Source organism: Aeromonas sp. R2-4, assembly GCF_040908365.1.
Lineage (GTDB): Bacteria > Pseudomonadota > Gammaproteobacteria > Enterobacterales > Aeromonadaceae > Aeromonas > Aeromonas veronii.
The window spans coordinates 1-56,308 of the sequence record NZ_JBFODO010000040.1; the positions used below are offsets into that span (position 1 = coordinate 1).

Sequence of the window (56,308 nt, forward strand, 5' to 3'; positions counted from 1 at the left end):
TGTAGTGGTCTAATCATCCCGGACACCATTTTAGGTGGTACAGTCGCCACCATGACCTGAGGTGTTCAATGACAAGATTACGTCGCTCATTTACTGCCGAATTCAAACTCGAAGCCGCATCCCTGGTGCTCGACCAGGGATATTCTGTCCCCGAAGCCAGTCGTTCACTGGATATCGGTGAAACCATACTTCGCCGCTGGGTTCGGCAACTGCAATCCGAACGCAGTGGCACTACCCCAATCAGCAAAGCACTGACTCTGGAGCAGCAAAAAATTCAGGAACTGGAAGCCCGCATCAACCGGCTCGAACGTGAGAAGGACATTCTAAAAAAGGCTACTGCTCTCTTGATGACGGACGAGTTCACACGTACGCGCTGATAGACCGATTAAGGGAGCAAGCCCCCATCACTCTGGTCTGCTGCGCCTTCGATGTTCCCACCTCCTGTTTTTACGATTATCTGGCTCGCAGGCGGACGATTAACCGTGAGCGCATGCAACAGCGCTCTGAGTTGCGCCGTTTGTTCAAAGAGAGCAGGGATTCGGCTGGCAGCCGCGCCTTGATGTCGATGATGCGAGAGTTGGGGTATCAGATTGGTCGATTCAAAGTACGTAACCTGATGAAGGAAGCCGGCCTGGCATCCAAACAGCCGGGCGCACACCGCTATAAGGTGGCACGGTCTGAACGACCGGACATTCCCAATCTGCTGGCCCGCGAATTTGATGTCCAACAACCCAATCAGGTGTGGTGTGGCGATATCACCTACGTCTGGGCAGGTGGTCGTTGGCATTACCTGGCAGCGGTGCTTGACCTGCATACCCGGCGGGTTGTGGGGTGGGCGATGTCAGATAAACCAGATGCCGAGCTGGCCATCAAAGCACTTGAGATGGCGTATCAGCAGCGGGGTTGTCCGTCAGGCGTGCTGTTTCACTCTGACCAGGGCAGCCAATATGGCAGCCGGGCATTTCGGCAACGACTGTGGCGCTATCGCATGACCCAGAGTATGAGTCGGCGTGGCAACTGCTGGGATAACGCCCCGATGGAACGGTTGTTCAGAAGCCTGAAGTCAGAGTGGCTCCCGGCAAGGGGATATATGAGCCTGCGGGAAGCAAAGCGGGATATCAGTTATTACCTGATGGATCACTACAACTGGCGACGTCCACATCAATACAATGACGGGATACCGCCAGCAAAAGCCGAGGATCGGCCTAACCAAGTGTCCGGATTTAGTTGACCACTACAAACAGGCTCTAGGGCCAGTCAGGCGCCCAATGGCTGATAGCGGCGAATGGTGCTGCTGGCAAACCAGGGCTCGGCCTTGGCGACAAATTCGGTAAAGTGGGGTTGGCCCTGATGGACGGTGAGGGCTGCTTCGCTCTCCCACACTTCGTAGAGCATCCAGCTGTGTGGATTGTCCAAGTCCTGATGCAGCTGATAGCGTTGGCAGCCCGCCTCTTGCAAGGTGGCCGCAATCAGCGGCTCAAGGGCGGCGCGAAACTGGGTGGCGAATTCGGGTTTGGCTTCAAGCTGGGCAATCACAATCACGGGTGATGACATCTGAACCTCCTTGGCAAAAACGAAGGGCCAGTATGCCTGCCGTGACTTGCTGGAAACAGGGCGCTGGTTGCAAAACAGTATTGAGGGGAGAGCAGCAATGGGGATAACTATGCAGATTATTCCAGCACTGTTCACGCTTGAGCTTATATTAATTATTATGAAGTGGTGTTATACAGGTTAACACCACTTCACTTCAATTAAACTAATGGAACGCCATCAAATTTCACACCTTTCCTGACTCCATTTAAGCCAGAGAGTTTTACGCGTAGTGAGGTTAACTTCTGGGAGTTTTCATTAGTCAGTTTAAATGCAATCATTACGGTTGTTTTTACACCTTTTGGCAAAGCGAAGGTTTTATATGTTGATACATTTGATGAGCCTATAACTAATGAGTCAAGCTCCATCTCATTGCTTACGTCATCAAAGGCGCGAGTATCACCAGAAAAAGAAACATCCCGATCTGCATTATTATTTAGAAGATCTAATTTGCACGCAATTTTTCCCATTACCTTCTGACATCCACGCAGTTGGATCGAGATGTTCTCGATGGTTTCTATACGTTTTCCAAGAATAGTTGCACTGTCATTGTAGGCGTAAACAGCTTCTTGCTCCGAACTTCCAAATAATGGGTCTTGGTATTTTGTCCCCACCCAGAAAAAGCTAAATGCTGTAACGAAATATATAATAACAACTGATAGGTGACGAATAACCGAGGGGAGTTTTTGAAGAAAAAAATAAACAACGACCCAACATATGGCAACTAAAGAAGAGGTAAATAAAAGGACGTTTTTCCAGTTGATTGCTTCCATTCCCAAAACTGATGGGTCTGGCACAACGTATGTAAATACTGCCCAGCCGGCCCCAAGAAGTGAGGTTAAGAAACCAAAAGACCATCCAAGTATACTTTTATTTTCCATGCAACCCCCGTTCAAAATAAATAAAAGGTAAGTGAATTATAATCATGCTCCCACTTCATTTCTTAATAAAAACCATTATTTACATTAGGATGAAGATGCATGATTTACTGAAAATCCAATAAGTTTTGATTAATTAAATTAATTTTTTCAAAGAGCAAAAAATTATGGTTTTTCCAAAAAACCATGGATGTGAATTTTATTCCATTTGAGGCCCTCCTTGCAATGGTCAGATCAAGAAATTAAGTTAGCAGATGCTTATTTATCCCTCCTCATTTACTAACAGAAGGACGCTCTGAGTGATGAGAGTTCTTCATATCTTGCTGTAGGCACTCAACTGTTTGCTCATCTAGTGAATTGTTCGGTTATCTGTGGCAGTGAACGTTGTCCAAGCTATGACCAATCATTACAAGGCTGCCATGATGGCCGGATGAAGCTTTTTTGCGATCACCATGCCAAGGAAAATGGAGGCAAATAGAGGGAGAGGATCCCAGCTTCGTCGATAGCTGCGCCAGTTGCCATTGTGGTGGCGGAAAAGCCTGTAGGCGAGAACCAAGAGGCCAATGGCGGTTTGGATTAGGCAGTTAATTGAAAAGCTGATAAAAAATTTAACGAAATCTGGCAAGGTGAGAGTCCGAGTCTGTGAAAGTGTGCTCTTCAGAGCCTGTATTGCACCCAGTTTCAATCGGCAGCAGGAGCTTTAACCTTCTTCTCTGTGCCTTCACTGATGTGCTGGTGCTCCAACTGCTCCCATGGGGTCAATCCAAGCTGCCGGCGCTTGAGCCAGAGTCCAATTAAGGTGAAAAGACCAAATACGCCAGCGAACATGGCTGTGTTGAACAGGGCTGATAAAAGATCCCTTCCCTCTGGATGCCAGACGAATGTCCACATAATCAGACCCCATAACGGCGCAATAGAGAGGCCGGAACAGAGGAAATTGGTAAGCCAGCCCGCGTAATAAGGCGGCTTGACGGGGACGCCGAGTTTACGCAGCAATTTGAACAGCCACGGATTGTAGTGAAATTCCTTGAGGCCACTGTCAGCCAGTAGTTGATGGGCAATAGCCAGCCGTTCTTCAAACTCCATTAATGTATCTCCTTGATGACATGGCTTCATACGATTCCTTTTTATAGCATTCTACTGATTAAACAGGATGAGAGATAGTGATTCTCTCTGGTTATTTCTCTTCGAAAAACAAGATCGTCTCTCTGAGCACGCTTGCTAATCCACAGCGGCTGCGCCTATAAAGGCCCATTACTCTTGTCCGGATAACAGCAATGAAGACCCATTCTGATGAACTGACCCTGTTTGTGGCGGTGGTGGAGGCGGGCAGTTTTCGCCAGGCTGCGGAGAACCTCGGCATGGACAACTCGGTGGTGAGTCGCGGCATCAAGCGGCTGGAGGAGAAGCTCTCAACCGTTTTGCTCAATCGCACCACCCGCCGGGTCAGCCTGACCGAGGAGGGGAGCTGGTTCTATCAGCGGGCGGTGAAGATCCTGACCGAGATGAGCGAGGCGGAGGGGCATCTGCTGATGCGCCGGGAACAACCCGAAGGGGTGTTGAGAGTCGATGCGGCCACCCCCTTTATCCTGCACCGGCTGGTGCCGATCATCGGCGAGTTTCGCCGCCGCTACCCTGCCATAGAGTTGCAGCTGCACAGCTCGGAGGGTTTTATCAATCTGATGGAGCGGCGGGTGGACATGGCCATCCGCATCGGCGAGCTGACCGACTCCTCCCTGCGTGCGCTGCCCCTTGGCCGTTCGCGGTTGCGGCTGCTGGCCTCTCCTGCTTACTTGAGCGAGCGCGGCACCCCGCGCCAACCGGCAGATCTGCTGAGCGGTCACGAGTTGCTTGGCTTTTTGCATCCCGATCACCTCAACCACTGGCCGCTGCTCAGTGCCGAGCAGGGGGATCGCTTTGCCATCACCCCCAGCCTGCGTGCCAGCAGCGGCGAAACCTTGCGTCAGCTGGCGCTGGCGGGGCAGGGGATCGTCTGTCTGTCGGATTTCATGACCGGGCCGGATCGAGAGAGCGGCGCGCTGGTGGAGGTGCTGGCGCGCAGCAACAGTGGCGCCTCGCGCCCCATCAATGCGGTCTTCTACTCCGATGCCCAGCGGGATATCCGGCTGCGTGTCTGGCTCGACTTTCTTAAAGAGCAGCTTGGCAGCGATACCCTGTAGTTCAGGTTGGTTTGTGCGGTTTGTTTGAACGGTGAGTCGCTGCGGTTTGCTTGGCGAAGAACAAGCCGCGCCTTCGTTGCGGCCAATCAGCATGAGCCAGGTGGCAGATAAACAGACGGCCGACTTGAGGGTCGGCCGCCGGTTCGGGAAGGTGTGTGAGGTGAAGCGCAGTTACCGTGGCAGTTTGCCCCATACTCGGTTGAGCAGGGCGCCGCCGATCACCGGCGGAATGGCCAGCAGCAGGGTCCACTGCCAGGAGAGGCCGCCGACGGTGGCGGCCAGTACGATGCAGGTGAGCACCACCAGCTGGGCCACCATCATCAGGAAGGTGCCTTCGCGGGGGGTCAGTGTCTCTTTTTGAGTGGCGACGTGAGCTACGGGCGCTTGATTGGTGGTCGGTTTCATGGCGATATCCCTCTGTTGAGTCTGATATCACTAAGCAATGGCCGTTCCACATTTTTTTATGTTATTTATCAGTGACTTGTACTGTTTTTCGTCATTCCCGTTTCGAGAGCGCAGGCAAAATGATTTGCAAAATGAAAACGCCACCCTGAGGTGGCGTCTTGGTTATTGAGAGGGAGAGAGGGAAGCTGCGGGTCTAGCCAATCCGGTATTGGCGGATCTGCTCGTCGATGGCTTTGGCCAGTTCGAACAGTTCGCGGCTGGCAGCATTGCTCTCCTGCGCGTGTTCCCGCTGGTGTTCGGCCACCATGGCCAGCTCGTCGAGCGCGGTTCTGGCTTGCCCCATCTGTTGATTCTGCGCCTGCGCCAGCGCGCTGATCTCGTTGATCTCGAGGGCGGTCTGGTTGATCTGGCTGGTGGCATCAACCAGCACCTCTCTGGCCTGATTCATCCGGTTGTATCCCTCTTCGCTCAGGTTGCGGGAGTCTGCCATCGAGCTGCTGGCCTGCCGCGTTCCCTCCTGCAGGCGCAAGATAAGATCCTGCACATCCTTGGTGGCGGTCTGGGTACGCACCGCCAGTTGGCGTACCTCGTCGGCCACCACCGCAAAGCCCCGTCCCATATCCCCTGCCCGGGCCGCTTCGATGGCCGCATTGAGGGCCAGCAGGTTGGTCTGGTTCGAGACATCGCGGATGAGGTTCATGATCTGGGTGATGTTGTTACTGTCTTTCACTACTTCATCGAGCAGGGCAGAGGAGCTGCCGATGCTGCTGCGCAAGCTGTCGAGTTGCGCGGCGCTCTGGGTCACATCCTGCTCGATGCTGAGCATATGGTTGGCGATGCGTTGGGTCACGTCGTTGACCCCTTCAGAGCGGCTGGCGATCTGCTCGGCATTGTCGCCGATGGTGGTGACCACAGTGGTCAGCTCCTGAATGCTCTGGGCCTGCTGGCATGCTTCTCCTGCCAGTGCCTGGGCCTGCTGCATGGATTGGGACGACTGGGCGGAGAGGGCGCTGCCTGACTGCTGGAAGCGGGAGAAGCTCTGGTTCAGGCTCTGGATCAGCCGATTGAAGCTTTGGGCCATCAGCCCCAGCTCCGACTCGTCAGAGAAGTCGAGACGGGTTGCCAGATCCCGATCGGCAGTGATGTGGTGCATGCCATCGGCAGCCTGACGAATGGGGCGACTGATGGAGTGAGCCAGCCAGGCGGAGGCCAGCATGGCGATCCCGCCGATGGCGAGCGACACCATGATAATGAGCTGGCGGGATTCCTGCAGTCCCTCTTCCAGCTCGGCGCTGTTGATCTCGCCAATCAGCAGTCGGTTGAGGGTGGGGATGTAACGTACCGCGATGAGGTAGGTTTGCCCCTCCAGTGTTAGCGCCTCTACGGCCACCTGTTCCCGGGCATTGGGAATAAGCCGCTTGACGGTATCGAGGAAGGATTGCTGGTGGTGGGCTGCCCCCTCCACCTCCTGCTCGGGGTGGATCTCGATATTGCCCTCCATGTCGGCCAGATAGACCTGACCGCTCTTGCCGATCCGGTAGCCGCTGATGAGTTTGCTCAGGGCGCTCATGTCGATGGAGGTGCCTGCCACTGCCAGGGTCTTGCCCTCGTGGGTGACGGCGGTGTTGATATAGAGGGAGGCGCGCTTGTCAAAATCCGAGATGTCGAGGTTCAGCTCATAGGGTTTGCTGCGTTTGAGAAAGCCGAAAAACCACCCATCTTTCGGGTCTGATTCGCTCAGCGATTTCTGGGCGGTGGGGCCGCCGCTGAAGTTGATCAGGGTGTTGCTCTGGCGGGGGGCGATAAAGACGTTGCCGCCGATCCGCCGTTGCAGATCCTGAAAGTAACGCTCCATGGCGGACCACTCTTGCTCTGGCATGCCAGCGGTCAGCCAGTCGATGACAAAACGGTTGCTGGCCAGCGCCTGTGCTTCGGTCAGGTGCTGGATAAGCTGGGCGGTCAGCTGGTTGGCAATGCGATCCACGCTGCTTGGCAGCTCGTAGCGTTCGACCCGCTGCTGGGCCTGACTGTGGGATATCTGCTCGAGGATCAAGGTGATGCAGCTGATGGCGATGGCCATCAGTATCGCTACGCCAGCGAGGATCCGGGTGCGGATCCCGAGCCCTGACCAGAGTGAGTGCAGTGTAAAACGGTGTATCGCCCTCTCCATATCGCTCTCCTCATAAATAAGGTCGCATATGCGACCCAGATGATGATTATAGATAGAGAACTCAATTGCGTTGTGGTGGATGGTGACAACAGAGGGCGGCAGAAAAACAGGAGGGAGCAATGAGCGGGGAAGGGGGCAGAAAGCGGCAAGGGAAGCATAAAAAGAGAGGCCGACATTGCGGTCGGCCTCTTTGGTGTTTATCTCAACGGAATATCGGGTGCCCGATCAATCCTCTTCAGCCCAACGGCGTGAACGCTCAACTGCTTTTTGCCAGCCGCTGTAACGTTTGGCGCGATCGTCTCTGTCCATCTGCGGAATGAACTCGCGGTCCACGCTGAACTTGTCTTCCAGCTCGTCGGAGCTCTTCCAGAAGCCGACTGCCAGACCCGCCAGGAAGGCGGCGCCCATGGCGGTGGTCTCGATGCGAGTCGGACGTACCACCGGAGTGTGCATCATGTCAGCCTGGAACTGCATCAGGAAGTCGTTGGCCACGGCGCCGCCGTCCACTTTCAGCGCTGCCAGCTTGATGCCGGAGTCCTGCTGCATTGCATCCAGCACATCGCGGCTCTGATAGGCGATGGATTCCAGCGCGGCACGGATGATGTGGTTGCGGTTGGCGCCACGGGTCAGACCGACCATGGTGCCGCGAGCATACGGATCCCAGTAGGGCGCGCCCAGACCGACGAAGGCCGGTACCAGATAGACGCCGTTGGTATCACCCACCTTGGAGGCGAAGTAGTCGGTATCGCGGGCATCGTGAATGATCTTCAGCTCGTCACGCAGCCACTGGATGGTGGCGCCGCCCATAAATACCGCACCCTCGAGGGCATAATTCACTTCCCCTTTCGGGCCGATGGCAACGGTAGTCAGCAGGCCGTTGCTGGAGCGAACCGGCTCGGTGCCGGTGTTCATCAGCATGAAGCAGCCGGTGCCGTAGGTGTTCTTGGCCATCCCTTTTTCAAAGCAGAGCTGGCCGAACAGGGCAGACTGCTGGTCACCGGCAATACCGGCGATGGGGATGCGGGAGCCGCCGCCACGGGTGGTGTAGCCATAGACCTCGGAAGATGGTTTCACTTCCGGCAGCATGGACATGGGGATGCCCAGCTCGTCCAGCATCTTCTCGTCCCACTTCAGCTCGCGGATGTTGTAGAGCATGGTACGGGAGGCGTTGGTCGGATCGGTGACGTGCACTTCGCCATTGGTCATCTTCCAGACCAGCCAGGTGTCGATGGTGCCGAACAGCAGCTCGCCGTTCATCGCCTTCTCGCGGGCACCTTCCACGTTGTCGAGGATCCACTTCACCTTGGTACCGGAGAAGTAGGCATCCAGCACCAGACCGGTGTTTTCGCGAACGTACTCTTCCAGACCGCGTGCTTTCAGCTCCTCGCAGATGGCGGCGGTGCGGCGGCACTGCCAGACGATGGCGTTGTAGATGGGCTTGCCGGTGGCCTTTTCCCAGACGACGGTGGTTTCACGCTGGTTGGTGATACCGATGGCGGCGATCTCTTCGCTGCGAAGGCCAGTCTTGGCCAGCACTTCGGTAAAGACGGAGGATTGGGTCGCCCAGATCTCCATCGGGTCGTGCTCTACCCAGCCCGCTTTCGGGTAGTGCTGGGTGAATTCGCGCTGGGAGGTACCGACAATGTTGGCATCCTGATCAAACACGATGGCGCGGGAAGAGGTGGTTCCCTGGTCCAGAGCGACGACATATTTCTTTTCAGCAGACATGATGTTCTCCACGTTTCTATTTTCCACGTTTTTATACGTTGGAGGGGGCCGCTCTTATGCGGCAGCCTCTTCTTTGGCGGTTTGGGTCGCTTGCTCGGTGGTGACGACACGGTTGCCCGGGACGCAGGGAGCCAGCACTTTGACATACAGAGCGGTACCAATCTGGGCGCCAACGATGGGGCCAAGGATCGGAACCCAGAAGTAGGGGTTGTCACGACCACCGGTCAGGGCAACATCACCCCAGCCAGCAAAGAACGCGAACAGTTTCGGACCAAAGTCACGAGCCGGGTTCATGGCAAAACCGGTTAACGGGCCAAGGGAGGCGCCGATCACCGCGATCAGGATACCGATCAGCAGAGCGGCTGCGAAACCTTTGGGTGCGCCGTTGTTGTTGTCACCCAGCGCCATGATGCCCAGCATCAGGACGGCGGTGATCACCAGCTCGACGGCGAAGGCTTGCATGTTGGTCAGCAGGGCATTGGGGTAGGTGGAGAAGATCCCGGCGGTGCCGAGGCTCTCGACGCTGCCGCGCACCACGTTATGGGTCACTTCCCACTGGGTGAAAAGGTTACCATAAAGGAAGTAGACAAGGGCGGCGAAGCAGAAGGCACCGGCCATCTGGGCGATGATGTAGGGCACCACCTTGCGCTTGTCGAACCCGCAGAAGGTCATCAGCGCCAGGGTTACAGCCGGGTTCAGGTGGGCACCTGAAATGCCGCCGGTCACATAGATGGCGATGGCCACACCCAGACCCCAGGTAATGGAGATTTCCCACTGCCCGAAGTTGGCGCCAGCCAGCACCAGTGCCGCCACACATCCGACGCCGAAAAATATCAGCAGGCCGGTTCCGATGAACTCGGCGATGCACTCGCCAAGCAGGGTATTGGGTCTTTGTATGCTCATACTTTTGTTCCTTATATCCACCCGTAGAGGTTTGATGTTCCGTTTTATCTTTTTGTGTCTATCCGTTGCTGCCGAAAACGTTTCCTTGTTGTTTTTGCGTCTTGCGCAAACGTTATGCTCGTTTGCGCTCGTTATCGGTCGTGACAGAAAATAACCCTTCCCAATAATTTCACCATCCCCCCTCCATAGGAAATGTGGACAAGATCCCACTCATTGCTAAGAAAATGTGACGTAAAGCATCTTGATAACTGCCACTTACCACTTAGGGGGTAGCTCGCAACCCTTGCCACACAAGGGCTGGCGCTTGCTGAGTGATTTCTCATTTGGAGCTTTTATTTGTAATAAAACTGCAATATTTGAGCATGCATCACAGATTAAATGAGCGCATATGAGCACAATAGGCTCGCTTACGAATTAGTGGACTCACATGATTCGTTGGAATGGTCAGGGCATCCTCAACCGCCCATAACAACAATAAGGAAGCAGAACATGCTTAGTCTCTTCAGGCCTGCGGCGCACATCGACAGGCTCCCGGCTGACAAGGTCGACCCCTTCTACAAACGCATGCGTTGGCAGGTGTTTTTCGGGATCTTCTTCGGTTACGCCGGCTACTATCTGGTACGGAAAAACTTCAGTCTGGCGATGCCCTATCTGATCGAGCAGGGCTTCTCCCGTGGTGATCTCGGTTTCGCGCTCTCCGGGGTCTCCATCGCTTACGGTTTGTCCAAGTTCCTGATGGGGAACGTCTCCGACCGTTCCAACGCCCGTTACTTCCTCTCCGCCGGTCTGCTGCTCTCGGCTGCCATCATGTTCATGATGGGTACCATGCACTGGGCCACCTCCAGCATTGCCATCATGTTTGTGCTGTTGTTCCTGAACGGTTGGGCACAGGGCATGGGCTGGCCGCCCTGCGGTCGCACCATGGTGCACTGGTGGTCACAGAAAGAGCGCGGCGAAGTGGTTGCGGTCTGGAACGTGGCGCACAACGTGGGTGGCGGCATGATTGGCCCGCTGTTTATCCTCGGGATGGGCTGGTTCAACGACTGGCGCAGCGCCTTCTATGTGCCTGCGGCAGCGGCAGCCGCCATCGCGGTGATCGCCTTCTTCGTGATGCGTGATACCCCGCAATCGGTCGGTCTGCCTCCTATCGAGGAGTACAAGAACGACTATCCGAAGGATTACAACGAGAGCCACGAGCAGGAGTTTTCCGCCAAGGAGATCTTCGTCAAGTACGTGCTGCACAACAAACTGCTGTGGTACATCGCGATTGCCAACGCCTTCGTTTACCTCATTCGTTACGGTGTGCTGGACTGGGCGCCAACCTATCTGAAAGAGGCCAAGCACTTCACCGTCGACAACTCCTCTTGGGCTTACTTCCTCTACGAGTGGGCCGGTATTCCGGGCACTCTGCTGTGTGGCTGGATCTCTGACAAGATGTTCCAGGGCCGCCGTGCCCCGGCCGGTATCCTGTTCATGGTGCTGGTGACCCTGGCTGTGCTGGTTTACTGGTTCAACCCGGCCGGCAACCCGACCATCGACATGATGGCGCTGGTGGCAATCGGCTTCCTGATCTACGGCCCTGTCATGCTGATCGGCCTCTATGCTCTTGAGCTGGCACCGAAGAAAGCAGCCGGTACTGCGGCAGGTTTCACCGGTCTGTTCGGTTATCTGGGCGGCGCCGTGGCAGCCAACGCCATGCTGGGTTATACCGTTGACCACTTCGGTTGGGATGGCGGCTTCATGGTGCTGACCGTCTCCTGTGTGCTCTCCATCATCCTGCTGGCGATGACCCTCAAGCATGAGAACATTGCCGTTGCGGCCAAGAAAGCGGCTGCCCATAAGGCATAAAACGTGATCCTCAGCTTATTGATCCCAAAGGGGATCAGGTAAACTGCCAAAAGGCCCCGCATCTGCCGGGGCCTTTTTTTGTCTCATCATCGGAGTGCAAGCGTGAAGCAAACCCAACGACATCTGGAGATCCTGGACGTCCTGACGCGGCAGGGATTTGTCTCGACCGACGATCTGGTGACCCACTTTGACGTCAGCCCCCAGACCATTCGCCGGGATCTGAACGATCTCGCCGAACAGAACAAGATCCGGCGCCATCATGGCGGTGCCTCCCTGCATTCGAGTACCGTCAATACCGCCTATAGCGCCCGTAAAGTGATGCAACTCAAGGAGAAAGAGCGCATCGCCCGCGAGGTAGCGGCCAATATTCCTGACGGCTCATCGCTCTTTATCGACATAGGTACCACCACCGAAGCCATTGCCCGCGCCCTGCTCGATCACCGCGAGCTGCGCATCGTCACCAACAACCTCAACGTGGCCAGCATTTTGACGGCGAAGGATGACTTCACCGTCATCATTGCCGGCGGCGAGATCCGCAACCGCGATGGCGGCATCGTGGGGGAGGCGACCCGCGACTTTATTGGTCAGTTTCGCATGGACTATGGCGTCATCGGGATTTCGGGGATCGACAACGACGGCTCCCTGCTCGATTTCGACTATCACGAGGTGAAGATCGCCCAGGCCATCATCGCCCACTCCCGTCAGGTGTTCCTGGCCGCCGACCACACCAAGTTCGGTCGCAATGCCATGGTCAATCTGGGCAATCTCAGCCAGATCCACGCCCTCTTTACCGATCAGGAGCCACCGGAAAAGCTGGCGCGATTGATGGCGCAACACCAGATCGCCTGCCACATCTGCTGACGGCGAAACACGCCAAGGCTGTGCCGGTCGCCCGTCAGGGCGGCCTCCTTTCTCTTTCTCTCCCCCATCCCTGCACCCATCTCACCCCTTTATAGGTATTGCAAAAACCACTATTCAATCTGGTTTTTTCGGCTATTAACCCGCCGATGTTGGCCCGACGTCATTTGCTCCGCTGACCTGTCCCCTTTGCCACCTCTGGCGGGCTGTGGCGATCACACTTTCATCATAAAATGTTCGTTTGTTGTATTTTCATGTTCTAAAATGAGCGAAATCAAACATTGCTGTTATAGCAATCATAAAAATGAAAGTAGGTGAACATGAGCGAACATTATGATCTGGTCGTCGTCGGTGGCGGCATCAACGGGGTCGGCATCGCAGCTGATGCGGCAGGACGGGGTCTGAAGGTTGCCCTGTTTGAGGCGCAAGATCTCGCCTCTGCCACCTCGTCCAACTCCAGCAAGCTGATCCACGGCGGTTTGCGCTATCTCGAGCATTACGAATTCCGGCTGGTGAAAGAGGCGTTGGCGGAGCGTGAGGTGCTGCTCGGTATGGCGCCTCACATTGCGCGTCCCATGCGTTTTCGCCTGCCGCACCGCCCGCACCTGCGTCCGGCCTGGATGATCCGCGCCGGTCTGTTCCTCTATGACAATCTGGCCAAGCGCGACAAGCTCAAGGGGAGCTGCGGCGTGCGCTTTCTGCCGCAAGATGGCTTGACCGCAGGGATCAATAAGGGGTTTGAATATTCCGATGCTTGGGTCGACGACGCCCGGCTGGTGGTACTCAACGCCATGATGGCCCGTGACAAGGGGGCCGACGTGCAGACCCGCACCCGTTGCATCAAGGCGGTGCGCGGATCCAAACACTGGACGCTCACTTTGGAGCGGGAAGGGGGCGAGCAGTTCACCGTCACCTGCCGTGGTCTGGTCAATGCGGCGGGCCCCTGGGTCAAGACCTTCTATGACGAGAGCCTGCACGAGAAATCCCCCCGCGGCATTCGCCTTATTAAAGGCAGCCACATGATAGTGCCGCGCATCCATGAGCGCGAAGAGGCTTATATCCTGCAGAACGAAGACAACCGCATCGTCTTCGTCATCCCTTATCAGCAGGACTACTCCCTCATCGGCACCACGGATGTGGAGCACCACGGCAGTCCGCGGGAAGCGAAGATCAGCGAGGCCGAAATTACCTACCTGTGCAAGGTGGTCAACGCCCACTTCACTCGCCAAATTGCGCCGAAAGATGTGATCTGGACTTACGCCGGTGTGCGCCCGCTCTGTGATGACGAGTCAGATTCACCGCAGGCGGTGACCCGCGACTACACCCTCGAACTTTCTGGCGAGTCTGACGGTGCGCCGCTCTTGTCGGTGTTTGGCGGCAAGCTCACCACCTATCGCAAGCTGGCGCAGGCCGCCTGCAACAAGCTCAAACCCTGGTTCAGTCAGATGGGGGATGACTGGACGGCGACCAGCCGGCTGCCCGGCGGCGAGTTTGACTGCTCGGTGCGCGAGCTGGCCCGTGCCTTTGCGCTGGAGTTTGACTGGCTCGACGATCGCAGCGCCCTGCGCATTGCCGAAGCTTATGGCGCCCATGCCCGTCTCTGGCTGAAAGAGGATCGCGGCATTCACTTCGGTGGCGGCCTCTACGAGTCGGAAGTGCGCTATCTCATCGAACGGGAGTGGGCCTGTTCACTGGACGATATCCTCTGGCGCCGCAGCAAGCTGGGGCTGCGCCTGAACGACTCAGAGCAGCAGATGCTGCAGATCTGGCTCGACCAATACCATCAGGCTCTGCGCAAGGCGAGCTGATGAGTGACGGTGGGCAGTGCGCTGCTGCCTACCGCTTTCCACCGTAAATATGCAACAAACCTCTGATAGAACAATTACCTACACACAATAATAAAGAGCATCACATATGAAAAAACTCGCCGTTTCCCTCATCGCCTTGAGCCTTGGGGCATCCCTCTCATTACCCGTGTTGGCTGCCGATGAAGGCAAGGTGGTGATCGCCCACCGTGGCGCTTCCGGCTACCTGCCCGAGCATACCCTGGAGTCCAAGGCGCTGGCCTATGGCATGGGGGCCGACTATCTGGAGCAGGATCTGGTCATGACCAAGGATGACCAGCTGGTGGTGATGCACGATCACTTCCTCGATGGCATCACCGATGTGGCGGTGCGCTTCCCCGGTCGTGCCCGTCCGGACGGCCGTTATTATGTGGTGGATTTCACCCTGGACGAGGTGCGCTCCCTGCGTATGACCGAGCCGTTCCAGCTGGTGGATGGCAAGCAGGTGCCGGTCTATCCGGCCCGCTTCCCGCTCTGGAAGTCAGACTTCAAGATCCATACCTTCCAGGAGGAGATCGAGATGATCCAGGGGCTCAACAAGAGCACCGGCAAGAACATCGGCATCTATCCGGAGATCAAGGCGCCCTGGCTGTTCCGTCACGAAGGCAAGGATATCTCCAAGGCGGTGCTGAAGGTGCTCAAGGAGTACGGCTATACCGGGAAGGATGACAAGGTCTATCTGCAGTGCTTCGATGCCGATGAACTCAAGCGCATCAACAGCGAGCTGATGCCCGCCATGGGTATGGATCTGAAACTGGTGCAGCTGATGGCCGAGACCGACTGGAACGAGACCATGGTCTACGACGCCAAGGGTAAGGCGACCCCCTACAACTATGACTGGATGTTCAAGCCGGGAGCGATGAAAACCATCGCCAGCTATGCCGAAGGGATTGGCCCGTGGAAACCGATGATCGTCACCGAGCCGGGCACTTTGGGCAAACCGGTCTTCACCGGCATGGTAAAAGAAGCCCATGCGGCGGGCCTGAAAGTTCACCCCTATACCTTCCGTCAGGATGAGGGGCAGATCCCGGCCTATGCCAAGGACTTCACCGATCTCCTTAACATCTTCCTCTATCAGGCCGATGTGGACGGGGTGTTCAGCGACTTCCCCGACAAGGCGGTGGCCGTCATCAAGGCCCATCAAGAGGCGGCCAAATAGCACTCTGGCGCCATTTGAATGCAAAGCGAGGCCAATTGGCCTCGCTTTTTGTTTCAGGTTCCCGTAACGGGAGTGTGCGCCCTGTCAGAAAATAGCCAGATCACGTCATGGTGTGCCGGATCTGCATCATTTTACGCAGTTTTTACGTAGCAGATCGCTGGCATGAAATCGGCAGAGCGGTTAGTCTAGCGGCGTTGAACCAACCCCATGAGGTACAGATGAAAACCGTATTGCGTTTTAGCCTGCTGGGCGCCTTGTTGCTGGGTGGCCATGCTTTCGCCGCCGAGCCGAAAAAATTTGATATCAGCATGTTCCCAGCCGCTGACGTGAATCAGGAACGTGTGGTGATCCGCCTGCCTGAAGTCGAGAAAGAAGCCGACATGATGGTCGAGCTGCAGGTCGGCAAAAAGATGATGGTTGATTGCAACGTACCGCGTTTTGCAGGCAACCTGGAACAGCACAGCGTCAAAGGCTGGGGCTACAACTACCTGAAACTGGGCAAAGTCTCCGACCCCATCAGCACCCTGATGATGTGCCCGGATAACCAGCAGAAAGAGACCTTCGTCCAGATCTACGGTCAGGGCTTCTTCGTGAACTACAACTCAAAACTGCCGTTCGTGATCTACGTGCCGCAGGAGTATGAAGTGCGCTACCGTCTGTGGCGTGCCGACAACCTGGCCCAACCGGCCATGATTGAGTAAGCATGTTTGAACCAAAGGTTCAGCTGGTTCACCTGATGTGATAAATAAAGCGCCGTATGGCGCTTTATTTTTGCCTGCACAGTCCAGAAAGTGACGTGCAAATTGGCTGCACGTTTACATAAGTTTATTATTTATCAACGTTTTTTGTGTGTTATGCCACAAAATCGGCGTCAGCTATGGGGCAAAGTGACTTCGATAAAAGATATTTATTAACATAGTGAGAAAATTGATTTTGCACTCGGCGATGGCCTGATGATACTTGCCCGCAAAGGTCAAACTAACCAGAAAAAAGAGCACTATGAGCTTCGAATCAGACAAGCGTTTCAACGACTTCAAACATTTTCCCCGTGGCCTGCGTCGCAGTGGCGAATTCACTGTGGCCGAAGCGGACAGTCTGGAAAAGTATGGTACCGCCATGCTGGCACTCTACCAGGGTAATCTGGCACCCCGTGACGATGTCGAGTCCGCCTTCGTCGAGCAGGTCAAATCCGGCGAAGCCGGTGCCAACCCCCATGCCAAGGTGTGGTTCAAATACCTCAAGGTGATCGGTCCCAAGCGCGTTCATCGCCTCTGCACCGTCGTTGGCGGCGCCAGCGAAGAGAGCAGCGGTGGCGGCAGCTTTGATGTCGGTGGTGGCAGCGGCGGTGGCAGTGACGAGTCCATCGATTAATGGATACCGAGCTGCTTCGGACCTTTATCGAGGTGAGCAAGACCCGACATTTTGGCCGGGCTGCTGAAAATCTCTACCTGACCCAGTCGGCGGTGAGTTTCCGGATCCGCCAGCTAGAGCAGCAACTGGGTGTCAGTCTGTTTGCCCGTCATCGCAACAACATCCGCCTGACCGCCTCCGGTGAGCGTCTGCTGCCCTACGCAGACGCCATCTTGCACACCCTTGGTCGTGCCAAGCAGGATGTGGCGCTCTCGCCGGGATTCAGCCAGCAGTTGGCCATCGGCGCGCCCGCGGTGTTCTGGGAGCTCGATTTCAACGACTGGCTCAATCACATCTATGCATTGGCGCCCGGTTTGGCGGTGCGGCTGGAAACTGCTTCCCGCGAGCACCTCTGCCGCCAGTTGCTGGAGCGCTCCCTCGATCTGGCCCTGCTCTCCGAGCCCACCAAGATCGACGAGATTGCCCTGCATCCCATCGGTGAGCTGGTGTTCGAGCTGGTGAGCCGGGATCCGGCCGCCAATGCCGACAACCTGATGCAGATGCCGCACATCCACCTCGACTGGGGTACCAGCTTCGAGCCGCAACCCAGCCGCTTGCAGAGCCTGCAAAAGACCCCGGTGCTGCACTCCAGCTCCGCCAGCATGGCGTTGCAGTTTGTGTTGGCCAACGGTGGCGCTGCCTACCTGCCACGGCGGATGGTCAGCCCCTTCCTCGAGAAGGGGGCGTTGCATCTGGTAGAAGGGGGCCAGCCGCTGAGTCGTCCGCTCTATCTCGCCTATCTGGAGAAATCAGATCGCCGGGAGCTGATCGATCAGCTGCTGACCCTGCCACTGGGTTGGCACGATGCCGAGCTGCGCCTCAACGTCGAATAAGCGTCGAGTGTTATCCAAGGAAGAGCCCACCCCACGGTGGGCTCTTCTGTCTGGGGAAAATTGCAGGGAGCGAGGTCACGTAATTGGCGCGGAAGGCTTGGCGTCATCGGCCTGTAACGGTACCTTTTCAGGCTGTTTATCCGATTGAGCACTGACAGGGATGGATTGTAATTGATCGACTTTAGTCACCCCGAATGGCGGGCACTGGCGCAGCAGTTGCTGAGCCACTCACCAGTGGTGATCCGTGGCCGCCAGTGGCAACCGCTGGTGGGCTTGCTCAAGGATAACCAGCTGCTGCTCGCCCATGGCAGCCACAGCTATGAGCTCACCCCGGCCGGGCGGCGCTATCTCACCCGCGAGCTGATGCTGGCCGAGATCGCCACCGCTCCCCCCGAGCCAGAGGAGTGGTTGCATGCTCAGGGCTGGCAATTGGGGGAGCAGGTCAACGAACGGGTGCTGGCGGCGCTCTATCGCAAGTCAGAGGTGAACTTCACCCCCAACGAGCAGATCGATTTCGAGGACAAGGGGATCCGGCTCTGTGCCGATCAGCTGTTGCGCTTGCGCGCCGCCCAGCCGTTCAGCCTCTTTTTCAGTGGCGGCACCCTGATCGACGCAGCCCCCTGGTTGCAGGCGCTGGGGGAGGTGGCCCTACCCGAGCGCACCCTGGCGGGTCTTGGCAAGATCCTGTGGGGGGAGGGGAGTATCGAGCGGGTGATCACCACCGATAGCGTCGGCGCCTTTGCCGAGCTGCCTCTTGAACCCGGCACCTTGCTGGTGTGGGCACCCCCATCGGCTCCTCTAGCCTTACAGCAGGTGGTGGCCGCCTTGCCCCCCAATGTGTTGTGGAGTCATCTCACCGCCCTCGACCCTGCCGGGGTTGATCGGCTGCAGGCGCTGGCCCAGCGCTTGGGTCGTCCGGCCAGCTGGTGGCTGCCTCGTGATCTGGCCCCCATCCTCAGTGCGTATGCCCAACCTTTGACTGAGGCCCGGCCCTGGGAACCGAGCCGGATCCCCAAGTCATTGTTAGCAGTTTGTAGCGGTTTGGTTGAGTCCAATGGTGGCTTGTCGGCCGAGGTGTGCGCACTGGCGCCAGCGTGGCATGCCGTTGGTTGAAATTGGTCTGAAAGCGAGCCAAAAAGCGGTTTTCCCTCATTGAACGCGGTGATATAAAGAGTTGACGAAGCGCTCGCCAGATGAGCGCTTTTGTTTATCAAGCCGCTTTGCCACCCAACGAACTCAACGGAATACAGGGAATACCATGTTTGAAAAGGTTGTTGCCGCCCCAGCGGATCCGATCCTGGGCCTGACCGAAGCCTTCCGCGCTGACTCTCGCAGCCACAAGATCAATCTGGGCGTAGGGATCTACAAGGACGAGTCCGGTGCCACCCCCATTCTTCACTGCGTCAAGAAAGCCGAGCAGAAGCTGCTGACCGACGAGAAGACCAAGAACTACCTCGGTATTGAAGGCAATATCGAATATGGCCGCATCGTGCAGCAACTGCTGTTCGGGCAGCATTCTGCGCTGGTTGCCAGTGGCCGCGCCAAGACCGCGCAAGCGCCGGGCGGCACCGGCGCCCTGCGTATCGCGGCCGAATTTGTGGTGCGCAACGGTCTGGCCAAGACCATCTGGATCTCCGATCCCACCTGGGCCAACCACGTCAGCGTGTTCCAGGCCGCCGGTCTGACCGTCAAGTGGTACAAGTACTACGACGCCGCCACCAAGGGGCTCGACTTTGCTGCCATGCAGGCCTCGCTGGCCGAAGTGCAGCCGGGTGAGCTGGTGCTGCTGCACGGCTGCTGCCACAACCCGACCGGTATCGATCCCACTAGCGATCAGTGGCGCGCGCTGGCCAAGCAGAGTGCTGCCGCCGGCTGGTTGCCGCTGTTTGACTTCGCCTATCAGGGTTTTGCCCGTGGTATTGAAGAGGATGCCGAAGGCCTGCGCATCTTCGCCGAGTGCCATGACGAGCTGCTGGTGGCGAGCTCTTTCTCCAAGAACTTCGGCCTCTACAACGAGCGGGTCGGCGCCTTCACGCTGGTGAGCGCGACCAAAGAGATCGCCGATGTGGCCTTCACTCAGGTCAAGACAGTGATCCGTGCCAACTACTCCAACCCGCCGTCACACGGTGCCGCTGTGGTCACCGCCGTGGTGAGCGATCCGGCTCTCTATGCCGAGTGGGTCGAAGAAGTGGCCGCTATGCGGGTGCGTATTCGCGAGATGCGCGAACTGCTGGTAGAGAAGTTGGCTGCCCTCGGCGTGAGCCAGGATTTCAGCTTTATCCGCGAGCAGAACGGCATGTTCTCCTTCTCCGGCCTCACCAAGGATCAGGTGGAGCGCCTCAAGAGCGAATTTGCCATCTACATCGTCGGCTCCGGCCGGATCAGCGTAGCCGGTATTACCCGCGCCAATATCGTTCCTCTGTGCGAGGCGATCGCCAAGGTGCTGTAATCGCATCACCTTGCGCTCTGGTTCTATGCCATGAAAAAGCCCGTCACCTTGGTGACGGGCTTTTTTGATCGCCAACGGCTGATCGCCAAACAAGGGTAAGGGCGGCTCAGTGGTGGCGGGCACCTTGCCACAGCTTGCGCAGTTGCAACAGCAGCGCGGTCAGGGCGCCGCCGCTCAGGGCGGTGAGTACCGCCAGCAGCAGGCTGCCGAGCAGGAAGGGAGGCACCAGAGTGGCAGCCTCCTGCTCCAGCCAGTGGAGGGTCCAGCTGAGGTGGAAGGGCTCCGGCGTCTGGTGCAGCACCAGACAGCCGGTGCGATAGGCGTAGAGATACATGAACGGCAGGGTCAGCGGATTGTTGAACCAGACCGCCAGCAGCGCCAGTGGCAGGTTGAGGCTGAATGCCAGCGCCAGACCGACTGCGATGAGCGAATGCATCGGGATGGGGAACCAGCAGGCGAAGATCCCGGCTGCTACCGCGCCGCTCAGGGCGCGTGTTCCCCCTTGCCAGAGGGCTGGGGCAAGCAGTCGCTCACCAAACAGGGCAAACCACTTCTGCTGGCGCAGGGTATCGGGATCGAGCTTGAAGCGGGCAAACCAGCGACTCAGCATGGGCGGGCCATCTTGCGTTTTTGCCACTGGCGCACCGTGCTGATCCGCCAGAAGGTGCGGATCAGGGTGTAGCCGATAAGGGAACTGAGCAGGGCCAGGATCAGCGAGCCCAGCAACAGCGGTGGTGCCACTGTGCCCAGTACCGAGACCAGCCACTCCCAGGTGAATTCAATCTCTATCTGCTGCGCGGAATGTCCCATGAGCTGGCAACCCACCAGATAGGCGCCATAGAGCAGGGGCGGCATGGTAAAGGGGTTGGAGAGCCAGACCAGCGCCACCGAGAGTGGCAGATTGACCCGGCACAGGATGGCGCCACCGGCGGCCAACAGCATCTGGCAGGGGAGCGGCACCCAGGCCATGAAGAGGCCCACCGCAAATGCCCCGGCGGCCGAGCGGCGGTTGAGGTGCCAGAGGTTGGCATCGAGCAGCAGTTTGCCGAACAGCCGCAGGTGCTTGTGTTCTTTCAGGGTTTGCTGATCGGGCATCCAGCGTTTAATGAGTCGTTTGGGCATATTGAAACCTTGCTAAATACTTGCTCCATGGATCTGCGTCTGTTGTCGTTTGCCCTGGGGGCAAGCTCCTCACTGCTCTGGCCATGGTTACCTTCACTTGCATGGGGGGGCCTGTTGCTGTCCCTGCTGATCCCCCTTGCATATTGCCGTACCTGGCGGTGGCTGTTTCTCCTGCTCGGCATCCTCTGGATGCAGGCCAATCTTGCCTATCGGCTGGCCTGGTTGGAGCGGTTGGGCGATCAGACGAGCCACATGATAACCGCAGAGCTGCAAAGTGCAGAGCCCGAGGGGGATAAATTTGTCCGGCTGCTGCTGCGGGTGAGCACCCTCGACGAGCAACCGGTGACACCTGAGCCCCTGATCCGGGTCAATGCCTATCAGGCATTACCCGCTATGACGGTAGGCAGCCGGATCACCCTGGTGACCTCGTTGAAACCGGCTCACGGTCTTGCCAACGAGGCGGGGCTGGATGGGCGGCGTCTGCTGCTGGGCAAGGGGATCACCGCCACCGGCAATCTGCGTCGGGTGATCGACATTCAACAAGCACCTGTGGGGTGGCGCGAACGCTGGTTGGGCGCGGCGACCGAGAGTTGGCGTCCGCTTGACCATGCTCCCTTGCTGGCTGCGCTCACTTTTGGCGAGCAGAGCGGCATCACGGATGCCCAGTGGGAGCTGTTTCGTGGCAGTGGTTTGACCCATATCATCGCCATTTCAGGGCAACACATCGCGCTGGTGGCAGTGCTCGGGTGGTGGTTGGGCAGGTTGTTTGGTCTGCGCGGCGCCATCATCACCTCCCTGCTGTTTGCCGCCGTCTACAGCGCGTTGGCAGGGTTTGCGGTAGCCACCGAGCGGGCCCTGATCATGGTGCTGGTGTGGAGTGTGTTGCGCTGGAGTCGGCGAGAGTGGCCGGCCTGGCGCATCTGGCTGTGGGCCTTTGTTGTGCTGACCCTCTGGGATCCCTTCGCACTCTATTCGGCCGGCTTCTGGCTCTCGTTTCTGGCGGTGGCCATCTTGCTGCTGGTGGGATATCTCCACGACAAGCCGGGACTGTGGCAGATCCAGCTCTGGCTGCTGCTCGGTCTACTGCCGCTGCAGCTGGCGTTGTTCGAGGGGATAGCGCCCCTTGCCATGGTGATCAACCTGTTGGCGGTGCCGCTCTTTTGTATCGCTATCATTCCGCTGGCCCTGATCGGTGTGCTGCTTGCGCCGCTCTTCACCTCGCTCGCCTACGGTCTGTTCTGGCTGGCGGATCTGGGGCTCGGGTGGGTGCTGACGATCCTGAACTGGCTAGCCGATCAACTGCAACTGTGGTGGCCACTGCCCGGCTGGTGGCTGCCGCTTTGCACCCTGCTGTTGCTGATCTGGTTCGCCGCAAAGTGGCGCCCGGCACGCTGGCTGTTGCTACCGGGTCTGTGTGCGCTGTTGTTGGCGCTCTGGCCAACACCTGCCCGCTGGCAACTGCGGGTGCTGGATGTGGGGCAGGGGCTGGCGGTGCTGATCAGCAAGGGGGAGCGTGCCATCCTCTATGACACCGGCGATCGTTATCCCGGAGGCTACAACATGGCGGACGCGGTGATCCTGCCCCAGCTGAGCCATCTGGGGATCCGGGTCATCGATCGCCTCATCATCAGTCATAAGGATCGGGACCATGCCGGCAATCGCAAGCGACTGCTCAGCGCCATGCCGGTGCGTCACGAGCTTTCCTCTTACCCCTTCAGTGGGGGAACAACGCTCTGCCAGCGTGGGCAACAGTGGCGCTGGCAGGGGCTCTCGTTTGCAGTGCTCTGGCCCGAGCGCCCCGGTGGCGGGCGCAATAACGATGGCTGCGTGGTGCGTATCAGCGATGGGCAGCGCAGCGTGCTGCTCAGTGCCGATATCGAGCGGCAGGCCGAGCAGCGGCTGGTGGCGCTGGAGGGGGAGGGGTTGGCCAGCACCTTGCTGGTGAGCCCCCATCATGGCAGTCGCACCTCCTCCACGCCCCCGTTTGTTGCGGCGGTAGCGGCAAAGGAGGTGATCCACAGTGCCGGTTTTATGAATCAGTGGGGCTTTCCCCGTCCCGATGTGGTGGCCCGCTATCGGGATGCCCGCCAGTGGATCACCGGTCAGCAAGGGGCGATGCTGGTCGAACCCACCGCAGCGGGCTTGAGCGTCACTGCCGAGCGAGATGTGGGGCCCTGGTACCGACGCAGTGGCGAGTGGTGGCGACCGCGAGTCTGGTTTGAGCAATAATCGGCCATTTCTGCCGTGTAGGAATGCGATATAGGTGGCGGCGCTTGGTGTAAGCCTGCGCTTTGGCTAGAATAGCCCGTCATTTCCATTACTAACGGCTATTCATGCAACAAGAAACCTCACAAGAGAGCTGGCCAGTATTCAAACGCCTGCTCGGTTATGTCCGTGATCGCAAGCTGGGCCTGGTCGGTGGCATCATCGGGATGCTGGGCTACGCCGCCGTGGATACCACCTTTGTCTACTCCATCAAGCCGTTGATCGATCAGGGCATCAATGGCAACGACAGCACCGTTTTGAAATGGATGCCCTTCTTCGTACTCGGCATCGTGGCCCTGCGCGGTGTCGCCAACTTTCTCTCCAACTACTGCATGGCCTGGGTCGGCAACCACGTCGTGATGCGTCTGCAACAGCAGGTGTTCAATCACATGGTGGCGATGCCGATGAGCTTCTTCGACCGTCAGAACACCGGTCATCTGCTCTCCAAGGTGACCTATGACGCCAGTCAGGTCTCCTCGGCGGCGAGCACCACGCTAGTGACCCTGGTGCGGGAAGGGGCGACCGTGGTCGGTCTGCTCGGCCTGATGTTCTGGCACTCCTGGCAGCTGTCGGTGATTTTCCTGGTGGTTGGCCCGCTGGTAGGTGTCATCATCGGACTTATCAGCCGTCGTTTCCGCCAGATCAGCCGTCACATTCAGCAGGCGGTGGGGGATATCACCACATCCACCGAGCAGATGCTCAAAGGGCACAAAGAGGTGCTGATGTTTGGTGGCCAGAAGGTGGAAGAGAAACGCTTCTTCCAGGTCAGCAACAATATGCGCCAGCAGACCATGAAGATGGTCGCCGCCGATGCCATCGGCAGTCCAGTGGTGCAGATGGTGGCCTCCATCGCGCTGGCGGCCTTCCTCTACGTCGCGACCATTGACAGCGTCAAATCAACCCTGACTGCCGGTACGTTTACCGTCATGATCACCTCCATGATGATGCTGCTCAAGCCGCTGAAAAGCCTGACCGACGTCAACAACCAGTTCCAGCGCGCCATCACCGCCTGCCACAGCCTGTTTGGCCTGCTCGACACCGAGCCGGAGCAGGATACCGGCACCCGTACTCTGGAGCGTGCCCGCGGCAAGATCGAGTTTCGCAACGTCACCTTCACCTACCCGACCAAGGACACCCCGGCGCTGCACAACGTCAGCTTCAAGGTGGAGGCGGGTAAATCGGTGGCGCTGGTGGGCCGTTCCGGTTCTGGCAAGAGTACCATTGCCAGCCTGTTGACCCGTTTCTACGACATCGATCAGGGCGAGATCCTGCTGGACGGCATCAACATCCGCGAATACAAGTTGAGCGAGCTGCGCAAGCAGTACGCGCTGGTCTCCCAGCATGTCCACCTGTTCAATGACTCGGTGGCCAACAACATCGCCTACGCCGCAGAAGACAAATACAGCCGCGACCAGATCGTGCAGGCCGCCCGTATCGCTCACGCCGACGAGTTTGTCAGCAAGATGAGCAACGGGTATGACACTGTGGTTGGCGAAAACGGTGCATCCCTCTCCGGTGGTCAGCGCCAGCGTGTGGCCATCGCCCGCGCTCTGTTGCGCGATGCGCCGGTTCTGCTGCTGGATGAGGCCACCTCGGCCCTCGATACCGAGTCCGAGCGCCACATTCAGGCGGCTATCGACGAGCTTTGCAAGGCCCGTACCTCGCTGGTGATTGCTCACCGTCTCTCCACCATCGAGAAGGCGGACGAGATCCTGGTGATCGACGAAGGGCACATCGTCGAGCGCGGTAACCACGCAGCACTGATGGAGCAGCGCGGCACCTATGCCCAACTGCGCGCCATTCAGTTTGGCAACGCGGGAAGCAAGGCCTGATGCTGGAACGGCTCTGGTATCGCAAAAGTGGCTGGCGCTGGTTGCTGGCCCCCTTTGCCCTGCTGTTCGCCGTTATCAGCGGCAGCCGCCGCTACGCCTATCGTCACGGCTGGCGCAGGGGGTATCGCGCCTCCTTGCCGGTGATCGTGGTGGGCAATATTTCGGTGGGGGGCAACGGCAAGACGCCGGTGGTGGTCTGGCTGGTGGAGCAGTTGCAAGCCCGCGGCTATCGCCCAGGGGTGGTGAGCCGTGGTTATGGTGGCAAGGCGCCCCATTACCCCTATCGGCTGGATGAGACCAGCACTACGGCGCAGGCCGGAGATGAGCCGGTGCTGATTGCCCGGCGCTGCGGCTGCCCGGTGGTGGTTGCCCCGAAACGGGCCGACGCGGTACGACTGCTGGAGCAGAGCGGTGAGGTGGATATCATCATCACCGACGATGGTCTGCAGCACTATGCGCTGGCCCGCGACATCGAGCTGGTGGTGGTGGACGGAGCGCGCCGTTTCGGCAACGCCTGCCTGCTGCCGATGGGGCCGCTGCGCGAGCCGGTCACTCGTCTCAAACGGGTGGACGCCATCATCTGCAACGGCGGCGAGCCGGGCAAGGGGGAGTACCCCATGCAACTGGTTGCCGACACCCCGCGCCGGGTGCGCGACGATGCCCCGCTGGCCGCCCCCTTGTCGGGGCCGGTTGATGCGCTTGCGGGGATTGGTCATCCGCCCCGCTTCTTTGCCACCCTGGAAGGGCTCGGCTATCAGCTGGATCAGCAGGCCGCCTACGGCGATCATCACCCCTTCGATCGGGATGAGCTGGTGGGGCGCTTTGCCAGCAAGCCGCTGCTGATGACCGAGAAGGATGCGGTCAAGTGCCGCCCGTTTGCCCTCGATAACTGGTGGTATCTGCCGGTCAGCGCCGAGTTGCCCGCCTCCTTGCTCGATACCTTGTTGCACAAGCTGAACACGAGTGGAAAGGCGCAAGGCGTAACCAAGGCACAAGATTAATCTCTCTCGCCTCGGCGGGGGAGCAGGGGGGGAATATGCCCCGCATGGAATAGCTGGTTGCTCGACATCCATCGCTGGCGTGATGAAGCCGCCAGCGCGACATCGTTGAAGGAGTATCGTTTTGGCTTTGGACATCAAGTTGCTCGACATCATCGCCTGCCCGGTCTGCAAGGGTAAGTTGCACTACAACAAAGCAGTTCATGAACTGGTCTGCCGCTTCGACAAGCTGGCCTATCCGCTGGAGGAGGGGATCCCGGTACTACTGGAGAACCGTGCCCGTCCGCTCAACAGCGATGAGCTGCCGTCATGAGTTTCGTCGTCGTCATTCCTGCCCGCTATGCGTCAACCCGGCTGCCGGGCAAGCCGCTGGCGGATATTCATGGCAAGCCCATGGTGCAGCACGTGGTGGAAAAAGCCCTGCAATCAGGTGCCGATCGAGTGATCGTCGCCACTGACGATGCCCGGGTACAGCAGGCACTGCTGAGCACCGGCGTCGAGGTGTGCATGACCTCACCGGATCACCAGTCCGGCACCGAGCGTCTGGCCGAGGTGTGCCGTCACTACGGCTTTGCCGCCGATACCATCATCGTCAATGTGCAGGGGGATGAGCCGCTCATTCCGCCCGCCATCATTCGTCAGGTAGCGGATAATCTGGCCGCCGCCACGGCGCCGATGGCGACCCTGTCGGTGCCGATCAAGGATGCCGAAGAGGCGTTCAATCCGAACGCAGTGAAAGTGGTGACTGACAAGGATGGCTACGCCCTCTACTTCAGTCGCGCCAGCATTCCCTGGGATCGGGATCGCTTTGCCAAGAGCCACGAGCAGATTGGCGATCATTACCAGCGTCATATCGGCATCTATGCCTACCGCGCCGGCTTTATCCTGCGTTATGTGGACTGGGCACCGAGCGTGCTGGAGCAGGTCGAGGCACTGGAGCAACTGCGGGTGCTCTGGTATGGGGAGAAGATCCACGTCGCCCAGGCCCTTGAAGCGCCGCCGGTCGGGGTGGATACCCAGGCCGATCTGGAGAAGGTGCTGGCCTTTTTGGCCAAGTGATGGCTACAGCACTAACGTCATGAAGAACGGTGTCGCAAGACACCGTTTTTTGTTTTGAATTTTTATATAATTATTTGATTTTAAACGCTAAACATGGGTTTTCTCAAACTTTTGGCGTGCATGGTTTGCCAAAGCGACGAGTTTGGTTATGATGCAAGACGCCCTGTTAACCCTAACCGGGCGGCTAAAACGAGATAAAACGGGGTGTTTGGGTGATAAATGTATTCCTGGTCGATGATCATGAGCTGGTGCGTACAGGGATAAGACGCATTCTTGAAGATGTGCGCGGGATCAAGGTGGTGGGTGAGGCACAGAGCGGCGAGACAGCAGTTACGTTCTGTCGCCAACACCATCCGGACGTGATCCTGATGGACATGAACATGCCGGGTATTGGTGGTCTGGAAGCGACCCGCAAAATTCTGCGGATCCGCCCCGATGTGCGCATCATAGTGCTGACAATTCATTCAGAAAATCCGTTCCCCACCAAGGTGATGCAGGCCGGCGCCGCCGGTTACCTGACCAAGGGGGCTGCCCCTGACGAGATGATCCAGGCGATCCGGCTGGTGCACTCCGGTCAGCGCTACATCTCCCCGGAGATTGCCCAGCAGATGGCCCTCAGCCAATTTGCCTCCGCTGACGAGAATCCCTTCAAGTCCCTCTCCGAGCGCGAGCTGCAGATCATGATGATGATCACCAAGGGGCAGAAGGTGACCGATATCTCCGAGCAGCTCAACCTGAGCCCGAAGACGGTCAACAGCTACCGCTATCGTCTGTTCAGCAAGCTGGGGATCAACGGTGACGTGGAACTGACCCATCTGGCCATTCGCTATGGCATGCTGGATGCCGATACCCTCTAATCGGGTGGCGTGTGGTCACAAAGGCGGCGCGTGCCGCCTTTTTGCTTTTCTGCCCTTTTGCTTTTCAGGCGGCGGGGGCAGTATGCTCTGCCCGTCAATTTTTGCCTTTGTGTGAGCCGAGTAGCTGATGACCTTCTCTCCCGAACCTCTCTTCGACAGCAAGGCGTTTCTGAGCGCCGTCACCCATCAAAGTGGCGTCTACCGCATGTATGACAGCGGTGGCACCGTGATCTACGTGGGCAAGGCCAAGGATCTGAAAAAGCGGCTCGCCTCCTACTTTCGCACCAACGTCGACAGCATCAAGACCCGCACCCTGGTGCGCCAGATCGCCGATATCCAGGTCACCGTCACTCACACCGAGACCGAGGCGCTGATCCTCGAGCACAACCTGATCAAGCAGTACCAACCCCGTTACAACGTGCTGCTGCGAGACGACAAATCCTACCCCTGGATCATCATCACCGCGCACCAGCATCCACGCATCGGCGTGCATCGCGGTGCCCGCAAGATCAAAGGAGAGTACTTCGGCCCGTACCCCTCTGGCGGCGCGGTGCGCGAGAGTTTGCATCTGATGCAGAAGATTTTTCCGGTGCGCCAGTGCGAGGATGCGGTCTATGTCAACCGCACCCGTCCCTGCCTGCTCTATCAGCTCAAGCGCTGCGCCGGTCCTTGCGTGCCCGGGTTGGTGAGCGAAGCCGAATATGCCCAGCAGGTGGAGCTGGCCAAGTTATTTTTGGCGGGCAAGAACCAGCAGGTGATTGGCGAGCTGGTGGGCAAGATGGAGTCCGCCAGCGGCGATCTGCGCTTTGAAGAGGCGGCCCGCTATCGTGATCAGATCCTGGCGCTGCGCCGGGTTACCGAACAGCAGTCGGTGAGCGGCAACGTGCTGGACGAGCTGGATGTGGTGGGGGTCGCCTTCGAGCAAGGCGCAGCCTGCATCCACGTGCTCTTTATCCGTCAGGGCAAGGTGCTCGGATCGCGCAGCTACTTCCCGAAAGTGCCTGCTGACACCCCGCTCGATGAGGTGGTGCAATCCTTCTTGCTGCAGTTCTATCTGTCGGGGCAGGGGGGGCGGCAGATCCCGAGCGAGGTGCTGCTCGATGTGGCCCTTGAGGACGAGAGCGTCATCGCCGAGACTCTGAGCCAGACCGCAGGCTACAAGGTGCGGGTGGTGAGCCGTACCCGCGCCGAACGGGCCCGCTTTATCAAGCTCGCCTCCATCAACGCAGAGACGGCACTGCGATCACGGCTGGCTCACAAGAGCACCATGACTGCTCGCTACGACCAGCTGGAAGAGCTGCTGGAGCTGGAGCGCCCAATCGCCCGCATGGAGTGTTTCGATATCTCCCACACCATGGGGGAGCGCACGGTGGCCTCTTGCGTGGTGTTCAACCGGGAGGGGCCGCTCTCATCGGAATATCGTCGTTTCAATATCGACGGCATCACCGGCGGTGATGACTACGCGGCGATGGAGCAGGCGCTGGAGCGCCGCTTTGGCAAGCAGCAGGAGCCCGATAAGGTGCCGGACGTGCTGTTTATCGACGGTGGCCTCGGCCAGTTGCGTCGCGCCGAGGAGATCCTGGCCCGTCAGCTGGAGTTTCTCGGCGGTAAATATCCGCTGCTGGTGGGGATTGCCAAGGGGGTCACCCGCAAGGCGGGGTTGGAAACTCTCATCATGGGGGAGAGTCACGAAGAGTTGCATTTGCCGGCAGATATGCCCGCTTTGCACCTTATTCAGCATATTCGCGATGAATCCCACCGTTTTGCCATTACCGGCCACCGGGCCAGACGGGCCAAGGCCCGCACCAGCAGCAGTCTGGAGGATATTCCGGGGGTGGGGCCAAAGCGGCGGCAGGCGCTGCTCAAATATCTGGGCGGCCTGCAGGAGGTCAAAAAGGCGAGCGTGGATGAACTGGCCAAGGTACCCGGCATCAGTCAGGAGCTGGCCCAGACCATCCACGATGGCTTGCACAGCGCCTGAGCAGGGTTAGCAGCATGGCAAAATCGCTAACTCCTTGATGCACAAGAGCCGTGACGCGGGGGGGCCGTAAATGCCATAATGGCCCTCGCATTTTGAGAAGATTGATGGATTAAAAAGACCAAGACGGGCGCCAGTGCGGTTGCATCGCAAATCGGCTTTGGCGCACTATGTAGCGACGTACAAGAAGTGGCTGAAAATAATGACAAACATACCTAACCTGTTGACGTTTTTCCGGATTTTGCTCATTCCCGTCTTCGTCATCCTGTTCTATCTGCCTTATCAATGGTCCTATCTGGCTGCTGCCATCATCTTTATTCTGGCCGCTGCCACCGACTGGTTTGATGGCTATCTGGCCCGCAAGCTCAATCAGTCCACCGCCTTTGGCGCCTTCCTTGACCCGGTTGCCGACAAGATCATGGTTGCCGCCGCACTGGTGGTTATCGTCGAGCACTACAACACCATCTGGGTGACCATCCCCGCCATGACCATGATTGGCCGCGAGATCATCATCTCCGCTCTGCGTGAGTGGATGGCCGAGCTCGGCAAACGCTCCTCGGTGGCGGTCAGCTGGATTGGCAAGTGGAAGACCATGATCCAGATGGTGTCGCTCACCGGCCTTATCTGGCAATACAACGTCTGGATGGTGTGGCTCGCCTATGTGATGCTCTATGTCGCTACCGTGCTCACCTTCTGGTCGATGTTCCAGTACATGAAGGCAGCCTGGGGCGATTTGACCCACCACGCCAACCTGTGAGTCACTTGCGCCGCAAGGTGAGGTTTCCACTGATTTGAGGCAGGAAACGGCCAAAGGCGCTAAAACTGTTCAAAAAGGGCAAAAAATGCCCGAACGATCAGGTAATTAAATATTTCTGGTTGACTGGGCGAGGAACATCGCTAGAATGCGTCCTCGTAGTCAGGCAGTCTGCCAGACCAATGCGGGAATAGCTCAGTTGGTAGAGCACGACCTTGCCAAGGTCGGGGTCGCGAGTTCGAGTCTCGTTTCCCGCTCCAAATTCAGACAAATAGAGAGCCAACTCTCTTTTGCATGGCGCGTTAGCAAAGCGGTTATGCAGCGGATTGCAAATCCGTTTAGTCCGGTTCGACTCCGGAACGTGCCTCCATATTGACAAGCCCGCCACGCGAGCTTGATACCGATTGCGGTGCCCGAGTGGTGAAATCGGTAGACACAAGGGATTTAAAATCCCTCGACGTTCGCGTCGTGCCGGTTCGATTCCGGCCTCGGGCACCAAACTATAGTTTCATACAGTCTCAAGACATACCATAAACCCGCATAGCTAAAGGCTTTGCGGGTTTTTTGTTGTCTCTCGTCGTATCATAAGGCCTCATGACATCCCCCCGAGTTTGGGGGTACTTTTGGGGGTACATGTTCCCACTGGGATAAAAAGTACCCCCACATGCCCGCAATCCCGCGCCATTCCTGGCCTGTGAGGTGGAGGCTTATACCCCCAGCGTCTGTCATGTACCCCCAATTGAATCGGGAGATACCCCCATGCCGCTATCTGATACCGCAGCTCGACAAGCCAAGTTCACTGGTAAGCAGCAGAAGCTGTCTGATGAAAAGGGACTCTTTTTACTTATAACTTCATCGGGGAAGTACTGGCGCCTCAAGTTCCGCTTTGGTGGAAAGGAGAAGGTCCTGGCGCTAGGCGTCTATCCAGAGGTTTCCTTGAAAGAAGCAAGGGTTAAGAGAGAGGAAGCACGGAGGCTGCTGGCTGATGGCATCGATCCAAGTCTTGCCCGAAAGCAGAGCAAGGTGGCCAGCCGGCTTGCCAGTGAGAACAGCTTTGAGGTCATTGCCAGGGAGTGGCACCAGAGTCAGCTAGCTCGCTGGAGTCCAATTCATGCCCAGCGGGTTATAGAGTCTTTGGAAGCTGATGCTTTTCCTGATCTTGGGCTAGTTCCGGTAGCAGAACTAACAGCGCCGATCATGTTGGATGCTCTGCGCAAGATAGAGGCTAGGGGAGCGACTGAAACTGCTGGGCGGGTGCTGCAACGGATCAGTTCCGTCATGCGTTACGCCATCCAGACTGGGCGGGTCAGCTACAACCCAGCCCAAGACCTGAAAGGAGCGCTAAGGGCTACCAAGCAAGAACACCGTCCAGCACTTCCACGTGCTGACTTACCGGAGTTTTACCGGCGCTTGGCTGCTGAGCCACTGAATCCTGCAACTCGTCTAGCTATCCATCTATTGATGTTGACGATGACTCGCCCTGGTGAGGTGCGCTTTGCTCGCTGGGATGAGTTCGACATGGCGCGAGCAGAATGGCGGATCCCTGCTGAACGTATGAAGATGCGGGTACCTCATATCGTACCTCTTTCCCGTCAGGCTCTTGCTGTGCTTGAGGAGCTACGTCAGATATCAGGACATTGTGAGCTGTTGTTCCCGAGTGAACGGAAGTTGACCAATCCCATCAGCGAAAACACCCTGAGTTATGCTATGGGACGAATGGGTTACAAAGGAATTGCCACGCCACACGGTTTTAGGGCCTTGGCATCCACCATCCTCAATGAGGAGGGCTTTGACCCTGATGTGATCGAACGCCAGCTTGCCCATGCTGAGCGTAACAAGGTTCGGGCGGCCTATCACCGGGCTGAGTACCTTGATGATCGCCGCAAGCTTTTGCAGTGGCTGGCTGATTTCTACGAGTCACAACAGGGCAGCAATGTTCGTCCTGTGAACTTCAATCGAGTAGGGTAGGTAGCAGGAGGATGTGACACGTTACGCGACTGCTTGACTCGTTATCACACCAACGTTAGGATTTCCCCATAATGGCCCATTCTTTAGAGATTGGGCCTTTTTCATATCCAAACCCGGCCATCGTGCCGGGTTTTTGCATTGGAGGAGACGAAACCAAAACTTACCCCCATTCATTATCGATAACTGTTTAGCCCCCTTAAGCCCGACCACTGTGTCGGGCTTTTTCATTTCAGGAGAGCACACATGAAAATTCCAGAAACAGGATTTATTCGAGAGGCACAACTGGTAACGACGGCCAGCAAGGTAGGTCCATTGCCGTTCAGCAAGTCCACGTTGTGGAGGATGGTTGGTGAAGGAAAATTCCCTAAGCCAATCAAGCTGGGTGCGCGAGTCACTGCCTGGCGCTGTGAAGATGTTCATGAGTGGATCAATGCTCAAGGCAAAGCTGCCTAAGGAGGGGAAGATGCAAAAAGAAAAAGGCCGCATCATGAATGGTACGACCCAGCTTGAACAGGGTCAGCATATCACCAAGTACGAATTGGTTGCTCTCCACCTGCTGGAGCAGGGGGCTCAGGGGGTCAATGCCTTGTCTGGCCTGGCTGGACTCCATGATCTCAACTTGCGCAATAGCATTGGCCTGCTCCGTCGAAACCACGGGATAGACATCACCGATGCGTTTTTCGAACACCAGCACTGCGGCGGCGGGACCACCCGCTTCAAGCGCTATTGGCTAGCCGACCGAGAGCAAGCCTATAAGCTGGTGGCCCTGGTCAACCATTGGCGATACCAGAGGCAAGCAACCCCTTTGGACGATGACTACGCAGCCATTCTGTGTGCTCGTACACCAGTGTCCAACCCCCTCCCTCCTGCAGCTTAATTCCGAGGTATGCCATGAAAAAACAATATGGGCTCACTGCCCAGGACGAAGCTTTGCTCAAATCCCAAGAGGTGGGCTTGTTCCTCAATGTTCAACGGGGTACGATTCGCCCTGCAACGGCAAAATCCGTTGCCGAGATTGGCGTCTCGGGAATTAATATGGAGCCGACCCACGCTCTTGCGTGGTTTTTTGTCGGTACTCGACCCTCATCTCTTGGGGCTGCTTTGCTATATGCGCTTGGCAGCTTCAGCTGTGTTATGGCGGTTCGGGCGAGGGCCTCGCAAGAGGCGCTGGGTTCCATATTGACCAGTTACGCCAACCTTGTCCGGGCTGCCACCATACTTAGATTGGCGTCTTCTGGTGGTAGAGAAAATCTGACCAATATGGAGGCTGCCACTATGGCTACTGTCCCCACCCAGGCTTTATCTAGCCGACTCAGATCCCTGATTGCTCATCCGTGTCACTCGGCCGCACTTTGGCGCCTTTGCACTCCCCCTCCCTGTTGCATAACCACCTACCGGGTTACCCCACCTGATGGGGGGCTCATCGTATGAACCTCATTTATCCACCCCCTCTTTACGCCTTGCTCGACCAGTTTGAGGCGCTGCTAGAACAAACCGACCTCAGCATTCAGGAGCGAACACAGTTTCGGTTTCTGCTTGATGCCTTGCGTAGCGAGGCTGCTATCTGCCAACGGAGGTTGTCATGACTTACTTCGCATGGGCCAATGGCACGAATCCACCGACCTTTATTGGTCCACCTAACCCCAGAACAGGGAAGCGTACACAGCGGGGCACCCTGAGTGCTTTCCTTTGCCGAAATGACCGTGATCGTTTTATTGCCCAGACCCAGGGTGCTGCGGTGGCTATCACCGCGAAGGAGGCTCGAGAGCTGAAAGCCGGTTTGGATGAGCGGGCGTTCAAGGAGCTGGTTACCGTTTTGCTGGGAGGGACATGCCATGAGTAAGCGACTGCTCAACACTCTAAATCGCCGCATGTGGTGCGAATTATCACGTAATCCACTTCGCCCCGCGGTACTACGAGAACTCTTCAAGCGGCTGACCAAGGAGAGCAAGCGGAGGGAGATGCAATGACAACGGTATTCCAAAGAACTGTTGGTTCCGGGGATCGTAGTAGTCCTCCATCCCGGGCCGGTGCCTTCCTCAAGTTTGCAGACCTGGATGACCTGCAGGTTGTCGTGATCCACACCGGTGAACAAGCCAGCAGGGATGCTGGCATCAGGGCGACCCTACAGCGTGCTCATAATGACGCGATAGCAGCAGAGAACCCGATTGATCCGGAGCTCGAACCGGAGCAAGTGCTGTACGTGGGGCCGGCCCAACTAGACGAAGGGGGCAAGCTTTACAAAATGGCAGATCGTGATGCCACCAAGCGGGTCATCGTTCACCAGTATGGCAATCTGCACTCTAAGAAAGCCAAACGCCTGATCATGGCTCTACGTGAGCAAGCCCCGAGGGCTGAGATCTATCGTGGTTACCAAGGGCAGAATGCTGAGCATTGGCCGCTGGTGGATATCGTTGCTTTCGAACAGACATTGGAGGTGGCCTCAAACACCGATGAAGCGCCCTGGATGGTTAATGTAGCCCCACTTCATCTGGTGAAAGGTGAGTCAGAGGAGGGGCAAGCGTTACCGGCTGGATTTGAGGTGAGAGGCTCGCGCTTGTGCGCCCTGATGACCGTCGGTAGAGGGGAGGATGCCCGGCAAGAATGGCTCCCAATTGCCAGCCCTATCCACGTGTTGGCTGAGACCTCCGATGAGCAAGGCCGAGGCTATGGCCGCTTGCTCGAGTGGCGAGATAGTGCCGGGCGCGTGCGCCAGTGGGCCATGCCGGTGCGTTCCTTGGTCCCGCGCAATGGTGAAGAGGTGTTTGCCGCACTACTGGATGCGGGGCTGCCCTTTATCGAACTCAGCCATAAACGCAGGCTGGCGGCCTACCTGATGAGCTGCCAACCAAAGCGGCGTATCACCTGTGTCGAGCGCACAGGATGGCATGGTAAGGCTTATGTGCTGCCAGGGGGCGCTATTGGGCCGGATGCCGAGCGGGTCATTCTGCAGACTGCCGGTTACACCAGCAGCGACTTTACTGAGCACGGTACCCTGGCCGGCTGGCAACAGGGGGTCGCAGGGCTGGCCGTGGGCAACTCTCGGCGCTGCTTTGCGCTGTCCCTGGCCTTTGCGGCCCCTCTGCTCTCCTTGGTCGGCATGGAGGGCGGAGGCTTTCACCTCAAAGGGGAGAGTACCGACGGTAAAACCACCGTGATGAAGGCGGCTGCCAGTGTCTACGGTCACCCGGACCGCTATGCCCAAACCTGGCGGGCTACCGGTAACGCCATCGAGGGGATCGCCAGCCGGCGCAATGATGCCCTGCTCTGTCTGGATGAACTGGGCGAGCTAGACGGGCGGGAGGCTGGTCAGACTGCCTACATGCTGGCCAACGGCCAAGGCAAGGGCCGCAGTAAACAGGATGGCGAGCTGAGAGAGCGGAAAGCCTGGCGGTTGCTATTCCTCTCCACCGGTGAGCTGAGTCTTGAGGACCATGCCGCCAGTGCCGGGAAGAGTACCCAGGCCGGAATGGAGGTGCGGACAATCCAGCTCCCCAGTGATACCGGGCACCATGGCGCCTTTGAGTGGCTTCATGGCATGGATGGCGGCCGCAGTTTTGCCGACACCCTCAAAACCAATTCAGAAGAGCATCATGGCATCGCTTTTCGCATCTATGCGCAAGCCCTGACCCAGGCGATAGATGAACACAGTGAGCGGTTGAGGGCTGAGATTAAGCAATTGGCTGCCGAGCTGACACCCAAGGGGGCGGGTAATCAGGTAGGGCGAGCCATCAACCGGTTTGCGCTGGTAGCGGCGGCCGGGGAACTGGCCACCCGATTGGGGGTGACCGGCTGGCCAGAGGGAGAAGCCATCAGGGCGGTGAGGGTCTGCCTCAAGGCTTGGCTGGCAGAACGGGGGCACCTGGGAAATCAGGAGGACGCAGCCACCCTGATGCAGGTACGTGGTTTTGTCTTTGCTCATCAGTTCACTCGTTTTGCTGATTGGTTCGATGCCAACCACCGGCCAGCCAATATGGTGGGCTACCGTAAGGTGGAGTCGGATTGTGTGAGCTTCTTTGTGCTGCCCCAAGGCTGGCTTGAGATCACCAAAGGGAGAGACCCCAAACGAGCGGCCATCTTGTGCCTTGAGGCTGGCTATCTTCTCACTGGCAAAGACAAGAAGCGGTTACAGCGACAGGTCAGATTGCCGGGGATGGGGAAGGGGATGAGGGTGTATGTGCTGGGAGAGAGAGTATTGGGTGATGAAGGAGATGGCTTAGAGGATGATTAACCCCAGTTAGCAGGAGCCAAGGGCCACCGAGTGTGGCCCTTTCCATTTCGGCCTCGTGCGCGCGCGTGAAAGAACAAGCAAAAATGGTGGCTACAGTGGCTACACCACAACAAAAAACCGCTGTGTGCCTTATGTATCAAGGGATAGAGGTGTAGCCACTGGGTATATTTTTAGTGGCTACACGATGGCTACAGTGGCTACACGACAGTGCCTGCGTGGATGGTTTAGAGGGGGAGAGTTATGCAGTAGTTTTAGTCATCTATCTTTGCACTTAGAAAGTTAGAAATTTTCCATTTTTTCTGCATCGGTAAGCTATTTAAATTGTCACAGCACTTATGTTGCACATATGACACTTGGTCCAAAATAGAATTTTATTTAGGTGCTGCATGAATGTTTTTAGATGAACGAGTATGTAGCTGGTGATGTATGTTGTTTAACCTGCTTCTTTGTCAAGATAATACCTGGTGGTTTTTAAAACAACGGGAGCCTTTACCGATATTGGTGAAGGCTCCCGTACAATTTACATCGCAGAGAATACATTCATAATCACACCGCCTGAAATGATCAAAATCATAGCTGCTATTGCGGGTAAATCAGGCTTCTGCTTATACAGAATCATAGAACAGATTGTAACGCCAACGATACCAAATCCACACCAAAGTGAATAGGCAACGCCTACGGGAATTGTACTCATTGCACGTGTCAGAGCAAAGTAACAAAGGCTGTAGGCACAAACGACTAATGCTGATGGAGCTAGCTTGCTAAATCCATTTGTTTTTTTAATCATTGAGGTGCCAGTTATTTCAGAGCCGATGGATAGTGCTAGCCATAAAAAACCTATGTTAAACATGGTGTATATTCCTTAATTTTAATTATCGGATTGTTAGCGTTGTTATTTTGAAGCTTCGCCTGATGAGGCGTCATCTTCTTCACTACCCATTTTTGAAAATACGTTCATTATAACTATGCCACTTGCAATAACTGCCATCCCGATAATGGCTGCGGTGTCTGGATGTTGGCCATAAAAAGCCATACCTAATGTAGATACGACTAAAATTCCGGTGCCAGACCAAGTAGCGTAGGCAAGTCCAACTGGAATATCTTTTACCGCACGAGAGAGTGAGTAGTAGCAGGTACAATAGAGTAGTACGAGCAAGCCGAGCAGTAGCATCTTAGTGACGCCCTCACTGCTACCGAACATTTTTAAGGTGGAGGTTGCCGATGTTTCGGACACAATCACCAACAGCATCCATAACCAACATTTTGCTTTTGAAGACATAACTTAAACTCCGGGGTTGTTATTTAAGGTAAGGTTCTCTTTCTTTTTTACTGTTTTTCAAAAAATCAATCGCTGCATCGGTTAGCTGTGCCGTGGGGGCACGGGCCAGCATCGGGTTCATCTCCACATCGCTGACGGTGAGATAGCGTCGTGGGGGGCTCGCCGTATTCACTGGTTTCAAGTCTGCAAAGTGGTCCGATGCCAATTTATCTAGCAGCTCATTCATGGTGCATAAGGTAACGCCAATCTCGTTCAGACCTGTTAGCGCAGCCTGCATATGCCCGGTATACGCCGTGTTCGTTTGCGCACCCAAAAGTTGATTTAGTTCACTCGTGGGATCGCAGTGATAGCGCAGTGCAAGTACCGGCAAGCCGCTCAGCAGGGCATCGTGCAGCCGCCGGGCCACGGGGCTTTGCAGCGAGCCGTTCAGCAGGTCCATCGCCAGCGGGTAGTCGAGAAAGGGCAGCACCAGCGCGCGATAGGGGGCGAGCGGTAGGGCCTGTTGCCAGACGTTGGCCGGCACTGTCTCCCCCAGCGGTTGCCACAGCGCGCCATCCTCGATCTCTTCTGCCAGTGCAAGCTGCAGGGGCTGCCCACAGCTGGCCAGACGGTTTCGAATGGCCTGCCGATAGCCCTGGGCCGCGGTCACCATCACCAGCAGTGGCGGCTGTAGGCGCCTGAGCATCTGTTCGACCAAGCGTTCAATCTGTTCGTCGGTCATGGGGATCTCCGTTAGCCGAGCAGCCTGACCTGCGCGCCGTTTTTCAGTCCGGCGGCGTTGGCTTCTTCGGTATCGATGTGAAATTCCAGGGCGAAATCCTCGCGCACCCGCACCACCACCTCATCGAAGGTCAACTGGCGCTCGCCGTCGCTGCGCACGCTCACCTTCTGGCCATTGGTCACGTTCAGCTGGCGGGCGTCTTGTGGCGAGAGGTGGATATGCCGCCAGGCGCAGATCACCTGGGATCGCAACTCCACGTGGCCGGCGGGGCCGATGAGCAGCGCGCTGCCGGTATTTTCCAGCTGGCCGGACTCACGGACTGGTGCCTTGATACCGAGGGTGAAGCAGTCGGCGCGGGAGATCTCCAGCTGTGAAACCGGCCGGGTCGGGCCGAGCACCCGCACCCGGGTTAGCGAGCCTTTGGGGCCGACCACGGTGACGCACTCTTCGGCGGCAAATTGGCCCGGTTGGCGCAGCGGTTTGAGCGGTGTCAAGGTGTAGCCCTTGCCGAACAAGGCTTCCACATCCTGCTGTGCCAGGTGAACGTGGCGATTCGAGATACCGACCGGGATCGCCGGGCTGACCAGGCTCAGGCGGGCGGCGATCTTTTGATGCAACTGGGGATCGATCATACTTTCTTCCCTTTTCTTGCCGCGGCCTGTCTGTCTTCCGCCTGATCCCCAGCAGGCTGGCTGGCCGGTGGAGTGGCCGGTTCGGTATCGGCACCGCTTGGCAGTGGCAGGGCTGGGGCTGCACCTGTTGCGGCCGTCAGCTCGGTGCTGGTGCTGGCCGGTGCGCGCGGCGGGTAGCCCTTGAGGTTGCTAAGCGCCGCTACTGCGCTTGGCTCTGGGCGTGCAATCACCAGTGAATGGACCTGCTGGTCGATAGTGGCAGCCACTGCTACACCACGCTCGATAGCGGTGTGGATGGCGCTGATCTCCCCTTGGAAGCAGACACTCACTAGCCCAGAACCCACCTTGCGATAGCCGATGCAGGTGACGCTTGCGGCTTTGCAGGCAGCGTCCACGGCCTGAATGGCGGCGATCAATCCTCGCGTTTCAATTACGCCCAAACTTTTCATCGTCGACTCCTGTTAGTGGCGGACCAAGCGAATATCGAAATCAAATTGTGCAAAGAAGGTCTCCAGCCGTTCTAATTCATCCGGCGTGTAAGACGGGTCTTGCGTAATCGGGTAGGGCATATCCAGCCGCTCATATTTCTTGCGTCCCAGCTGGTGGTACGGCAGCATGTCGATCCGTAGGATATTTCCCCGCTTTGCCAGTTTCTGTACATATTCGATAGCGCCGGTGATGGCATCCCATGAATCGTTATATCCACGTATAAGGGGCATGCGCACAATGACCTTAGCACCATAATCGACTAGCCATTCCAGATTGCGGCGAATACCTTCATTGCCGATACCCAGCATCGCTTTATGCTGCTCGCTGTTGATTTGCTTGATATCGAACAAAAAGGTATCGGTGACGGGCGCCAGCTGCTGGTAATTGGCCAGCGAGGTGGTGCCCTGGGTCTCTATTGCGGTATTGATCATCATCTTTTTACATTCGCGAAACAGCGCGACAGCAAAGTCAGTCTGCAGGCTCATTTCGCCACCACCGATAGTGACACCACCGCCAGAGGAGATGTAAAAGTCATAGTCCTGCATGATGATGTCCATCAGCTCGCTGACGGTGACATCCTTGCCAATAATGTCCAAGGCATGCTGGGTGCAAACTTCTTCACATTTACGACAGCCGATGCAATCCTTATTGCGATTAATGAAGTGTTTCATACTGCCGTTCTCTTCGGCTCGGTAATGGATTCCGGCCGGGCAGACATTTACGCAGTCACCACAGTTAATGCATTTATCATGCGAGAACATCACCTGAAATTGGCTGCTCAGCCCTTCAGGGTTAGCGCACCAAGGGCAGCGAAGGTTACAGCCCTTGAAAAAAATCAGCGTGCGAATGCCATCGCCGTCGTATATTGAATATTTTTGGATATTGAATATGCGGCCGGTTAATTCATTATTCACGTTCACGCTTGCCTCCTCTCCGTATGTGGCAGGCCGCGGTTGCATTATTTGCGACCTGCCATTACGGAGTACTTCCGGTTATTTTTACGATTAAGAAATATCTGTTATCAATATGTCGGTCAGAACTTCTCAATCACGGTACGGCTGATGATTTCATCCTGTACTTCTTTGCACAGCTCGACGAAATAGGCACTGTAGCCCGCGACGCGTACGATGAGATCTCGGTACTTTTCCGGTTCCAGTTGTGCTTTTTTCAGTACTTCGTTGTCGACGTAGCTGAACTGCATCTGGCCGTTGCCGAGGATTGAGGCTGTACGCAGCAAGGTGATGAGACCATGCCGACCTTCTTGGGTATCCAGCAACCCCTTGAGGAACTTGAAGTTATGCACCATTCCGATGTTCATGGTCTCCACGTTCATTTTGCTCACAGACTTGATAACAGCGGTAGGACCTTGTTTATCTGCCCCTTGGGTAGGACTAATTCCGTCAGAAAGCGGCATCCATGCCAAGCGGCCGTTTGGCGTAGCGTTGGTCAGCTGACCAATTGGCGTGTTGTTGGAGATGGATAGGGTGCCGTGACTCATTCTGGAGTAGAGCATTTTGTACTTGCGACACTCCTTCTCCGTCCACTCGGTAATATCCAGCGCATACTGGTCGACGTAGTTGTCGTCATTGCCGTACTTGGGGGCATTAAGACAGTCGCGGAGCAATGCTTCATACCCTTCGAAGTTGGCTAGCAACGCATCGCGGATTTGTTCCAGAGTGTATTTCTTCTCCTCGAATACCAGCTTTCTGATGGCAGCCATGGAGTCGACATAAGTTGCAAGGCCAGAAAAGATGAGTCCGGGTCCATAGTTGACCATTGCACCACCAGCAGAGACATCTTTTCCGCTCTCCATACACCCCTCCACCATCAATGACATCAATGGTTTCGGCGCCACATCGCGGTGAACACGCTGACTTATCACAGTCCCGATCGCTGACATACGTACGATATGGGCAATCTGCTGTTTTACCGCAGCATCGAACTGCTCAAATGTCCTCAAATCACGCAGATCGCCAGTATCCAGCCCTTGTTCGCTGTCGAACAACACCATACGTCCACGGTTGAGTACGAACTCGATGGCGATCGGCCATTGGGTGTAACCTGTGGAGGTCCACTGGTAGATCCGGCCTGACTTTTGCGGTTCGACACAACCCATCAGGCAGTAATCGCGAGCATCCTCAAAATCGAATCCCTTACGTAACATCATCTTGATGTGGGAGTCATCGAAGTGGCAGGCAGGGAAACCCATCCCTGCTTTCACGACATCGACGATTTTCTCCATATATTTCTGCGGTGACTGGTTGTGAATGCGGCATGCCAGCGATGGTTGGTATACCTTCACGAACCGCACGGCATCCATGATGAGGTAGGTCAGATCGTTGCAGGCATCGCCACCGATGCGTTTCTGGCCACCTACGGTCAGGTTGATGAAGGGCTGATAGCCAGCGAAGTATTTCGCCCCTAGCTCACTCGACATCCACATCAGCTCGGCACACTTGATGATAAAGGCTTGTATCATCTCGAGCGCGCTTTCATGTGTTAGGCGTCCCTCGCGGATATCCGCTTCGAACATGGGGTAGCAGTACTGGTCGACCCGACCGAGCGACAGGCCTGTCTGGTTTTCTTCGATCTCGAACAGTGACTCCACCGTCCAGATGCTCTGCAGCGCTTCTTGCAGGGTCTTCGGTGGATTGGCTGGTACATTCTCGTTAACCTCGGCGATAGTCAGCAACTCTGCGCGGCGCTGGGCATTCTGCTCTTTGGCAGCCAGCTCACGGGCGTGAGCCGCGATGCGGCGGGCGTAGTTGATAACCCCTTCACAGGTTTCGACTGCTGCCTTGTAGAAATAGATGCGGTCGATATCTTCCGGGTTTTCCATGCTCAGCTGATCAAGATGAGCCAGTGCGTCAGCCTTGATGCCATTCATTCCCTTAGTAAACAACAGTACGTCATAGCCAGGGCAGGTATCGCCACCACCGTTGATCTGGTGGTAGGAGAGGTCGCTGACATAGGTTTCGCCACTAAATGCCCAGACGCCAGCCTCACGGTATTGGGCTTCCATGACCTCATCCAATGAGCGCCCCTGCCAGAACGGCACAATCTCTTCGCGGATAGTTTTCTTGTCCGCTTCGCTGATTTCAAAGGGATCTTGCGGGCGTGTGCTCATTGTATCGAGTTCGTCATGAACCCAGCGCCAGGCAATGTCCGGTGAAAAGGCGCCAGCACGTGGCTTACCACACGGATGGCCGACGATCAGTTCGTCATCCTGAATAAGGATGGGGCCTGTTTCACAGGCATGACGGAATGCCTTAGCACGCAGCAAGATGGTCGGCATCCCTGGGTTTGCTTTGACAACTTCGGTAACGGCGAGCGCACGGTAGATGGAGACGCTAGGACGCATCGTGAGATAGTTATTCCGTAGACGTTGCATTCGCGGCGTCAACCCCTCCATCACTGGCATATCGGCACTGGCGGCGAATGGGACTGCAGAGACGTGCTGCACTCCGCGAAAGAGGCGTACCGGCAGTTTGAGGGTGCTCAGGTTTTGTTGGGCGCAGAGGAACATCTCGGAGAGCGGGTTGATGCTCGCCTGCTCCAGGCTGGCGCCGTGTAGTAGGGCATCAAACATGGGGTAGCCGTCGAGGGCGCAGGTGGCGCGCACTTCACTCAGCTCTGCCAGCTTGAACCAGAGGCACTCGACGATTTCGTACGCCTGTTGTTCGGTGAGAGCGCCGTTGGTGATATCGCGCTGAAAGTAGGGCAACAGCGCTTTGTCGGCACCTTCCGGGTTAACCGCATAGCTGCCGTTATCGAGCTGGAGCGCCAGCTGGAACAGGTAGAAAGATTGACAAGCCTCTTTGAAGTTGCGTGCCGGGTGTGCCGGTACATGGTGCAAAATGGCGGCGCTGTCGCGCAGCTCGGCCTGGCGGAACGGGTTGGTTTCTGCGGCGGCCAAGGTTTCGGCGCTGTTGGCCAGGTTTTGTGCTAGTGCCATCAGGGCATCGCAGGCGTAGATGGCTGCTCGGCAGCCGTTGACTTCGTCCATGCCGCTGCGGCTGACGGCACTGCCCAGCGCGCGGGTTTTTTCTTCCAGCTGCAGCTTGATGGCGAGCACGCCCTTCTCCACTACCAGCTTGTAGTCGGGGGAGTCGATGGCGTTGTTCAGATTCAGAAACTGAAAGGTAGACGGACGCTGCCCAGCACTTTCATCGTGAAATATGGCGCCGTGGGGGGTACGGGTCTGGTTGCCGACAATCAGTTCGTCGGCACTGATAGTCAGCGGCAGTTGGCGCATCAGTTCGTAAAAACGGCGTGCCGGTTTGACTGCGGCGGGAATGCCCGCAATGTCACCGTCCAGCCTGCTCAGAATCGTTGCGTGTTCGCTGCACAAGGTGCTGCTGTGCGCTAATAAACGTTCAGCCAGCACGTTTACGCGCGGTGTTAAGCTGTAGTGTGCCATGAGGTAAGTTCTCCTGTTCTTGTTCTTAGTGGCTGGGGGCTGTGTTGCCACGCCATGCCTTACGATAGAGTTCGGTTAATGCCCACTCATCCGGTGTGCGCGGGTTGGTTGGGGTACAGTTGTCGCGCAGCGCCTGACTGACCATCTCCGACAGCCGCAAGTCGAAATCGGCAGCGAGGAGGCCGGTATCGCCAATGCTGGCTGGCATCTTCATCTCGTCTTTGAGTGCCTGGATGGCCACCAGCAGGCTGTTTACCCCCTCGCGCGGCGTATTGGCTGGCAGGTCCAGCAGGTGGGCCAGGCGAGCATATTTGTGGGCTGCCGGGGTATCACACTGCCCCTCATAGTCGGCGTTCCATGCCACGACCTGCGCCATCAGGAGCGCGTTGGCTCGTCCGTGCGGGACGCGGAACACGCCGCCGAGGGCATGAGCCAGGCTGTGGGTGATGCCGAGCGAGGCGTTAGTGAAGGCCATGCCAGCCATACATGAGGCGTTGTGCATCTTCTCCCGTGCCAGCAGATCGTGACCGTTGCGCCAGCAAGCGGGCAGGTAGCGAAAGACCTGTTGCACCACCTTCTCCGCCAATGCGTCGGAAAAATCGCTGGCCGCCCGGGAGACATAGGCCTCCAGCGCATGGCACAGCACGTCCATCCCGGTGTCGGCGGTGATGGCTGGCGGTACCGATGCAACCAGCGAGGGATCGAGAATGGCGATATCCGGCAGCAATGACGGGTCGACCAGCACCAGCTTCTCGCTGCGGGCCTTGACCACCGAGAAGCTGGTCACTTCCGAACCGGTGCCGCTGGTAGTCGGGATGGCCACGAAGCAGGGGCGCTCGCGCCCCAGATTCGGGCGAGTTTGCGCCAGAGCGAACATGACCGCTTTGGCTGCATCAATCACCGAACCGCCACCCAGGGCGATCACCAGATCCGGATAGCAGCTGTCCATGAGTTTCATGCCGCGCACGACCGTGGTGATGTCCGGATCAGCCACAACATCGTCCCAGAGCTGGAATGCGATGCCGCGTTGGCGCAGGATCTGCGTCACCCGGTCGGCCAGGCCAACTTGCACCATCACCTGATCGGTGACCAGCAGCGCCTGGCGGGCCGGCTGTTCGGCTAGGGCAGACAATGCATCCTGACCGAAGCGGATCCGGGGTTTCAGCAAAAATTCACTCATTGGGTCATTTACTCCTCAAGCGTCCCGAAACACCTTCTCGACAATGGCGACTACCGACATGGCCTTGTAGCGGTCTCTGTTGAGCGCGAGGTACTCCTCGGCCAGAACGATGTCGTGCATGCCTGCGCCGACACTATCGATGGCGACCCAAGAGCGGTCCTTCATCGGTTGTTGCTGATCGTCCAGCTGGGTGATCAACAGCAGGTTGCTGCCGCGCAGCTCATCGCACTTCTGCGTGGCGACGACATGTCCGGTTACCTTTGCGAGAATCATGGTTTTTATCGCCTTATCTCAATGGGTTACTTGCCAAGACGCTCAAGCACCTGACGGATGACCCGCTCCACGTTCTGCTCGCTGATCTCGCCGCCGACCTCGGCGGTGGCGCCGGCAAAGCGGTTGTCGGCGCTGTGGCAGGTTGGCGTCTGGGCACTGAAGCGAGCATCGTCTAGGATGCTGCAGTGCTGGGGCGCTGCCGGGGCGGAGCTTGCGGGCTGCACCGCAACCGGTTGGATGGGGGCGCGCAGCTCTTCGATGGTGCGTACGCCGTAACCCACCTTGCGGATGTTGAGCAGGTTCATCGGGCCGACGTTGTCGGAGCTGGAGCCTCCGCCAACGGCTCCGCAGCCGAGGGTCAGTGCTGGCGTGAGGTTGGTAGTGGCCCCAATGCCACCGAGGGCGGCTGGGGTGTTGATCAGGATTCGGTGAACCGGTTTTTCTAGGCTGAACTGGCGGATCACATCCTGGTTGCGGGTATGGATCACCAGGGTGTGGCCAAGGCCTTCGTTGGTCAGCAGCTCAACCACCCGATGACAGGCGGCTCTCCACTCCTCTTCCACGTAGAGGCCGAGCACCGGGCACAGCTTTTCACGGGAGTAGGGGTTACTGTGGGAGACGGTGGTCTGCTCGGCCACCAGCACGCGGGTGCTGGGGGGGACGCTGAAACCGGCCAGCTGGCTGAGATGGAGCGCCGTCTTACCCACTACTTTCGGGTTGATGGTGCCGTTCGGGCGCAGCAGCAGAGCGGCCATCTTGGCGGCTTCGTCTTCATTCATGAAGTAGGCGCCCTGGGCCACCAGCTCGCGATGAACCTCGTCGTAGATGCAGCGTTCGACGATGATCGACTGTTCGGAGGCACAGATCACGCCGTTGTCGAAGGTCTTGCTGGTGATGATGTCCTTCACCGCCTGGTGAATGTCGGCGCTGCGCTCGATAAAGGCCGGGCCGTTGCCCGGGCCGCCACTGATGGTCGGGGTGCCGGAGGCATAGGCTGCGCGCACCATGCCTTCGCCACCGGTTGCCAGGATCAGCGACACATCCTTGCTGTGCATCAACTCGGAGGTTGCCTCCAGGGTCAGCTGGGTGACACCATCCACGATGCCCGCCGGGGCACCGGCGGCTTCGGCGGCGCGCTTGACGATTTCAATGGCTTTCCAGCTGCACTGGCGTGCGCCCGGGTGCGGTGAGAAGATGATGGCATTGCCCGCCTTGAGGGCGATCAGAGTTTTGTAGAAGATGGTGGAAGTCGGGTTGGTGGAGGGTACCAGCGCACATATCACGCCCAGCGGCACGCCCACGTCCATCACTTTTTTCACCTGATCGTCATGAATGATCCCGACGGTCTTCATCTCTTTGATGGCATCGTAAACGTGTAGCGAAGCGAACCGGTTTTTCAACACCTTGTCCTGCCAGTTGCCAAAGCCTGTTTCTTCTGCGGCCATTTTTGCCAGCGTTTCGGCATGGCGCGCGGCTTCTTCGGCCACGTTCTTCACGATGGCGTCGATTTTCTGCTGCGAAAAGGTGGCCATAATCACCTGTGCCTGCTTGGCGTTGCGCACCAGTTCTCTCGCGTTCTGGCGGGAGAGCAAATCGGTATCGAGTTCAATCATGAATCTATCCTTCATCAGACTAAAAAAGTGCGGGCGGGGCGTGCCCTCTCAGGTTATGCCTTGTGCTGCGCCGCGATTTTTTCGATGTCGTTGTGCGGGCGGGCGATGACGCGAGAGGTAACCACTTCGCCAATGCGTTTCGCCGCTTCCACACCGGAATCAACCGCCGCATTAACCGCGCCGACGTCGCCTTTCACCATGGCGGTGACCAGGCCTGAGCCGACGTTCTCATAGCCGATCAGCTCGACGTTGGCGGCCTTGCACATGGCATCAGCCGCTTCAATGCAGGCCACCAGACCTTTGGTCTCAATCAGACCAAGTGCTTCTTTCATCATGTTCTCTCCCGTTATTCGGAAATTTTGTAGTGGGCGACAATCTTACTGATGTCGTTGTGCGGACGGGCGATGACCAGCGAGGTCACCACTTCACCGATGCGCTGTGCGGATTCCACGCCGGAGTCCACCGCGGCTTTCACGGCCCCCACGTCGCCTTTCACCATGGCGGTGACCAGACCAGAGCCGACGTTCTCATAGCCGATCAGCTCGACGTTGGCGGCTTTGCACATGGCATCCGCCGCTTCAATGCAGGCCACCAGGCCCTTGGTTTCAATCAAACCCAATGCATCACCCATTTGCGATCTCCCGGCCTCAAGCCTTGTGTTTAATGACGATTTTGTTGATGTCGTTGTGCGGACGGGCGATGACCAGCGAGGTCACCACTTCACCGATGCGCTGTGCCGACTCCACGCCGGAATCCACCGCCGCTTTCACTGCGCCGACATCCCCCTTCACCATGACAGTGACCAGGCCGGAGCCGATGTTTTCATAGCTGATCAGCTCCACGTTGGCGGATTTGCACATGGCATCCGCGGCTTCAATGCAAGCCACCAGACCTTTGGTTTCGATAAGCCCCAATGCATCACCCATGGTGATCTCCTCAGAACAGATATGTGTGGTGTGGTTAAGGAACTCCGTCCGTGTCACGGCGTTGAGCCACGGTTGCGGTGTTCAATCGCCACTATAGGTACTGGCGGTATTTGTGGAATTTGAATCTGTAAAAATGAAATATTTAGTTTGTTGTTCTGAATTTATTGTTTTTATAAGCCGCATTTATCTATTTATGCTGCGGCCACGAGACTGTTTTATGCCTTGCATAAGGCCGAATTCAGGCCCGGGAAAAGATCGTTGGCTGATGTTAATGGGTTGTTGTGTGATGGGGGCCGAGAGGTAATTTGGCCGGCAGCTAACTGTGGCGGAGCTCATGTTTTGCCGGCGACGCTAAATGTAAAAAGTGAGCCGGGTGTGACGGGAAGGAGAGATAAAGGTAGTGACGGCGGGCCAGACGGGGGAGGTTGCATTGAGAGCGGGCGCGAGTCATGTGGATGCCGGCGTGAGGGGGGATGGTACGGGCTGGAAAAGTAGCGGGAACCGGTCCTGCCTGGTGATGCGCAAGGGGCGTCTTGTCGGCACGGATGTGTAGTCGGGGGAAGGGGTGGCCGGCAGTCACCACGGCACTGCCTTTAGGGCAAACAGGCGGACAGGTCGCATTGGGGTGGCGTCATAGGGGCTTGCGCGGGTCAGCTTGTGGGGCAGGGCGATATGTGCGCGTCGTCGACGCTTGGGTCGGGATTGCCGCCGTATTGCCGGAACTAGTTCAGTTTGCTGCCGGATTTGAGGGTGCAGATCCAGAGCGGCGAGTTGATGGAGCTCAGCAGTATGGCCTGCTTATTGAGCCGCTGGGCACTCAGAAACAGCCCATCGTGACTGTCGGACATCTCGCGCATGAAGTAGTCGAAGATCACGTCCGGCGACTGATCGATGGAGGAGGCGCTCGCTTCCCATTTGTTGATGCGGTATTGACGCTCGGTGGAGGAGACCCGGTTGCTGCTGTAGGTAAACGTGACGTAGCGCTGGAGGTAGAGCCAGCCTGCGGCCGAATCGGTATAGCCTTCAACCACCATGGAGCCTTTCCCCTGGCGGCCGAAATTGAAGTGGATGTTGCCGTTGACGTTCTCTTTGTTCATGTCCTCAAAGCGCATGATGCCTTTGGTGGCGCAGCTCATGATGCCATCATTTTCGGTCGGCAGCTGGTAGCAGGCATAGAGTGCCGCAGCGAGGAACAGGGTGCAGGAGAAGAGAAAAAAGGGACGCGGCGCAAGTCTCATCACGGCTTCCAGGAGTAGTAGAAATAGTTGTCGCAGTAGCTGAACGGGTTGTCTTCGTGCATGGCGCAGTGGGCCAGAAATACCCGGCCCAGGCCGTTGGTTTCCAGTCTGTCCCCGTAGAAAAACAAAAAACGCTCGCCGGGTTTGCAACTGATGTTCAAACGCTGGCGCACCTGCTCGAAATGCTTACCGTAGGTCGTGGCGCTGACCGATCGCAGCATCTCGTCGCTGGCCAGCAATTCGCACTGGTTATTGGGGATCTGTGTCATTGAAAGGGGGCGGGGCTCACGGTCATTCAACAGACCGAATGCCACCAGTAGTAGGGCAAAAACGAGCATGCAGCCACCAGCGATATACCAGCATATTCCTCGTGAGTGTGGAGTGAGGGGAAGTTGCCACTCTGCAGGCTCAATTACCGGTTCGGCGGTTGCCACCATGGCTGGCGGGGTCGCTATTTCATTGGGTGGCGCGGGAGCATCATCGATAGGTTCAATTATGACGTCTGGATTCAGCTGCAAATAACCGCGCGATACCGTGATGATGATATTGTCTATATCGTACTGGCGAAAAGCCTTGCGCAATATGCTCAGGTATTGGTTGAGATTGCTGTTCGATGAAGTTAATCCGTTATCATCCCAGACTTTTTTAAGCACCTCGTCTCGGCTCACGATCCCTGTATTTCGTAAGAAAAAATAAAAAAGCGCATTGGCGGTAATGGATAATTGACTGTCCGGCTCAACACTTTCCCGCTGAGTCAAGGAACCATCTGTCGCATCATAAATGAAGCGGGCATTGATGAAGTAGCGCATCTCGGCCTCAATCCATGTGCTTTATATGGGGAGCGTCATATTATGCAAAGTTTCAACCAGCGCCTGACGGTGCGTTGCAATCATGGTGCGCCCTTCGGTTAACTCCGATAGCCAAATACCGTCCGCGGCATAACGTACCAGCGTACCAGTATGGCTATTGTCCAACTCATCACCTTGCTCTAGATGTGCCTGCATCCAGTCACGCCAACATTTTCGCAACACTGGTTCATCCGGCATGGCCAATGAAAGTACCATTAACTGGCGACTCTCCTGGGTGTCCGTTAATTCAGGGGCAGAAAGATAGTGCAGGTAAGCACGAGTAAAACGGCCATATTCAGTCTTGTCAGCAGCCATCAGTGCTGAGATAGCCTCTTCCATAATTGCCAGTAGACGAGCAAAGAGAGCAAAGATCAGTGATTGCTTATTAGGGAAATGGTGTAGTAATCCACCTTTGCTTACACCGGCTTCAGTGGCTACGGCATTCAAAGACAGAGCTGCGATGCCGTCTCGAGCAGCGATTGTGGCTGCTGACTCCAGCAGTTGTTCCTGCAAACGGACAGGATCTTTTTTACGGTGTGCTGTTTCCATGTTCATTACTGAATCATACCGACCAGACGGTATGATTTTGTTTGATCGCTATCAACTCAGAAGATGTGTTCCAAGACGAGATGCCATTCTTGTGTATTAGGTCACATTTACCCATGTGCCTTGAGGCCAGCTATCAGCTCACAAGTCCAGATAATGATTAGCGACTGCGGTAGGGCAGATTGCCAGGTAAGGGGAAGTCGATGAGGGCCTATGTGCTGGATGAAAGAGTATTGGGTGATGAAGGAGATGACGTAGGGGGTGAATAACCCCAGTGAGCAGGAACCAAGGGCCACGGGTATGCCATTTCGGCGTTGTTAATGAAAGAAGCAAAAATGGTGGCTACAGTGGCTACAAAAAGGGGCTGTAGCCACCCAGTAAGAGGCGTGTAGCCACCTGTAGCCACCACTTTTTTGAGTAGTGGCTACACGGCAAACACAGCAATGGCGTGGTCTAGAAGGGAGTTGTAGCCGCGTAGCCACTGTAGCCACCGATTTTTCATATATACAATGCAATCAGTCGATCGAGATCACACGTTTGTCGTTGGAGGCGCATTACTGGGCAAGAAGATGTGAGTCACTTTGATGACTGGGCCTGTATAGGATGATGAGTCAAATGACGACAACCAGTAAGCAATGGCCTAACGAGAGTTCCTCTTGTTTCCTGCTGCTTTTTAAGTGTGGTCTTTATCATTTGATTAATGTGGCAGGCCCCGAATCATGTAGTTCAACCGTGGTCAGCTTAACTCCGTGGGAGAGAAGGAGTTCTTCTGCTGCCAAGGGTAAATTCTTATCAGTGATAACTTGGTCGATCACCTCCCAGCTAGCTACATTAAATGTCCCCACTTTGCCATATTTTGATGAGTCGCAAACGAGAACCCTCTTGGCTGCAGCATCTATTACTGCACGCTTAACAGGCACTTTCTGTTCACTTGGTGTAGAGATGCCTGTTGCATCCCATGAGGAGGTTGAGAGGAAAGCAATATCAAGATGCAGGTTTCGCAAAAAATGAGCAGTGGCTTCACCGGCACAAGACTGATTGTCACGGACTACTAATCCACCTGTGTGATATAGACGATTGCACATTCCAAACTCAATCAGATAGCCGCATACCATGAAATCATTGGTCACAATCATCAGGTCATCACGCGAGGCCAGCAGACGAGCGAGCTCAAGGGAAGTGGTACCTGCATCGAGATAGACAGAACTTCCATGCTCGATAAGTTCAACAGCCGCGTGTGCTATCGCGACTTTAGCATCTTGCATTAACGTTCGTTTGTCCGCATGAGAGGGCTCGCTTCGAATACGCTGAGTCAGACTTACTCCACCAGAAACAGACAGAACCCTGCCTTGTTCCTCAAGCTTCTGAATATCCCGCCTTACGGTCATATGGGAGACCTGAAGCCACTCAGTGAGCTCCGTAATACTAACTGCCCCACGTTCTGCCAGTAGATGCAGAATTCGTTGCTGCCGCTCTATCGGGATCATGGATATCTCCAGTTCAAAATACTGGAGCCATCTTAGCCCAGGTGAATGGGAAAAAATGGTAAAAACTCTTAAAAAGCATCAGGAATCACATTTATTCACAATGAGAATCGATGTTTAGTGAGATGGAAATCCTACAAACTTGATTAATCACAAATATTAACATCAAAAAGTTAATTTATGTGATCGGTGGTTGATATTTGATCACCTCAAGCCCCTATCATGGCCTCATCCGTAGTTATTGAGGAACTAACAGATGAGCAAACCATATCACGTTGCCGTCATAGGCCTAGGTGCCATGGGTATGGGTGCAGCTCGCTCCTGCCTGCGGGCCGGGCTTGTCACCTATGGCATTGACCTTTGCGAGAACGCTCGAGAGCAACTGCAGGCCGCCGGGGCTGCTGCTGTTATGGCCGACGCCCGCCCCTTAGCAGAGACGTTGGACGCAGTCCTACTGCTAGTGGTCAACGCAACCCAAGTACGCAGAATCCTGTTTGGCGAGAACGGTTTGGCCGCTCATCTCAAACAGGGAACGGGCGTAATGATTTCCTCCACTATCTCAGCAGATGAGGCTGCCACTTTTGCTCGCGAGTTGGCAGGGTTCGGACTATTGATGCTGGACGCCCCAGTCTCAGGCGGTGCAATTAAAGCCGACGCGGGTGAGATGACAGTAATGGCTGCTGGTGCCGACGCTGCCTTTGCACACTTGCGGCCGGTTCTCGATGCTGTGGCTGGAAAGGTCTACCGGATCGGCAGCGAGCCAGGACAAGGCAGCACAGTCAAGATTATCCACCAGTTGCTGGCAGGTGTGCACATTGCGGTCGCCGCCGAGGCCATGGCACTCGCAAGCCGTGCCGGCGTTTCACTGGACCTTATGTATGACGTTGTGACCCATTCTGCCGGTAATTCCTGGATGTTCGAAAACCGCATGACCAGGGTACTGACCGGTGACTATCAGGCTCGCTCGGCAGTCGACATCTTCGTCAAGGACCTCAATCTGGTTGCTGATACAGCCAAGGCGCTGAACTTCCCGCTGCCGCTGGCTAGCACTGCTCTCAATATGTTCCTCACGGCTAGCAATGCCGGTCATGGAAAGGAAGACGACAGCGCTGTCATCAAGATCTTCAACGGGATAATCCTGCCGGAACAGGAGGGCGCAGCATGAAACTTGGTGTTATTGCAGACGATTTTACCGGCGCAACCGATATCGCAGGTTTTCTAGTGGAAAACGGCCTCGCCACAATCCAGTTCTCCGGTATCCCTGCAGCGGTGGACCTGACGGGAGTTGATGCTGTGGTGATAAGCCTCAAGAGCCGTTCCTGCCCGACTGACGAGGCGGTGCGCGATACCTTGGCTGCCCTAGACTGGCTCAAGGCACTCGGTTGTCCACGCATCTACCAGAAATATTGCTCTACCTTCGACAGCACGGCAGCCGGCAATATCGGTCCGGTCACTGACGCTCTGCTGGGGGCGTTGGAAAGCAGGTTCACGCTTATCTGCCCAGCGCTGCCGGTAAACGGGCGTACCGTCTATCAAGGAAATCTCTTTGTTGGTGCCCAGCCGCTCGCTGAGTCTGGTATGCGACACCACCCCATCACTCCTATGACAGACAGTAATTTGCTGCGACTGATGGAGGCACAGGCCGCGGGGCGTACCGGACTGGTGCCGTTCGCCATCATCGAGCGGGGCCCTCGTGCCATTACTGACGCTTTTGAACAACTTAAACAAGATGGTGTCCGTTACGCCGTGGTAGATACCCTTACCGAGCAGCATTTGTTGGACATTGCTGAGGCCGCTATCGATATGCCGTTGGTCACTGGTGGCTCCGGACTCGCCATCGGTTTGGCCCGGTTGCTCGGCAGCGGTAATCTGGCCGCTGCCCGTGAGGCAGGACGGCCAGTCGGTACCCGCGCAGTTGTGCTGTCGGGCTCCTGCTCCGAAATGACCAACCGCCAGGTCGCACACTATCGAGCTGTTGCGCCGGCACTGGCTCTTGATGTGGCTGCTTGCCTGACACAAGCAGACTATCCGGCCATGCTGGCCCGTTGGGTCCTGAACCAACCGGTTTCTCCTGCCCCTATGATCCACGCTACGACCAGTCCGAACGCGCTAGCTGTCATTCAGGAACGCCATGGCCGTGACGCGGCAAGTAAAGCGGTGGAGCAATGCTTTGCACAAGTGGCCGTGCTGCTGAAAGAGGCCGGCGTGGATAACTTCATCATCGCTGGCGGCGAAACCTCAAGCCGCATTACCCAGGCATTGGGCATCGCAGCTTTCCACATAGGCCCCCAGATTGCTCCCGGCGTGCCATGGGTTCGAGCTACCGACGCACCGCTTTCACTGGCGCTTAAATCGGGCAACTTTGGTGACGACACCTTCTTCAGCCGGGCACAGGAGTTTTTCCATGACTGAACAGGCTCTGCGCAACACCATGGTGATGCTGGGCGCATCTCTTTTCGAACGGGGTTATGCCACAGGCGGTGCTGGCAATCTCTCGGCCAAACTACCGGATGGCACGTTGCTTGCTACCCCAACCGGCTCCAGCCTTGGCAGGCTCGATCCGACTCGTCTCTCAACCGTGAGCATGAGCGGTGAACACCTCGGGGGGGACCGCCCTTCCAAGGAGGTGGCTTTCCACCTCGCTATCTACCACAACAATCCGGACTGTCAGGCAGTGGTACATCTGCACTGCACCCATCTAACCGCCCTCTCTTGTCTAGAGGGGTTGGATCCGACCAATGTGATACGTCCCTTTACCCCTTATTACGTGATGCGAGTTGGCCAGCTGCCGCTCATTCCCTACTACAAGCCTGGGGATGTACGCATAGCTGAGGAACTTGGTCGCCGTGCTCCTGATGGCAACGCCTTCCTGCTGGCTAACCATGGCCCCGTGGTCACTGGCAAGGATCTGGTCGAGGCGGTCAACAACATGGAGGAACTGGAAGAGACGGCTCGCCTGGCCCTGCTGCTGCAAGGCAGGCAGATCCGCTATCTGAACGAACCAGAAATCAAGGAATTAAGGAGTCTGAAACCATGAGCAAATTTGCCGCCAATCTCACCATGCTGTTTACCGAGTTACCGTTTCTGGAACGTTTCGCTGCGGCCCGTGAGGCTGGCTTCGAAGCGGTGGAGTTCCTGTTCCCCTACGAGTGGCCAGCCGTCGAGCTCGCCTGCCAGTTACAGCAGTTCGGCTTGACGCAAGCGCTGTTCAACATGCCGCCGGGAAACTGGGCGATGGGGGAGCGCGGCATGGCTGCCATCCCCGGCAGGGAAGCCGAGTTTCGCAGCCACCTATCAACAGTGCGTGACTACGCCCTGACGCTTGGATGTCGCAAGGTAC

General features: G+C 56.9%; 55 protein-coding genes and 3 tRNA genes (1 of these 58 cut by a window edge). 32 read left to right on the forward strand and 26 right to left on the reverse strand.

Annotated elements, in window-relative coordinates:
- Nucleotides 1-68 precede the first annotated feature (68 nt).
- Nucleotides 69-1,231 (forward strand): IS3 family transposase gene (locus AB5Z05_RS15495; RefSeq protein ID WP_368150226.1). Its coding sequence is split into 2 segments (ribosomal slippage): nt 69-324 and nt 324-1,231, totalling 1,164 coding nucleotides; the frame shifts between segments, so codons are not numbered across the junction.
- Nucleotides 1,232-1,257: 26 nt separating this feature from the next.
- On the opposite strand, the gene AB5Z05_RS15500 is transcribed toward AB5Z05_RS15495, so the two are convergent.
- From AB5Z05_RS15500 to AB5Z05_RS15510, 3 genes are all read right to left on the reverse strand, one after another.
- Nucleotides 1,258-1,554, reverse strand: coding sequence for a putative quinol monooxygenase (locus AB5Z05_RS15500; protein ID WP_368152123.1), 297 nt, complete (start codon nt 1,552-1,554; stop codon nt 1,258-1,260).
- Between the two features lie 197 nt (nt 1,555-1,751).
- Nucleotides 1,752-2,471 carry a hypothetical protein gene (locus AB5Z05_RS15505; protein WP_270656697.1) on the reverse strand — a complete coding sequence of 240 codons (720 nt, stop codon included), beginning with the start codon at nt 2,469-2,471 and terminating at the stop codon, nt 1,752-1,754.
- 678 nt (nt 2,472-3,149) lie between these two features.
- Nucleotides 3,150-3,554, reverse strand: coding sequence for a DUF6404 family protein (locus tag AB5Z05_RS15510; RefSeq protein ID WP_005350859.1), 405 nt, complete (start codon nt 3,552-3,554; stop codon nt 3,150-3,152).
- A 191-nt stretch (nt 3,555-3,745) separates the two neighbouring features.
- On the opposite strand from AB5Z05_RS15510, the gene AB5Z05_RS15515 reads away from it, so the two are divergent.
- The gene (locus AB5Z05_RS15515) at nt 3,746-4,648 is read left to right on the forward strand and encodes a LysR substrate-binding domain-containing protein (protein WP_368152124.1); all 903 of its coding nucleotides are present in this window, start codon (nt 3,746-3,748) and stop codon (nt 4,646-4,648) included.
- A gap of 171 nt (nt 4,649-4,819) precedes the next feature.
- Here the strand turns inward: AB5Z05_RS15515 and AB5Z05_RS15520 are convergent, their stop codons facing one another.
- The 4 genes from AB5Z05_RS15520 to AB5Z05_RS15535 form a co-directional block, all read right to left on the reverse strand.
- Nucleotides 4,820-5,053 (reverse strand): hypothetical protein, encoded by a 234-nt coding sequence (locus AB5Z05_RS15520; RefSeq protein WP_204383566.1) that lies wholly within the window; start codon nt 5,051-5,053, stop codon nt 4,820-4,822.
- A gap of 193 nt (nt 5,054-5,246) precedes the next feature.
- Complete coding sequence (locus AB5Z05_RS15525) at nt 5,247-7,223, reverse strand: methyl-accepting chemotaxis protein (RefSeq protein WP_368152125.1); 1,977 nt, start codon at nt 7,221-7,223, stop codon at nt 5,247-5,249.
- Between the two features lie 225 nt (nt 7,224-7,448).
- The gene (glpK, locus tag AB5Z05_RS15530; protein ID WP_005337546.1) at nt 7,449-8,951 is read right to left on the reverse strand and encodes a glycerol kinase GlpK; all 1,503 of its coding nucleotides are present in this window, start codon (nt 8,949-8,951) and stop codon (nt 7,449-7,451) included.
- 54 nt (nt 8,952-9,005) lie between these two features.
- Nucleotides 9,006-9,854 carry an MIP/aquaporin family protein gene (locus AB5Z05_RS15535; protein ID WP_005350866.1) on the reverse strand — a complete coding sequence of 283 codons (849 nt, stop codon included), beginning with the start codon at nt 9,852-9,854 and terminating at the stop codon, nt 9,006-9,008.
- Between the two features lie 489 nt (nt 9,855-10,343).
- Here AB5Z05_RS15535 and glpT point away from each other — a divergent pair, with 489 nt between their 5' ends.
- From glpT to AB5Z05_RS15580, 9 genes are all read left to right on the forward strand, one after another.
- Nucleotides 10,344-11,702, forward strand: a complete 1,359-nt coding sequence (gene glpT / locus AB5Z05_RS15540; RefSeq protein WP_005337540.1) for a glycerol-3-phosphate transporter — start codon at nt 10,344-10,346, stop codon at nt 11,700-11,702.
- A 102-nt stretch (nt 11,703-11,804) separates the two neighbouring features.
- Entirely contained in the window at nt 11,805-12,563 is a 759-nt protein-coding gene (locus AB5Z05_RS15545; RefSeq protein ID WP_005337538.1) for a DeoR/GlpR family transcriptional regulator, read from the forward strand.
- A 317-nt stretch (nt 12,564-12,880) separates the two neighbouring features.
- Complete coding sequence (gene glpD / locus AB5Z05_RS15550) at nt 12,881-14,368, forward strand: glycerol-3-phosphate dehydrogenase (RefSeq protein ID WP_103251020.1); 1,488 nt, start codon at nt 12,881-12,883, stop codon at nt 14,366-14,368.
- Nucleotides 14,369-14,474: 106 nt separating this feature from the next.
- A complete protein-coding gene (gene glpQ, locus AB5Z05_RS15555; protein ID WP_103251021.1) occupies nt 14,475-15,563 on the forward strand; it encodes a glycerophosphodiester phosphodiesterase in 1,089 nt (362 codons plus the stop codon).
- Between the two features lie 218 nt (nt 15,564-15,781).
- Complete coding sequence (eco, locus tag AB5Z05_RS15560) at nt 15,782-16,264, forward strand: serine protease inhibitor ecotin (protein ID WP_005337529.1); 483 nt, start codon at nt 15,782-15,784, stop codon at nt 16,262-16,264.
- A gap of 298 nt (nt 16,265-16,562) precedes the next feature.
- Nucleotides 16,563-16,934: a DUF413 domain-containing protein gene (locus AB5Z05_RS15565; RefSeq protein WP_005350885.1), complete on the forward strand. Its 372-nt coding sequence runs from the start codon at nt 16,563-16,565 to the stop codon at nt 16,932-16,934.
- Nucleotides 16,934-17,806, forward strand: coding sequence for an HTH-type transcriptional regulator HdfR (hdfR, locus tag AB5Z05_RS15570; protein ID WP_005337525.1), 873 nt, complete (start codon nt 16,934-16,936; stop codon nt 17,804-17,806). The genes AB5Z05_RS15565 and hdfR overlap by 1 nt, the downstream gene beginning before the upstream one ends.
- Nucleotides 17,807-17,977: 171 nt before the next feature.
- Nucleotides 17,978-18,919, forward strand: coding sequence for a hypothetical protein (locus tag AB5Z05_RS15575; RefSeq protein ID WP_005347040.1), 942 nt, complete (start codon nt 17,978-17,980; stop codon nt 18,917-18,919).
- A 145-nt stretch (nt 18,920-19,064) separates the two neighbouring features.
- Nucleotides 19,065-20,255: an amino acid aminotransferase gene (locus AB5Z05_RS15580; RefSeq protein ID WP_368152127.1), complete on the forward strand. Its 1,191-nt coding sequence runs from the start codon at nt 19,065-19,067 to the stop codon at nt 20,253-20,255.
- A gap of 106 nt (nt 20,256-20,361) precedes the next feature.
- Here AB5Z05_RS15580 and AB5Z05_RS15585 read toward each other — a convergent pair whose 3' ends face one another.
- Nucleotides 20,362-20,865, reverse strand: a complete 504-nt coding sequence (locus AB5Z05_RS15585; protein ID WP_042081972.1) for a DUF2062 domain-containing protein — start codon at nt 20,863-20,865, stop codon at nt 20,362-20,364.
- Entirely contained in the window at nt 20,859-21,377 is a 519-nt protein-coding gene (locus tag AB5Z05_RS15590) for a DUF2062 domain-containing protein (RefSeq protein WP_005347037.1), read from the reverse strand. Before AB5Z05_RS15590 ends, AB5Z05_RS15585 begins: the two co-directional genes overlap by 7 nt.
- 27 nt (nt 21,378-21,404) lie before the next feature.
- On the opposite strand from AB5Z05_RS15590, the gene AB5Z05_RS15595 reads away from it, so the two are divergent.
- The 17 genes from AB5Z05_RS15595 to AB5Z05_RS15675 all read left to right on the forward strand — a co-directional run bounded on the left by AB5Z05_RS15595 (nt 21,405) and on the right by AB5Z05_RS15675 (nt 37,319).
- Nucleotides 21,405-23,606, forward strand: a complete 2,202-nt coding sequence (locus AB5Z05_RS15595) for a DNA internalization-related competence protein ComEC/Rec2 (RefSeq protein ID WP_368152129.1) — start codon at nt 21,405-21,407, stop codon at nt 23,604-23,606.
- A 104-nt stretch (nt 23,607-23,710) separates the two neighbouring features.
- Nucleotides 23,711-25,474: a lipid A ABC transporter ATP-binding protein/permease MsbA gene (gene msbA, locus AB5Z05_RS15600; protein ID WP_368152131.1), complete on the forward strand. Its 1,764-nt coding sequence runs from the start codon at nt 23,711-23,713 to the stop codon at nt 25,472-25,474.
- Entirely contained in the window at nt 25,474-26,475 is a 1,002-nt protein-coding gene (gene lpxK / locus AB5Z05_RS15605) for a tetraacyldisaccharide 4'-kinase (RefSeq protein WP_368152132.1), read from the forward strand. The genes msbA and lpxK overlap by 1 nt, the downstream gene beginning before the upstream one ends.
- Nucleotides 26,476-26,596: 121 nt before the next feature.
- Nucleotides 26,597-26,785, forward strand: coding sequence for a Trm112 family protein (locus tag AB5Z05_RS15610; protein WP_005347033.1), 189 nt, complete (start codon nt 26,597-26,599; stop codon nt 26,783-26,785).
- A complete protein-coding gene (gene kdsB / locus AB5Z05_RS15615; RefSeq protein ID WP_368152134.1) occupies nt 26,782-27,531 on the forward strand; it encodes a 3-deoxy-manno-octulosonate cytidylyltransferase in 750 nt (249 codons plus the stop codon). The genes AB5Z05_RS15610 and kdsB overlap by 4 nt, the downstream gene beginning before the upstream one ends.
- Before the next feature lie 212 nt (nt 27,532-27,743).
- Nucleotides 27,744-28,388: a UvrY/SirA/GacA family response regulator transcription factor gene (gene uvrY, locus AB5Z05_RS15620; protein ID WP_005337448.1), complete on the forward strand. Its 645-nt coding sequence runs from the start codon at nt 27,744-27,746 to the stop codon at nt 28,386-28,388.
- Between the two features lie 127 nt (nt 28,389-28,515).
- Nucleotides 28,516-30,369 carry an excinuclease ABC subunit UvrC gene (gene uvrC, locus AB5Z05_RS15625; RefSeq protein ID WP_368152135.1) on the forward strand — a complete coding sequence of 618 codons (1,854 nt, stop codon included), beginning with the start codon at nt 28,516-28,518 and terminating at the stop codon, nt 30,367-30,369.
- Between the two features lie 199 nt (nt 30,370-30,568).
- Entirely contained in the window at nt 30,569-31,123 is a 555-nt protein-coding gene (gene pgsA, locus AB5Z05_RS15630) for a CDP-diacylglycerol--glycerol-3-phosphate 3-phosphatidyltransferase (protein ID WP_031227442.1), read from the forward strand.
- 181 nt (nt 31,124-31,304) lie between these two features.
- A tRNA-Gly gene (locus AB5Z05_RS15635) sits at nt 31,305-31,380 on the forward strand.
- Nucleotides 31,381-31,416: 36 nt separating this feature from the next.
- Nucleotides 31,417-31,490: transfer RNA gene (locus tag AB5Z05_RS15640), tRNA-Cys, on the forward strand.
- A gap of 41 nt (nt 31,491-31,531) precedes the next feature.
- Nucleotides 31,532-31,618, forward strand: a tRNA-Leu gene (locus AB5Z05_RS15645).
- 261 nt (nt 31,619-31,879) lie between these two features.
- Nucleotides 31,880-33,088, forward strand: a complete 1,209-nt coding sequence (locus tag AB5Z05_RS15650) for a tyrosine-type recombinase/integrase (RefSeq protein ID WP_157160504.1) — start codon at nt 31,880-31,882, stop codon at nt 33,086-33,088.
- Nucleotides 33,089-33,331: 243 nt separating this feature from the next.
- Nucleotides 33,332-33,541 (forward strand): AlpA family transcriptional regulator, encoded by a 210-nt coding sequence (locus AB5Z05_RS15655; RefSeq protein WP_016351246.1) that lies wholly within the window; start codon nt 33,332-33,334, stop codon nt 33,539-33,541.
- A gap of 10 nt (nt 33,542-33,551) precedes the next feature.
- Nucleotides 33,552-33,965, forward strand: a complete 414-nt coding sequence (locus AB5Z05_RS15660) for a hypothetical protein (protein WP_143245319.1) — start codon at nt 33,552-33,554, stop codon at nt 33,963-33,965.
- A gap of 14 nt (nt 33,966-33,979) precedes the next feature.
- The gene (locus tag AB5Z05_RS15665) at nt 33,980-34,519 is read left to right on the forward strand and encodes an ash family protein (protein WP_368152137.1); all 540 of its coding nucleotides are present in this window, start codon (nt 33,980-33,982) and stop codon (nt 34,517-34,519) included.
- A gap of 151 nt (nt 34,520-34,670) precedes the next feature.
- Nucleotides 34,671-34,931, forward strand: coding sequence for a hypothetical protein (locus AB5Z05_RS15670; RefSeq protein WP_042056284.1), 261 nt, complete (start codon nt 34,671-34,673; stop codon nt 34,929-34,931).
- Nucleotides 34,932-35,054: 123 nt separating this feature from the next.
- The gene (locus AB5Z05_RS15675; RefSeq protein ID WP_368152138.1) at nt 35,055-37,319 is read left to right on the forward strand and encodes a DUF927 domain-containing protein; all 2,265 of its coding nucleotides are present in this window, start codon (nt 35,055-35,057) and stop codon (nt 37,317-37,319) included.
- A gap of 520 nt (nt 37,320-37,839) precedes the next feature.
- Here the strand turns inward: AB5Z05_RS15675 and AB5Z05_RS15680 are convergent.
- From AB5Z05_RS15680 to AB5Z05_RS15760, 17 genes are all read right to left on the reverse strand, one after another.
- Nucleotides 37,840-38,169 (reverse strand): multidrug efflux SMR transporter, encoded by a 330-nt coding sequence (locus AB5Z05_RS15680; protein ID WP_069526656.1) that lies wholly within the window; start codon nt 38,167-38,169, stop codon nt 37,840-37,842.
- 42 nt (nt 38,170-38,211) lie between these two features.
- Nucleotides 38,212-38,598, reverse strand: coding sequence for a multidrug efflux SMR transporter (locus AB5Z05_RS15685; protein ID WP_069526655.1), 387 nt, complete (start codon nt 38,596-38,598; stop codon nt 38,212-38,214).
- A gap of 19 nt (nt 38,599-38,617) precedes the next feature.
- Nucleotides 38,618-39,319: a hypothetical protein gene (locus AB5Z05_RS15690; protein WP_267511246.1), complete on the reverse strand. Its 702-nt coding sequence runs from the start codon at nt 39,317-39,319 to the stop codon at nt 38,618-38,620.
- Between the two features lie 11 nt (nt 39,320-39,330).
- On the reverse strand, nt 39,331-39,951 hold the full coding sequence (locus AB5Z05_RS15695; RefSeq protein ID WP_069526653.1) for a phosphate propanoyltransferase: 621 nt from the start codon (nt 39,949-39,951) through the stop codon (nt 39,331-39,333).
- Nucleotides 39,948-40,400, reverse strand: a complete 453-nt coding sequence (locus AB5Z05_RS15700) for a BMC domain-containing protein (RefSeq protein WP_368152139.1) — start codon at nt 40,398-40,400, stop codon at nt 39,948-39,950. The genes AB5Z05_RS15695 and AB5Z05_RS15700 overlap by 4 nt, the downstream gene beginning before the upstream one ends.
- Nucleotides 40,401-40,412: 12 nt before the next feature.
- Nucleotides 40,413-41,399: a choline TMA-lyase-activating enzyme gene (cutD, locus tag AB5Z05_RS15705; protein WP_368152140.1), complete on the reverse strand. Its 987-nt coding sequence runs from the start codon at nt 41,397-41,399 to the stop codon at nt 40,413-40,415.
- Nucleotides 41,400-41,473: 74 nt separating this feature from the next.
- On the reverse strand, nt 41,474-44,860 hold the full coding sequence (gene cutC, locus AB5Z05_RS15710; protein WP_323895783.1) for a choline trimethylamine-lyase: 3,387 nt from the start codon (nt 44,858-44,860) through the stop codon (nt 41,474-41,476).
- A gap of 25 nt (nt 44,861-44,885) precedes the next feature.
- Nucleotides 44,886-46,040 (reverse strand): 1-propanol dehydrogenase PduQ, encoded by a 1,155-nt coding sequence (locus tag AB5Z05_RS15715; RefSeq protein ID WP_069526649.1) that lies wholly within the window; start codon nt 46,038-46,040, stop codon nt 44,886-44,888.
- A gap of 15 nt (nt 46,041-46,055) precedes the next feature.
- On the reverse strand, nt 46,056-46,313 hold the full coding sequence (locus tag AB5Z05_RS15720; protein WP_042056263.1) for a EutN/CcmL family microcompartment protein: 258 nt from the start codon (nt 46,311-46,313) through the stop codon (nt 46,056-46,058).
- A gap of 26 nt (nt 46,314-46,339) precedes the next feature.
- A complete protein-coding gene (locus tag AB5Z05_RS15725) occupies nt 46,340-47,926 on the reverse strand; it encodes an acetaldehyde dehydrogenase (acetylating) (RefSeq protein ID WP_368152142.1) in 1,587 nt (528 codons plus the stop codon).
- Nucleotides 47,927-47,979: 53 nt separating this feature from the next.
- Complete coding sequence (locus tag AB5Z05_RS15730; protein ID WP_002442217.1) at nt 47,980-48,258, reverse strand: BMC domain-containing protein; 279 nt, start codon at nt 48,256-48,258, stop codon at nt 47,980-47,982.
- A 14-nt stretch (nt 48,259-48,272) separates the two neighbouring features.
- Nucleotides 48,273-48,557, reverse strand: coding sequence for a BMC domain-containing protein (locus AB5Z05_RS15735; protein WP_042056260.1), 285 nt, complete (start codon nt 48,555-48,557; stop codon nt 48,273-48,275).
- A 16-nt stretch (nt 48,558-48,573) separates the two neighbouring features.
- Nucleotides 48,574-48,852 carry a BMC domain-containing protein gene (locus AB5Z05_RS15740; RefSeq protein WP_010634659.1) on the reverse strand — a complete coding sequence of 93 codons (279 nt, stop codon included), beginning with the start codon at nt 48,850-48,852 and terminating at the stop codon, nt 48,574-48,576.
- Nucleotides 48,853-49,574: 722 nt separating this feature from the next.
- Nucleotides 49,575-50,090: a FidL-like protein gene (locus AB5Z05_RS15745; protein ID WP_368152143.1), complete on the reverse strand. Its 516-nt coding sequence runs from the start codon at nt 50,088-50,090 to the stop codon at nt 49,575-49,577.
- Nucleotides 50,090-50,899 (reverse strand): transcriptional regulator, encoded by an 810-nt coding sequence (locus tag AB5Z05_RS15750; protein ID WP_042056257.1) that lies wholly within the window; start codon nt 50,897-50,899, stop codon nt 50,090-50,092. Before AB5Z05_RS15750 ends, AB5Z05_RS15745 begins: the two co-directional genes overlap by 1 nt.
- Nucleotides 50,900-50,920: 21 nt before the next feature.
- The gene (locus AB5Z05_RS15755; protein ID WP_042056255.1) at nt 50,921-51,493 is read right to left on the reverse strand and encodes a TetR/AcrR family transcriptional regulator; all 573 of its coding nucleotides are present in this window, start codon (nt 51,491-51,493) and stop codon (nt 50,921-50,923) included.
- Nucleotides 51,494-52,173: 680 nt separating this feature from the next.
- The gene (locus AB5Z05_RS15760) at nt 52,174-52,971 is read right to left on the reverse strand and encodes a DeoR family transcriptional regulator (RefSeq protein WP_368152145.1); all 798 of its coding nucleotides are present in this window, start codon (nt 52,969-52,971) and stop codon (nt 52,174-52,176) included.
- Nucleotides 52,972-53,224: 253 nt separating this feature from the next.
- Here AB5Z05_RS15760 and ltnD point away from each other — a divergent pair, with 253 nt between their 5' ends.
- The 4 genes in view from ltnD to otnI are tightly spaced (each overlapping or abutting the next) and all read left to right on the forward strand, a layout consistent with a single transcriptional unit that may run on beyond the window.
- Nucleotides 53,225-54,133: an L-threonate dehydrogenase gene (gene ltnD / locus AB5Z05_RS15765; protein ID WP_069526645.1), complete on the forward strand. Its 909-nt coding sequence runs from the start codon at nt 53,225-53,227 to the stop codon at nt 54,131-54,133.
- Nucleotides 54,130-55,380 carry a 3-oxo-tetronate kinase gene (otnK, locus tag AB5Z05_RS15770; RefSeq protein WP_368152146.1) on the forward strand — a complete coding sequence of 417 codons (1,251 nt, stop codon included), beginning with the start codon at nt 54,130-54,132 and terminating at the stop codon, nt 55,378-55,380. Before ltnD ends, otnK begins: the two co-directional genes overlap by 4 nt.
- Nucleotides 55,373-56,005, forward strand: a complete 633-nt coding sequence (locus AB5Z05_RS15775; RefSeq protein ID WP_042056247.1) for an aldolase — start codon at nt 55,373-55,375, stop codon at nt 56,003-56,005. The genes otnK and AB5Z05_RS15775 overlap by 8 nt, the downstream gene beginning before the upstream one ends.
- Nucleotides 56,002-56,308, forward strand: partial view of a 2-oxo-tetronate isomerase gene (gene otnI, locus AB5Z05_RS15780; protein ID WP_368152147.1) — the 5' end (the start) only. The gene runs 467 nt beyond the window's last position; only the first 307 of its 774 coding nucleotides appear in the window; its start codon is at nt 56,002-56,004; the stop codon falls past the right edge of the window. The genes AB5Z05_RS15775 and otnI overlap by 4 nt, the downstream gene beginning before the upstream one ends.

Bases quoted from the DNA above. Each gene is read 5' to 3' on its own strand.
- AB5Z05_RS15525 (WP_368152125.1), bottom strand. From the start codon at position 7,223: ATGGAGAGGGCGATACACCGTTTTACACTGCACTCACTCTGGTCAGGG.
- AB5Z05_RS15515 (WP_368152124.1), top strand. From the start codon at position 3,746: ATGAAGACCCATTCTGATGAACTGACCCTGTTTGTGGCGGTGGTGGAG.
- AB5Z05_RS15510 (WP_005350859.1), bottom strand. From the start codon at position 3,554: ATGGAGTTTGAAGAACGGCTGGCTATTGCCCATCAACTACTGGCTGAC.
- AB5Z05_RS15660 (WP_143245319.1), top strand. From the start codon at position 33,552: ATGCAAAAAGAAAAAGGCCGCATCATGAATGGTACGACCCAGCTTGAA.
- AB5Z05_RS15535 (WP_005350866.1), bottom strand. From the start codon at position 9,854: ATGAGCATACAAAGACCCAATACCCTGCTTGGCGAGTGCATCGCCGAG.
- AB5Z05_RS15520 (WP_204383566.1), bottom strand. From the start codon at position 5,053: ATGAAACCGACCACCAATCAAGCGCCCGTAGCTCACGTCGCCACTCAA.
- AB5Z05_RS15700 (WP_368152139.1), bottom strand. From the start codon at position 40,400: ATGAAAAGTTTGGGCGTAATTGAAACGCGAGGATTGATCGCCGCCATT.
- eco (WP_005337529.1), top strand. From the start codon at position 15,782: ATGAAAACCGTATTGCGTTTTAGCCTGCTGGGCGCCTTGTTGCTGGGT.
- AB5Z05_RS15755 (WP_042056255.1), bottom strand. From the start codon at position 51,493: ATGAACATGGAAACAGCACACCGTAAAAAAGATCCTGTCCGTTTGCAG.
- AB5Z05_RS15720 (WP_042056263.1), bottom strand. From the start codon at position 46,313: ATGATTCTCGCAAAGGTAACCGGACATGTCGTCGCCACGCAGAAGTGC.
- AB5Z05_RS15725 (WP_368152142.1), bottom strand. From the start codon at position 47,926: ATGATTGAACTCGATACCGATTTGCTCTCCCGCCAGAACGCGAGAGAA.
- glpT (WP_005337540.1), top strand. From the start codon at position 10,344: ATGCTTAGTCTCTTCAGGCCTGCGGCGCACATCGACAGGCTCCCGGCT.
- AB5Z05_RS15745 (WP_368152143.1), bottom strand. From the start codon at position 50,090: ATGAGACTTGCGCCGCGTCCCTTTTTTCTCTTCTCCTGCACCCTGTTC.
- AB5Z05_RS15690 (WP_267511246.1), bottom strand. From the start codon at position 39,319: ATGACCGACGAACAGATTGAACGCTTGGTCGAACAGATGCTCAGGCGC.
- uvrC (WP_368152135.1), top strand. From the start codon at position 28,516: ATGACCTTCTCTCCCGAACCTCTCTTCGACAGCAAGGCGTTTCTGAGC.
- lpxK (WP_368152132.1), top strand. From the start codon at position 25,474: ATGCTGGAACGGCTCTGGTATCGCAAAAGTGGCTGGCGCTGGTTGCTG.
- AB5Z05_RS15650 (WP_157160504.1), top strand. From the start codon at position 31,880: ATGCCGCTATCTGATACCGCAGCTCGACAAGCCAAGTTCACTGGTAAG.
- pgsA (WP_031227442.1), top strand. From the start codon at position 30,569: ATGACAAACATACCTAACCTGTTGACGTTTTTCCGGATTTTGCTCATT.
- AB5Z05_RS15585 (WP_042081972.1), bottom strand. From the start codon at position 20,865: ATGCTGAGTCGCTGGTTTGCCCGCTTCAAGCTCGATCCCGATACCCTG.
- AB5Z05_RS15760 (WP_368152145.1), bottom strand. From the start codon at position 52,971: ATGATCCCGATAGAGCGGCAGCAACGAATTCTGCATCTACTGGCAGAA.
- AB5Z05_RS15590 (WP_005347037.1), bottom strand. From the start codon at position 21,377: ATGCCCAAACGACTCATTAAACGCTGGATGCCCGATCAGCAAACCCTG.
- glpQ (WP_103251021.1), top strand. From the start codon at position 14,475: ATGAAAAAACTCGCCGTTTCCCTCATCGCCTTGAGCCTTGGGGCATCC.
- AB5Z05_RS15735 (WP_042056260.1), bottom strand. From the start codon at position 48,557: ATGGGTGATGCATTGGGTTTGATTGAAACCAAGGGCCTGGTGGCCTGC.
- otnK (WP_368152146.1), top strand. From the start codon at position 54,130: ATGAAACTTGGTGTTATTGCAGACGATTTTACCGGCGCAACCGATATC.
- glpK (WP_005337546.1), bottom strand. From the start codon at position 8,951: ATGTCTGCTGAAAAGAAATATGTCGTCGCTCTGGACCAGGGAACCACC.
- kdsB (WP_368152134.1), top strand. From the start codon at position 26,782: ATGAGTTTCGTCGTCGTCATTCCTGCCCGCTATGCGTCAACCCGGCTG.
- AB5Z05_RS15680 (WP_069526656.1), bottom strand. From the start codon at position 38,169: ATGTTTAACATAGGTTTTTTATGGCTAGCACTATCCATCGGCTCTGAA.
- hdfR (WP_005337525.1), top strand. From the start codon at position 16,934: ATGGATACCGAGCTGCTTCGGACCTTTATCGAGGTGAGCAAGACCCGA.
- AB5Z05_RS15665 (WP_368152137.1), top strand. From the start codon at position 33,980: ATGAAAAAACAATATGGGCTCACTGCCCAGGACGAAGCTTTGCTCAAA.
- AB5Z05_RS15685 (WP_069526655.1), bottom strand. From the start codon at position 38,598: ATGTCTTCAAAAGCAAAATGTTGGTTATGGATGCTGTTGGTGATTGTG.
- glpD (WP_103251020.1), top strand. From the start codon at position 12,881: ATGAGCGAACATTATGATCTGGTCGTCGTCGGTGGCGGCATCAACGGG.
- AB5Z05_RS15565 (WP_005350885.1), top strand. From the start codon at position 16,563: ATGAGCTTCGAATCAGACAAGCGTTTCAACGACTTCAAACATTTTCCC.
- AB5Z05_RS15670 (WP_042056284.1), top strand. From the start codon at position 34,671: ATGACTTACTTCGCATGGGCCAATGGCACGAATCCACCGACCTTTATT.
- AB5Z05_RS15655 (WP_016351246.1), top strand. From the start codon at position 33,332: ATGAAAATTCCAGAAACAGGATTTATTCGAGAGGCACAACTGGTAACG.
- AB5Z05_RS15730 (WP_002442217.1), bottom strand. From the start codon at position 48,258: ATGAAAGAAGCACTTGGTCTGATTGAGACCAAAGGTCTGGTGGCCTGC.
- ltnD (WP_069526645.1), top strand. From the start codon at position 53,225: ATGAGCAAACCATATCACGTTGCCGTCATAGGCCTAGGTGCCATGGGT.
- cutC (WP_323895783.1), bottom strand. From the start codon at position 44,860: ATGGCACACTACAGCTTAACACCGCGCGTAAACGTGCTGGCTGAACGT.
- cutD (WP_368152140.1), bottom strand. From the start codon at position 41,399: ATGCAACCGCGGCCTGCCACATACGGAGAGGAGGCAAGCGTGAACGTG.
- AB5Z05_RS15500 (WP_368152123.1), bottom strand. From the start codon at position 1,554: ATGTCATCACCCGTGATTGTGATTGCCCAGCTTGAAGCCAAACCCGAA.
- AB5Z05_RS15505 (WP_270656697.1), bottom strand. From the start codon at position 2,471: ATGGAAAATAAAAGTATACTTGGATGGTCTTTTGGTTTCTTAACCTCA.
- AB5Z05_RS15695 (WP_069526653.1), bottom strand. From the start codon at position 39,951: ATGATCGATCCCCAGTTGCATCAAAAGATCGCCGCCCGCCTGAGCCTG.
- AB5Z05_RS15750 (WP_042056257.1), bottom strand. From the start codon at position 50,899: ATGCGCTACTTCATCAATGCCCGCTTCATTTATGATGCGACAGATGGT.
- AB5Z05_RS15740 (WP_010634659.1), bottom strand. From the start codon at position 48,852: ATGGGTGATGCATTGGGGCTTATCGAAACCAAAGGTCTGGTGGCTTGC.
- AB5Z05_RS15675 (WP_368152138.1), top strand. From the start codon at position 35,055: ATGACAACGGTATTCCAAAGAACTGTTGGTTCCGGGGATCGTAGTAGT.
- msbA (WP_368152131.1), top strand. From the start codon at position 23,711: ATGCAACAAGAAACCTCACAAGAGAGCTGGCCAGTATTCAAACGCCTG.
- AB5Z05_RS15580 (WP_368152127.1), top strand. From the start codon at position 19,065: ATGTTTGAAAAGGTTGTTGCCGCCCCAGCGGATCCGATCCTGGGCCTG.
- AB5Z05_RS15595 (WP_368152129.1), top strand. From the start codon at position 21,405: ATGGATCTGCGTCTGTTGTCGTTTGCCCTGGGGGCAAGCTCCTCACTG.
- AB5Z05_RS15775 (WP_042056247.1), top strand. From the start codon at position 55,373: ATGACTGAACAGGCTCTGCGCAACACCATGGTGATGCTGGGCGCATCT.
- AB5Z05_RS15715 (WP_069526649.1), bottom strand. From the start codon at position 46,040: ATGAGTGAATTTTTGCTGAAACCCCGGATCCGCTTCGGTCAGGATGCA.